Below are 57671 nucleotides of genomic sequence, written 5' to 3'. Positions count from 1 at the left end.
TGTTGAATTAATCAATAAGAGTCTCGCTAGGATTCTACTCTATGCCATAGAAAGAGTCTACGCGAGACTTTTTAAGATAACACAAAGGAGTAAACAATATGATTAAATTTGATAACATTCAAATTAAATACGGTGATTTTATTGCGATTGACAATTTGAATTTAGAAATTAACGAAGGGGAGTTCTTTACATTCTTAGGACCTTCAGGATGTGGAAAATCAACAACTTTACGTGCATTAGTAGGATTCTTAGATCCATCAGCAGGTCGTATTGAAGTAAATGGTAAGGATGTTACTAAATTAGAACCTGAAAAACGTGGAATCGGAATTGTGTTCCAATCTTATGCATTATTTCCAACAATGACGGTTTTTGATAATATTGCGTTTGGTTTGAAAGTGAAGAAAGTAGCTCCAGATGTGATTAAAGCAAAAGTTGCAGCGATAGCAACAAAAATTAAAATTTCTGACCAACAATTAAAACGTAATGTATCAGAATTATCAGGTGGACAACAACAACGTGTGGCACTAGCTCGTGCGTTAGTATTAGAACCAAAGATTCTTTGTCTTGATGAACCACTTTCTAACTTGGATGCTAAATTACGTGTAGACTTAAGAAAAGAATTAAAACGTCTACAAAAAGATTTAGGAATTACAACATTGTACGTTACTCACGACCAAGAAGAAGCGTTAACATTGTCAGATAGAATCGCTGTATTTAACAATGGATTCATTGAACAAGTGGGAACACCTCCTGAAATTTACCATCAATCTAAAACAGAATTTGTTTGTGACTTTATCGGAGATATTAACGTCCTTTCTGAAGAAACAGTTCATGAGATTTTAGAAAACAATCCAAACATTCCTTTAGAGGATAAAAAAGGATATATTCGTTTAGAAAAAATTCGTTTCAGACGTGAAACTGAAGGTGACGTTGTTCTAAAAGGAACAATTATTGATACAGAATTTTCAGGTGTAACAGTTCGTTACACTGTCCAAGTGTCTGATCATCAAGTGTTAAACGTAACACGTATTGATAGTCAATTTGCAATCAAATCTGTAGGGGAAAATGTGGAACTTTATATTACACCTTCAGATGTCGTGCAATATTAGGGAGGTACAACATGCGTCATAAGTTAAATTGGAAAGATTGGCTCATTCGTATAGGGCTAATCTGGTTCCTCGTAACGTTTATTATTTATCCAAACTTTGATTTGGTTGTGAATGTATTTGTCAAAGATGGGCAATTCTCGCTAGATGCTGTTAATCGTGTACTTAAATCACCACGTGCAATTCAAAGTATTATGAACAGTTTTAAACTAGCATTCTCGTTAATTATTACAGTTAACGTAGTAGGTCTTCTTTGTGTGTTGTTCACAGAATACTTCGATATTAAAGGTGCCAAGATCTTAAAACTTGGATATATGACATCTTTAATTTATGGTGGTGTGGTTCTTGCAACGGGGTATAAATTCGTATACGGCCCATATGGAATGATTACAAGAATTCTTCAAAACTTCCTACCAAACCTTGATCCAAACTGGTTTGTGGGATATGGTGCTGTATTATTCATTATGACCTTCTCAGGTACAGCCAACCATACATTGTTCTTAACAAATACCATTCGTGGTGTCGATTATCATACTATTGAAGCAGCGCGTAATATGGGAGCAAAACCATTTACCGTATTCAGAAAAATTGTTTTACCAACATTAACGCCAACATTATTTGCCTTAACAATTATGATTTTCTTAAGCGGGCTATCAGCAGTTGCGGCTCCAATGATTGTAGGGGGTAAACAATTCCAAACAATTAACCCGATGATTATCACATTTGCAGGGATGGGGAACTCTCGTGACCTTGCTGCATTACTTGCGATTGTCCTTGGGATTGCAACAACAATCTTATTAAGTATCATGAATAGGATTGAAAAAGGCGGAAACTATATTTCTATTTCTAAAACAAAAGCGCCTTTGAAAAAACAAAAGATTACTTCAAAACCATGGAATATCATTGCGCATATTGTGGCATACGCTTTATTCGTAGTGTTCATGTTACCTTTGATTTTCATTGTCTTGTATTCATTCACTGATCCAGTGGCGATTCAAACAGGTAACTTGTCATTAGCTAACTTTACTCTAGAAAACTATCACCAATTCTTCAGTAATAGTGTTGCGTTCTCACCATTCTTAGTCAGCTTTGTATATGCTATTCTTGCAGCTATCACTGCTACAGTTCTTGCAGTTGTATTTGCACGTGTGGTTCGTAAACATAAAGCTCGCTTTGACTCATTCTTTGAATATGGTGCGTTATTACCATGGCTATTACCAAGTACTTTATTAGCAATCAGTTTACTATTTACATTTAACCAACCACAACCACTTGTATTTAATCAAATTCTTGTGGGAACATTTGTAATCTTACTAATTGCCTATATTATTGTAAAAATTCCATTCTCTTATCGTATGGTTCGTGCTATTTTGTTTAGCGTTGATGACGAGATGGAAGATGCAGCTCGTAGTATGGGGGCGTCTCCGTTTTATACAATGATGAAGGTTATTATTCCGTTTATTTTACCGGTAGTACTTTCAGTTATTGCGCTTAACTTTAACTCTCTATTAACAGACTTCGACTTATCTGTATTCTTGTATCATCCATTAGCTCAACCTTTAGGTATTACTATCCGTTCAGCTGGTGATGAAACAGCAACATCAAATGCACAAGCACTTGTCTTTGTATATACAATTGTATTGATGATTATTTCTTCAACAGTACTTTACTTCACACAAAGACGTGGCAAAACAACTAGAAAATAATTATGGTTACATCAGGTATTGAATTAACGAATACAGATATTTTTATCCGAATTGCATTGTCTTTGATAGCCGGAATGGTTATCGGCATGGAGCGAGGTAGTAAATCGCAACCAGCAGGAATTAGAACGCATAGTGTCGTTTGTGTTGCGGCATGTTTAATCATGATGACTAATGAATTTGTTTCTTATAAGTTTGGGACAGGAGATCCGACCAGATTAGGAGCGCAGGTTGTTTCGGGAGTCGGTTTCTTAGGGGCAGGGACGATCCTTGTCACAGAAAAGAAAAAGGTTACAGGACTAACCACAGCCGCTGGTATTTGGGGCTCTGCAGGAATAGGACTCGCAATTGGAGTCGGCTTTTATCAGGGAGCAATTTTAGCAGCCGTTTCTATTTGGGGCGTGATATCCATGTTCCAACCGTTAAAGATGTATCTACAAAAACGCTCTCGAGTAATTGAACTCTATATTGTAGTCAATTCTACGGAAGCCTATAATCGTGTATTAGTCTATTGTGCAGAAAATCGAATTCGAATTACTGACTCAAGGACTGCATTCGGTGAAGTGAACCAAAGTCGAATCCAGTATTTCGATGTACCAGAGAAGAAAATTGCTTCTTTTGTAACGTTAGAATTAGCTGGCAGCTTTGAACATCTTCGACTTATGGAAGAACTTTCTAATCTTCCAGGTGTCATTTATGTTGAAGAGATTAGTTAGATACGGATCAAAGAGCAGGGATTTCCTTGCTCTTTTTTAGATGGACAAGGATTTGCTAGGGAGATGACGAAGGACAACTTCCTAATGTAGGCTTGATAGAGGAGTTTTTATTGGATGAAAGTATGTAAGATAAATTTTGATAATGGAAGCATTCGATATTATAATAGAGAATGCCTAGAGAAGGAATGTCATATTCATACATTTCATGAGATTTGTGAATGGGTATGGGCATTTCGTCTTCCAATGGATCAAATAATAAATAAAGTAATTTTCAAAGAAAAGCTAGTACCAATTTTAGAAAGTTACATAAAAGAAATAGACCAAGAATTAAAAGGAATGAATTGTCTCACGGAATTATATTTGATAGAATTATGTGGTATTCCAATATCTTACGCGTATATTCAAGCGATGATTATCAGATATTTTGAATTGCTTGGATATAATAGTGAGCTCTTAAAATTTCGAGTGAACAGAACGCATCAATAATGACAATTAGTATAGTGATCGAAAAAATAAATTTATAAGGAGTAAGGATGGAAAAGTTTAAGAGAAAGGCTACTATTTATGATATTGCGCGCATTTCAGGAGTCTCTCCAAAGACTGTTTCCCGTGTTATCAATGGTGGTGATGGAGTTAGATCAGAAACTTACCAGTCTGTAATGAAGGTAATTGATGAACTGTCTTATATTCCAAATGCGTATGCACAAAATCTGACTAAGAAAGAAACAACGAATATTCTCATTTCAGTCAAGAAGATGGAGTCCTTCCCATTAATCTGGTTCCAGACACTATTGGATAAGGTTTTACAAACTTGTAAAGAAATGGGAGTCAATGCAATCGTCGAGTATTTTGGTGAAGGGGATTCAATTAAGGATTCTATTATTTCAAGTACTGGAAGTTTAGTCGATGGAGTTATTGTTTTTTATGAAGGTAAAGATGATAGTAGAATTCAATATTTAAAGAAAAATAATATGCCTTTTATTGTGTTTGGGGAATCACAGACAGAAGGTGTTATTTATGTTTCGAATAATGATTTCCAAGCAATGTACGATTTGATGGGAGCCGTTGCTGATAAAGGGCTTCGTGACATGTGGCTACTAATGGGTGGAGAGTCACTTGTCAATAAAGATCGTGAGAAGGGTGCTCGTACTTTTGTAAAAGAGAAAAAGTATGAAATGGCTTTAGAAGTTGTTTATGGATTAGCTACGATTGAATCTGTGTATCATTATGCGATGGATAATTTAACAGGTACGAATATACCGGATATTATATTTGTCTCTGGGGATGAAAAAGTCCAAGGGATTATTCGTGCGTGTTACGAAAAAGGAATCTCGATTCCTGACCAATTAGCTATTGTAGGGTTTGACAACATTCCAATAGCACAATATTATACACCTGCATTATCAACCATTTCTCCAGATTATAGTCAGTTAGCAAAAGAAATGATTGATGGAGTTCTTGCGATTATCAATGGAGATAAAAGAAAATCTGTAGAGGTTTCTACAACTCTTGTCAGACGACAATCGTTTTAAGCAGAGCACGGTGCAAATAATATAAATGTCTTAAAATGGAAGTAAGCTTTTAGAGTTTATTTCCATTTTTTGTTTTCTGATTTCAGTTTATTTGCTAGGAGGAAAGACAGCAGTTTGATGAACTGTAACATCTCACATTGCGCGATGAGTGCTATAATAGGTACTGTTTTTTATTAAACACGACTTGTTTTCAGAGGATTTACATATAATGAAAATCATTTACAACAGAAAGGGGAGAAAATGATGTCTACTCATAAAAAAGTATCACTTTCAGAAGTAAACCAATCGATTGAGACGCCAAATAATAATCATTTCTGGCAGAACTTAAAAGCTTTCTTAGGACCAGGAGCGCTCGTAGCAGTAGGATACATGGACCCAGGTAACTGGATTATCAGCGTGGTCGGAGGGGCTTCGTACAAATACACATTGCTCTTCGTAATCCTTATTTCGTCATTAATCGCAATGCAGTTGCAACAAACGGCAGGGAAACTTGGGATTGTTACACGTATGGATTTAGCGCAAGCAACAGCGCATCACGCATCAAATGGCTTCGTCATATTTTATGAGTCATCGTCGAATTAGCGCTGATGGCAACAGACTTAGCGGAAGTGCTTGGATCGGCCATCGCCTTGAACCTCTTGTTTGGCATTCCAATCATGGGAGAATTTACCAACACCAAATGGAATACTTTCCTTGGATACGCGGTAGCGGTTATTCTAATTATCCTAAACTTCAAGTTAATTATTGATTTATTCTAGATTTGAACGGGCATCTTCGGGTGCTCATTTTTTGTTTGGTCGGATTTCACAATAGAGCTTACTCAAGTACATAGATGTAGGTGAAAATTTTCATGCGAAAACTCCTAATCTTCACAGAAGTTTGGTTGTATTTTTCAAGAGAATAGGATAGATTATAAGTAAGAATAATGGAACCGCATTCAAATGACAGTGCAGTTTCTATACGGAAAAGAAGCATGGAGAAATCATCCTAAAGAACAATGGCATGTATAAAATCGTCGAACCTTTAGACATAAGATTTAGAGGAGAGAATGTTGGACCAAAGCAAAGGGATATAGTTGTCATACTTAAGAAGAGAGAATGGAGGAATTAGGATGAAAAAGGGTCTTATTTTGCTACTATGTATGAATGTGTTGCTATTGTCGTCTTGCAAGTCTCCTAGTGAACAAAACAAGACAACGACCTTAGATACTTCTATAGAAACCTCAACTACAAAGCAAGTGACAGAGCAGTCGCAAACGAGTGAAACAACGACTGCTATGTCGGTAATTACGCAAGAAAAAACAACGAGTGTCACTACTCAAGAAACACAAAACGAAACCACAACCGAGGCTGTGGCCCCAACGCCTCAGCGACGTAAGAAGATTTTAGCCGTCACTCCTCAAATTCAAGAAGAATGGTATTTCTGTGCGCCGACAACGGTGAGTATGATTCTTTCCACTCAGGGAAAATTCGTTTCTCAGCGACAACTGGCACAGGAGATGGGAACTTATGTACCTTTTGGAACGCATAATAAAGATGCCATTCGTGTGTTGAATCAGCATTTATTTGGATATCCAGAGCCCAAAGCTGGGCAGCCTGGTTATCGCCTTGCGACCGTCACGAATGTGAGTCCTGATTCCGAGGATATGCGTTTGTTCAAGGAACGCGTTCGCAAAAATATTGATGATGGCTATCCAATGTATTACACTTTTACCCTTTCCAAAATTTATCCTGGAAAAAATGGGGAGCATAATGTGATTGGAATTGGGTATGAATTGACTCCAGATGGCAAAGATATTTCAGCGATTTATTATTTAGACTCCATGACACATGAACAAGATCCTGTCTATGGTAGTTTAAAAAAGGTGACGCCAGAAGAGCTGCTTGAAGCAATGGCGGCTTGCGAGGAACCTAATTATGCTTGGTAAGAGAATGATGAAGTAAAAATAAGTTATTCGTCTTGAACATAGAATCTGGAAGTAACGGGAGAAGGTGAAAAGATGGCTTCTAGCAAGGAATATTTAGCCTATATTTTAGAACAATTATCAGGATTAGAGGATATCCGCTACCGAGCGATGATGGGGGAATATATTTTGTATTACCGGGAAAAGATTGTCGGTGGTATTTATGATGATCGATTCCTAATCAAAAATGTGACATCTGCAAGAGAAAGCATGCCGGACGCCTCATTGGAACGTCCATATGATGGGGCAAAAGAAATGCTTTTGGTGGAAAATGTAGAAGATAAGGAGTTCTTAACGGAGTTGTTTAATTCTATCTATGATGAACTGCCGGCTCCCAAACCCAAGAAAAAGAAATGATGGCGGGAGGAGGTTGCCAAGTGGTGGACGATTAGCAGGCATTCCTCTAAATCCATAAAGTAACGATAACACCTGTAGCAGTTTTAAAGTGCTACAGGTGTTTTTGATGTGCTGGAAAAATAGTTGAATGGGAATATAATCTTCCTCTGTTATTTGGTATAATAACGGTACAGTTTAAAGAGATTTGAGGCGAAATAAATGAAGCCGGAAGAGTATTCTTGGAATGAGTGGGAACAAAATATTTATATCAATGGGAAAGAGAACGACAAATCGCATTAGCGCAAGACTTTTTAAAGAAAGTAGGATACTAAAGATGAACATGAGTATTAGAGAAATTATAGATAAAAAGGAAAAAGAATCGATTTCAAAAGAAGTTTTATATGATCTTCCAGAATGGTTTGGAATGCCAGAAAGCACGCAGGAATATGTCGATGATGCGATGGACAAACCGTTTCTTGCTTGTTTTGTAGAGGTTAAACTCGCAGGATATGTTGTGTTGAATGCTACGAGTGAGGATTGTGCAGATATTTTTGTGATGGGAGTCAAAAAGGAATTTCACCGCAAAGGAATCGGCCAAAAATTAAATGAGGCGTATGAGCAACTAGCACGGAGTTTAGGGTACACTTATTCCCAAGTGAAGACTGTGAAAATGGGGCATTACGAACAGTATGATCGCACGAATCTTTTTTATAAGGCGATGGGGTATAAGGAGTTAGAATGCTTCCCGACATTGTGGGATGAATGGAATCCGTGTCAAATCTATATTAAATATTTAGGGGAATGAAGCGGAAGATTACAACAGGAAATAGGAAACAGAGGTGAGTGCTATGAAAGTAAAGAAGATTGGTATCGTCAGTTTGTCTAGCGGAATTTTAGGGGAGAGTTTCATTCAACATGAGCTCAATCTTGGGAAGAAACGATTAGAAGAATATGGGATAGAAGTTGTATTTTTACCTCATGCATTAAAAGGGCTAGAATTTATAAAGCAACATCCCGAATGTAGAGCGCAAGACTTACTAACCGCTTTTCAGGATGATTCGATAGAGTTGATTTTATGTGCCATTGGTGGAGATGATACGTACAGATTGCTGCCTTATTTATTTGAACAAGACGCGCTTAAAAAGGTTGCCAAGCAAAAGATTTTTCTAGGTTTTTCAGATACGACTATCAATCATTTGATGTTGCATGAGTTGGGCATTCGCAGTTTCTATGGGCAAGCGTTTTTGCCAGATGTGTGTGAACTTTCGAAGGAAATGCTTCCATATACAAAATCGTATTTTGAGGAATTACTGACAACAGGAAGAATTAAAGAAATCCGACCGAGCGACATCTGGGTTCAAGAAAGAGAAGACTTTAGTGAAAAAGGACTAGGGGTTTCGATGCCAAGTTTTCCAAATCAAGGGTTTGAGTTGCTTTCAGGGCCTGCTCAGTTTACAGGACAAATCCTAGGAGGGTGTTTGGAATCTATGTCGGAATGTCTCGAAAATTCAAGATATGAGGATACGGTTCGCCTCGTACAACAGTATCAACTATTTCCTACTTTAGAAGAATGGAAAGGAAAAATTCTTCTACTGGAGACGAGTGAAGAACAACCGACTCCTGAATGCTTCCAAAAGATGATTCAAACGCTAGAACGCTACGAACTTTTTGATGTGGTATCGGGTGTGCTTGTTGGAAAACCACAAAATGAAACCTATTATGAACAGTATAAAGAGATTCTCCTGGAAGAATTAGGGGAGAAGCAGCTATCCATTGTTTACAATATTAATGTTGGGCATGCGACGCCTCGTTGTATCATTCCTTTTGGGATTGAAGCTCAAGTGGATGTGGGCGACCAAGTGATTCGTTTTATATATGAATAATAAAATTTTAGAAGTGAGAGTAATGAAGCAGACTCGAATGTGGAAGGGGAGTCTGCTTTCATTTTTCTAAAACAATGACGGAGTCTTCCAAAATGTATTTACTGACAAATGGGAATAGAAATGCCATAATGAGGTGAATTCTAACAAAATTAGGTATGAGATGAATAATGATGCTATCGCTACTGTATCGATGAATCCGTACCTGAGGAGCAAAACTCTTATGGAAAAGGAGTAAATATGGAAACAAAAAGATGTGATTGGGCTAACCATAGTCTACTTGAACAAAAATATCACGATGAAAAGTGGGGAATCCCTATCTTTGACGATAAGGAATTATTTAAGATGCTTTGTTTAGAAGGGATGCAAGCGGGACTCAGCTGGTCTACGATCCTTCAAAAAATGGAAGGACTGTGTAAAGCTTTTGATAACTTTGATCCAGACATTGTGGTGAACTATGATGAAGAGAAGGAAGCTGAACTCCTTCAAAATAAAGAAATCATCCGAAATCGATTGAAAGTAAAATCTGTTGCGAACAACGCCAAAGCTTACTTTAAGATATGTGAAGAGTTTGGGTCATTTAGCGACTATTTATGGGGATTCGTTAATCATACCCCAATCATTAATTCTTGGAAATCCATCACAGAAGTACCAGAAAAAACGGATCTTTCGGACAAAATCAGTAAAGATTTGAAGAAAAGAGGCTTTAAATTTATTGGCTCTACTATTATTTATGCATTTATGCAATCGGTAGGGATGGTAAATGATCACCTTCTGGACTGTGAGTTTAGAAGGATAGAGAAGGATTAAAAATATTTTTAATATTAGAAAGTTGAAGGAGAAAAGAGGTAATCTACCTTCAACTAGTCAATACGATAACACACCAATGAGAGGACATACCATTGTTTCTTCTGATGATGTAATCAAAGTCATCCAATTGAAGTATCCAAAAGACTTAGACCGAGTTAGAGCGGAAAGAGAACGGCAAATCGCATTAGCTCAGATATTTCTAAAGAAGGAAACACCTAAAAAGGAAGTGAAAAAAGATGTGTGAAGAATGCTATGTAACGAGTAGTAGAGTTACGCCACTTTTACATCCTTTAGATTGTTTAGAACATCATAAGCAGTATATTTGTGGGATATGTGGACGTTGTATTTGTATTGAATGCGACAAAAAAGGATCTTTGCAAAGATGGAATTTCCCATTTAAGTCGTTAGAAATTGCGACCTTATACCTCAGAACCGCTGATTATACAATGAAACAGACTTGCGGAATCTATGAAATCAAGGGAAAGAATGGAAGAATTTCCTATAAAATATTTGCTAAGGAAGAAGATTTAAAGGAGTATTTAAAAAAGAATAAAGATAAAAGCTGTGAAACGATGAAACCAAGTTTTCAAATGCAGAAGTATAAGGAATTTCCAAATACGGAAGTTCGAAGATTAGACTCAAAGGAGATACAGCGGTATTTAGCACAGAGATAAGAATGAATTAAAAGTTCAAATAGGTGGGGAAAATATGTTTTATAGGACGGAACAACTACACGACGAGGAAATCTACCTTCAACTAGTCAATACGATAACACACCAACCAGAAAAGGGGTGGCTCCCTGCATACTATTTTGAAATTTATTTACTGGATGGTACTAGAATCGGGAAATGTGATTTAAGAATTGGGAACAATAAAAAGACTTATTTTGGAGGGAATATTGGTTATCACATTGATAAAAATTATAGAGGACATCAATACGCTGCAAAAGCATGTCGGTTATTGTTTCAGTTGGCTAGAAAACATTCACTAGAGTTTCTCTATATTAGTTGTCAACCACATAATATAGCGTCATATCGTACTTGCGAAATTTTAGGTGGTAAACTGATTGAAATTGCTGATATTCCAACAACAAATGAAATGTATCAAGAAGGAAAGAGGAAAGTTAAAATTTATCAGTTCCATTTATAAATAGATTCTTCTTCAAATGAGTAAATGAATAGTTATTGTAGAATTTTTTGAAAAAGGCATAAACAAAGGATTATAGTGGTACAACTTTTGTTTATATATTATAATATTTTTGGTATTTGTACTTAATTTTTAAAGGGATAAAATTTTTCGGGATGAATTTAGAAGAGAATTTTATTTATGATGTTTTGCACTAATTAATAGTGATAGACAATTATTGGAACCCAAAGCAATCAAATTCTTTTTTTCTAGATATTCAGACTGAAAAAGTAATTTCTGAGAGCTTTGAATTCCCTTGATTAAGTGATAGAAAATACTAGAAACTGATTGAAGAAGCGGAGGGTAGTAAGTAAGCTCTATTTGAAAGAGGAAAAAATCAGTAAAAAAGGAGATTATTATGGAAAACTTTATGCAAGCATTAGATGCCTTAGGCAATTATAAATATATATTAATTGGAATGTTCGTATTAGCAGCAATATTTTCAATTGTATCAATGAAATTGAATAAAAACGCTTTAGAAAAATGGTTAAAAGAGCATCCTACTGCGGTAAAAATCGAACTTTCTGCAGGAAGTAACTTAATTACTCAAAAAGAACTACTTGCTGAAGTGGTTAGAGGGGAAGCAGCCATTTTTGCGGAAAAAGGAAAATATATCGTTTGCGCAGTTCCTGGAGATATCGTTTTACGAGTAACTTATTCTTATACAAGACCAGGAGTGATGTACAAGACAGTTACGACAACATGGGGCCCATCTGAGATTGATTTAACGATTGAGCCAGGTAAAGATTACGTATTAAGCTTTGATAAAGAAGAACAACAATTTAATTTAACGGCTAAATAAGTATTAGACCTATTCTGTTTGAAGAACAGAATAGGTCTTTTTTATGTTAAGTGTGCTATTATAAATTTTAAAGAGTGTATAATCATCGTCTAATTGTTAAGGAATTCAAAGACATAGCGAGAGCTTTATGCAGTTTCAAAACGAGAAGAGGAAAATTGTTAAAAAGGAACGCGAAGAACCGCAGAAAATCATTACGAAAATCTTTTATCAATAAAAATAATATTAAATATAGAATCATTGTTTGATAGTTGTTTGGAGGGTGAGATGAATATAAGAAAAGCAATGGATATAGACTTTGATCGTATTATGGAGATTTATAAAAATGCACAATTATTTATGATAGAATCTGGAAATCCAAATCAGTGGGGGACTCTCTATCCTTCACCAGAATTAATTCGAGAGGATATTCTAGCTGGAATTTCCTATGTGATTGAAGAAGAAACTAAAGAAATTCATGGTGTATTCGTAATGATGAACGGTCCGGACCCCACTTATCAAAAAATAGAAAAGGGTGCATGGTTGAATAAGGAACCCTATGTTGTGATTCATCGTATTGCTAGTGATCGACGTGTGAAAGGGGTTGTAACAAGAGCTGTAGATTATTGTAAAAGATACTCCAACAATATTCGTATTGATACGCATTTTGATAATAGAGTTATGCAAAAGCAAATTGAACGAAATGGATTTGTAGAATGTGGTATGATTTATGTGGACGATGGATCCGCTAGAATCGCTTATCAATGGAGTCGAAACTAGTATTGTCGCAAGTCCAATAAAAAGAGGGTGAATGAGAAAATATGAAAAAAATCGCTGTAAAAGAGTTTAAAGAATTATATCAAACAAGTGAAATTACGGTCTTAGATGTACGAGAAAAGGGAGAATTTCAAGACGGACATATTCCAACGGCAAAGAACTATCCTTTAAGTACGTTGGAAAAAGAGTATACAACATTAAATCCAGAGCAAAAATACTACGTCATCTGCCAAGGGGGCATGCGTTCAGCAACAGCTTGTCAATTTTTGGAAGGAAAAGGATTTGACGTGACGAATGTTGAAGGGGGCATGAATCAGTGGCAAGCTTAGTGCAAACGAACAAGGTGCAATTGTTGCCTTTTAGCAAAAGCTACCTGCAAACGATTTGGAAGATTGGTTTTTCAACGGAGAAGCCAGAGTGGACGAAATGGAACGCACCGTACTTTAATGATTATCGTCCGTTTCAAGATAATAAAAGTTTTGAAGAAAGTCCTGTTGCAGCCTTCTTAATGGGTGAAGATTGCTGGTGTATTGTCGCTGGAGACCAGCCTGTGGGGATGGTTTCAAAATCATGGGTGGATGAAGCCACGCGATGGCTAGAAATCGGGATTGTGATTTACGATGAGCAGTTGTGGGGGCAAGGGATTGCGACAATAGCATTGAAAATGTGGGTAGATGCTATTTTTAATGAAATAAGCGCCCTCGAACACATTGGGATGACGACTTGGAGCGGGAACAGTGCGATGATGGCTGTTGCTGAGAAATTAGGGTTCCTAAAAGAAGGTCAAATCCGTAAAGTTCGTTACTATCAAGGACAGTATTATGACAGTGTGAAGTATGGAATTTTACGCGAAGAGTGGATTACAAAAGTATAACAATAAAGAAAGAGACTAATCATGCGATTAGTCTCTTTTAGTATGTTTGTCATTATTTTCCAGGATTCTTAGGGTCTAGACCCCAAGTCTCTTCGATAAGCGCAATCATGGTTATAATCGTCTTTTTATCACCTTCAAAAGAAGCGGTATAGACTTTATCCCCTTTTTCGAAAATCCAAGTAAAGTAGTATTTTCCGTCTTTCATTAAGAGTTGTAAGAGGAAAGCATCCATTCCGGATACTTTTGTTCTCGAACCGTGAATTTTTTGGACGTTTGGGTGCTTTTCCCATTGAGCAGCTAGTCGAATGGCAATCATTTCTGCTCCCCAAGTTTCTCCTTCACCAGGTGTTGCTTGATCTTGAGTGAATCCATTTAATGTAATAATATTGTATCCATCGAGTGCTGAGTACTGGAATTGTGGTCCCCCATTCACATCTTTAAAGTTGACCCAATCTTTAGGCACATTGACGTATCCAGTATCGTCTCGGCCAACACGTTGAGTGTCATTAAGTGAGATTTCTTTTTCTTCTGAAGAAGCTCCCGTTGTTGTCGTTGCTTGTGTAGTTGTTTCTTTAACGGCTTCCGTTGTTTGTACGGTCGTCGTTTCTTTTGTTTCTTTAGTAGAGTTACCGCATGCCGCAAACACAAGTGCAGAAAGAACAGTAACAGAGCCTAATAAAATTTTGTTTTTCATCGTTACACTCCTAAAATATGAATTTATAGCATTAGTGTATCATTTTTTAAGATTTTTTAAAAGTTCAGTCAGTAGTTTGTCAGCTTTGATAAAAGTTAGCCCTAAACATTAGAGATGTCATAAGATAACAGCTTATTTCAATAGATGGTATAATAGAATTACGATTAATAATGAGGTGAGACTTATGCTTATGTTAAAAATTATCCTATTTGTTCTCGGGATAACCTTTACGGTTTTTGGATATCTCATCGTGTTCAAAAAGCAGTATGGGCTCATCAATGATTTCGAAGCACGGAAGAGGGCGGGGAGCCAAAAAGATACAGATGCGATTCGAGTTGGGCAAGTTGAGTTAATCCTAGGTATTGGATTGCTTGTCCTATTTGTGTTATTAATGATATTTACGTAGAGGAATACTGTAGAAAGAGAGTTTGGTAGTGAAGGAATTAGCATTGATATTAGAAGATACGCAGTGGGAGAAGACAACGATTACGCATGATCGACAAATTGTGCGAGCCATTGTGATAGATGAAAAGGGATATTTTTACTTCGTGCGGGTACACCGCGATGATATCTTCGGGACTGGCGTTTTTATTGAAACAGCTGGAGGAGGCGTAGAAGAAGGGGAGTCAACTGAAGAAGCCATCCACCGAGAATTAAAGGAAGAACTAGGTGTTAAGGTAGATGTCCTTTGTAAAATAGGTCAAGTTAGCGACTACTATAATCAGATTCACCGTCATAATTTAAATCATTACTATCTTTGTCAGATTAAGTCTTTCGGGGAACCCGAGATGACTCCAGTAGAACAAAAGGAATTCCAATTGTCAACATTAAGAATGACTTATGAAGAGGCCGTTTCTGAGTATCAAAAGTGTGCTTCTAAACCATGGGGAGTCCTTCTTGCAAACCGTGAATTAGCGGTTCTTGAATGGGCAAAAGAGTGGTTAAGGGGCGTAAAATAAAATTAAAAGAAGAAAAAGGAATATCGTAGGCACCCAAAAAAATGAGTCAGAAAGACTATTGTATTCAAGTTGAGGGAGATTTATACTAAAATTAATTAGGGAGTTTTTATAAAGTATATTAGGGGGGATTAGGGTGAAGATTCATTCGAATTGGAAAATAGGGTTATTGGTTTTAGCTTGTGTTTCTTTAGCAGCATGTGGAGGAAATAAAGAAGAGGCGAAGTCAACGACAGAGATGCAAGTGAACGTCACGACAGTAGCACCATCTAAATTACCAGATTCGTTGCTGCCTTTTAAGAAGGAGAAGCAATTGGTGTTGGGAGAACTGGATAAGCTGGAGCGTTCTATATCTGCACATATTCAACTGAATATTAAAGATAAGCCAAAAGCTAAGAGAGAACCAAAAATCAGTGTGGATCCAGTTGGTTGGCATAATTATAAGATGCCGATTGATGAATCAGGAAGTGGGAAAGAAGCATGGCTCATGAATCGTGGTCACTTAGTAGGGTATCAATTTAGCGGTCTTGATAATGAGTTACGGAATTTAACGCCGATGACAGCCTTATTAAATACGGGGAGCTTGTCGGACAAGGATTCCTCAAATCAAACTGCAATGTTGTTCTATGAGAATAATCTTGCAGATTGGATTAATGCTCATCCGAATGATTGGTTGGATTATAAAGTAACGCCAATTTACGAAGGGGATGAACTGATTCCTCGAAAAGTTGAGTTGCAGTATGCTGGAATAAAAAGTGATGGAACACTCCTAAAGATTTCTTTTGGAACAAAACAAGAGAAAATGGATGAAGAGGGTGTAACTCATGTGATTCTAGAGAATATATCTCCAAATGCAAAAATTGACTATGCAACAGGGAATGCGGAACCATTATTTGCTAAGAAGAAACTCGAAACAACAGTTGCGCAGACAGAGGCTACAACTGAAGCGACTGTGAATCAAGAAGAACAGCGTACAGTTTATGTAGCTAAAAAAGGAAAATCGGATGTGTATTGGTATATAAAAGGCAATATGCCATCGAATACAAACTGGGATAACGTTGTAGAGATGACGGAGGCTCAAGCGAAAAGCCAAGGAAAACGTCATAGCTCTAGGGAATAAGAAAGACCCACCGCTTAATCTAAGTGGTGGGCCATTTTTTAATCTTCCTTCACTAAATACCCTAATTTGTCTAGAGCCTCTTCGATATAGTCAAGGTCTTGTTGGTTTTCTGCTTCTACCAGATGATAATGCACACCATCTGTTAAAGAGGAAAGAGGGCGATAGTCTTCTTGATGGATTTGCTCCAAGAAGTGTTGGACATCGCGCCGGCACGTGAGTTTCACGAGCGTTTGAATTTCCCCGTAGACTGGATGGTCGATTTGAATATTTTGGACGCGTCCTCCATTGTCGACAATTGCCAGAAGTTCACTCTCGATAGCCTCAGTACCGTGTTTGACCTTGAAGAGACGATGAACGTAAGGTGAGCTCTCTTGTTCCTTGTAGACATATCCGCGGTTCGTCGAGAGAATAGTGGCTCCATCAGCGCGAAGAAGCGCGATGTCTTGGACGATGATTTGCCGGGTAACATGGAAATGTTCCGCTAAGCTTTGCCCATTAAGTGGTTTAGGAGTTTCTTTCAAGAGTTTTAATAACTCAGACTTTCTTTCTTTTGGCATAGTAGACCTCTTTTAACGTCTTTTTTGTAAAACTTTATACACCACTAGTGCTAATTCATAGTCTACCATACTGTGAATCACTGTACCAAATCCGACTAGGACGAAGAGGACGTAAAACATGCTTTGAAGGTCTATCCCTGAAACCGAGTAAAAAAGTACGCAAGCTAATACTTCGCCGACTGCGTGAATAAGCGCAAGGACGAAGTTGAAAATCCATGATGCTTTGCGATTTTCAAGCGTCTTTGGATGCTTTTGTAAGAAAAAGGCCCCAAGTGTCGCAAAGAGAATATGCGACAATGCACGGAAGACAATCACGAGCGGATAGGCACCAGAGATAAAGAACCCGTATGAGGAACCAAGAACGACGAAGATGGCCATCCAAGGGTTAATAAACATTGCAATAAAAATAGCAACATGGCTTCCGAGGGTATACGAAGCTGGTGGAATCACCAATTTTAGTGGCATCGCGATAGGAATAAAAATAGCAATCGCGGTTAATAGTGCGGTAAGTGTCATAAAACGAACATTTTTCATCAGAATAAAACTCCTTTGTGTTTACTGTATATACAGTAGTATAGTTCTGTGTATATAATAAATCAATAGGAAAAAGTGATTTTTTCGCTCACATTTCGCTCATAATCCGCTGAATTCTATAAAAAGTATCTGTATACAAAGAAAATTATATTCAATAGTATACTTTACGTTTGGACACAATTCTATAAAAGGCCATCTTTCAGTGATTTCTTGAAAAAAACAGGATAGTACTATACTATTAAAAGGTAGAAATTAAAGAGCAAGGAGCTTATTATGAAACAAAAATTCGGAATAATTTTAGCAGCGGGTAAAGGAACTCGTATGAAATCTTCCCTTTACAAAGTCATGCATCCAGTTTGCGGGAAACCAATGGTAGAGCATGTTGTCGACCAAGTGGAGAAAACAGGAGCGACAGAAATTGTTGCCATTGTTGGACATGGTGCTGAAATGGTACAAAATCATCTTGGGAAGCGTGTTTCTTACGCGGTTCAAGAAGAGCAATTAGGAACAGGACATGCTGTTTTACAAGCGGAATCTCTTTTAAAAGGAAAAGAAGGAACAACGATTGTCATCTGTGGAGATACACCATTATTAACAAGCGGAACTCTTACAGCATTAATGGAAGAACATGAACGAACTGGGGCAAAAGCAACGATTCTGACAGCAATTGCAGAGGATCCAACAGGATACGGTCGTGTGATTCGTGACGAGAACGGTTCTGTTCTTAAAAACGTAGAGCAAAAAGATGCTTCTACTGAAGAACAACAAGTCAAAGAAATCAATACAGGGACTTACTGCTTCGATAATGTAGCTCTTTTCAGTGCTTTACGTGAAGTTGGTAACGACAACGCTCAAGGCGAATACTACTTACCAGATGTATTAGAAATCTTGAAGAAACGCGGTGAAGTCGTTTCTGCGTATCCGATGAAAGATTTCGATGAAGGAATGGGTGTAAATGACCGCGTGGCTCTTTCAAAAGCAGAGAAATACATGCGACTTCGTATCAACGAAGAACATATGCGTAACGGGGTTACTTTAATTGACCCTGAAGCCACTTATATCGAATCAACCGTTCAAATCGGTGCGGATACTGTGATTGAACCAGGCGTTGTCTTAAAAGGCAAAACTGCGATCGGCTCAAACTGCTTCATCGGAGCACACAGCGTCGTTCGTGATAGCGTGTTAGAAGAAGGGGTTCGTCTTGTAGCAGCGAACATCGAAGAATCTCATATGAAACTGGATAGCAATGCAGGTCCATTTGCACACTTACGTCCAAATTCTGTATTAGGCGAACGTGTTCATGTAGGGAACTTTGTGGAAGTGAAGAATTCTACACTAGGTTCCGAAACGAAGGTAGGTCACTTAACCTATATTGGAGATGCAGATCTTGGAAAAGATATCAATGTCGGTTGTGGGACAGTGTTTGTAAACTACGATGGAAAAAATAAACACCGTGCAACGATTGGAGACCATGTATTCATTGGATGCAATGCGAATATCGTAGCTCCTGTTACGGTTGGAGATGATGTGTTTATAGCTGCAGGTTCAACGATTACCCAAGATATTCCAGATGGAGCATTAGCCATTGCACGTAGTCGTCAAGTGAACAAAGAGGATTACGCTTCAAAATTACCATCAGGAAAAAAAGATTAAAATTTTTTCGAAAAAGTTTATCAAAATTATTCAAATATTAGGCAAAAAACTGTATTATAGAACTATAAAATAAACTTCGGGGGTTATCATTGTGGAACATTATTCCGATCCTAATTTAAAAATATTCGCTTTAAGCTCAAATCGTCCTTTAGCAGAAAAAATCGCTGAAGAAGTAGGTTTAGAACTTGGTAAAGTGTCTGTGACACAATTCAGTGATGGAGAAATTAAAATCAACATTGATGAAAGTGTTCGTGGATGCCATGTTTACATCGTTCAATCAACTTCTTATCCAGTAAATGATAACTTAATGGAATTATTAATTATGGTAGATGCTTTGCGCCGTGCAAGTGCAAAAACAATTAATATTGTAATTCCTTACTATGGATATGCTCGTCAAGACCGTAAAGCACAATCTCGTGAACCAATTACCGCAAAATTAGTCGCAAACATGATTACTCAAGCGGGAGCAGATCGTGTGTTAACACTTGATTTACATGCTGCTCAAATTCAAGGGTTCTTCGACATTCCAGTGGACCACTTATTAGGAGCTCCACTTCTTGCGAACCACTTCTTAGAAAACAACTTCAAAGATAAAGATATCGTAGTAGTATCTCCTGACCACGGTGGGGTAACTCGTGCTCGTAAAATGGCTGAGTTCTTACATGCACCTATCGCGATTGTGGATAAACGTCGTCCAAAAGCAAACGTGGCAGAAGTCATGAACATCATCGGTGAAGTCAAAGGCAAAGTTGCCGTATTAATCGACGACATGATTGATACAGCTGGAACCATTACTCTTGCAGCACAAGCCATCAAAGATGCAGGTGCGGAAGAAGTATATGCTTGCTGTACACACGCAGTATTATCTGGCCCAGCTCTAGAACGTATCAACAACTCAGTGATTAAAGAGGTCGTTGTAACAGACTCAATCGAAGTTCCTGCAGAAAAAACAGGTGGCAAAATTGTTCAAATTAGTGTGGACCAATTGATGGCGGAAGCGATTCGTCGTATTCACGAAAACCGTTCAGTGAGTCCGTTGTTTATTGAGAAATTTACAATTTTAGATTAATAAAAAAGAAGAGCTGAGACTTAAGGTATTGGCTCTTCTTTTTTATGGCATCAATAGAAATATGATGGTAAAATGATATCCAAAAAGTTAAATGGGCCAATTTTTCTGTAGGAGGTTCTGTAAAGTGGATATTGAAAAGAAGATAAGGAATGCTTGGAGACGATTTCTTATAGGAATGGCACCTCAAGTGCTTACTTATATTATGGTTTTATTACCTCATTATGAGTATGGTGGAGGATATGGTGCGGCGTTCATCGTGTTCATCCTGTTCCCTATCGGGTTGATTTTAGTAGGGACTAGTTTCTTACAATTTTTAAGAATTTCAGTTGCCGAAAAATCATTGAAAAGCACGGGCTGGATAATGTTATTTATTCTCCTGTGGATTACTTTTGTTATTTTGAATATTTCGGGGATTATTCTTTTGCCTTCAAATACAATTCCGATTAAATAAAGAGAGGAGAGTAAAATGGAATTAGAAAAATTTAAAAAAACAGCCACAATACTGATGTGGCTTGGCCTGCTTCCTCAATGGCTTCTACTATCTTCTCCTTACATAAATGGGATGGGAATGGGATTTGCTGTATTTTTATTATTAATACCGTTACTCATACTTATGGTGGTATTTAGTTGTCTATATTTCTTTTATATTTCTTATGAAGAAAAATCATTTAGAAATACTTGGTTGCAACTGATAGTTATGGTGGGATGGCTTACGTATCAATTCCTATTATATTCAAGGGTGATTGAATAGGTTATTCGTAAAAGAAATCTTGAATTGAATGCGAAATGTTTCAAAAAAATATCATAATGCTTAAAATATGTAAAGTTACGATAGTCTTTAGGAATTTTTTTCAATAAGCGGAAAGAAATGCAAGATAGCGCGGGTTATGGTACAATAATCCGGCAAGAAATAAGTGAACGAAGCGCACGAGTCGCACTCACTATTGGTGATGCAGCTCGTGCTTTTCGATTGATTTAGACGATTCGAAAGATTGAAAAAGGAGATTAGGATGAGTTTCAAAATTGGAGATATTCAAATTGACAATAGCGTAGTTGTGGCCCCAATGGCTGGGATTTCAAACTCTGCTTTCCGTGTTACTGTAAAAGAATTTGGTGCCGGTTTAGTGGTTTGCGAAATGATCAGCGATAAAGGGATTCAATTTCGTAATGAGAAAACATTAAGCATGCTTCATATCGAACCAAACGAGTATCCACTCAGCGTTCAAATCATGGGCGGAAATAAAGATACTTTAGTTGAAGCGGCGAAATACGTAGCTGAAAATACAGAGGCGGCGATTATCGATATCAACATGGGATGCCCTGTCAACAAAGTCATTAAGGCAGAAGCAGGCGCAAAATGGCTGTTAGACCCAAATAAGGTATACGAAATGGTAGCAGCGGTCGTAGACGCAGTGGACAAACCTGTGACTGTGAAGATGCGTACAGGATGGGACCACGAGCATTTATTTGCGGTGGAGAATGCCCTCGCTGCAGAACGTGCGGGTGCCAGTGCCGTGGCGATGCATGGTCGTACACGAGTGCAAATGTATGACGGGAAAGCTGACTGGGAAATCCTAGGAGAAGTGAAGAAGAACTTAACGAGCATTCCTTTAATCGGGAATGGGGATGTTCGTAGCCCGGAAGACGCCAAACGCATGATTGATATCGCAGGCGTGGATGGCGTGATGATTGGACGCGCCGCCTTAGCGAATCCTTGGATGATTCGCCAAACCGTTCATTATTTAGAAACAGGCGAATTGCTTCCAGAAAATACCGTTCCAGAGAAAATTGAAATTGCGAAATTACACTTACAAAGACTTGCGAACCTTAAAGGCGAAGCGGTCGCAACGAAAGAATTCCGCAAGCTTGCAGGCTACTACTTAAAAGGAGTGCCACGTGCCTCGAAAACAAAAGTAGCCATTAACGAAGCTGAGAATTTACAAACAGTGGAAGCCTTATTAGACCAATTCGTGGTGGAACATTTAGAACGTGAAGAACGTCAAAAACAACGCTTGGCAGAAATTTAAGCAAAAAGCCTTGAAATACTTTCAATAAAGCCTCTTCTTTTGGTACAATAAGAAGAGTTATGAAGAACAAGCACCGTTCAAAGGAGGAACAAACGTGTCTTTCGAAGTAGAAACACAAGAAACATTAAATGACCAATTACAAGTTCGTCGTGAAAAAATGAGTCAGTTACGCGAAAAAGGAATCGATCCTTTCGGTACTGGCTTCAAACAAAAAAATACAACTGAAGAAATCCACAACCAATTTGAAGGAGCTACAAAAGAATCTCTTAGTGAACAAGAGCCTGTAACGGTTCAAATTGCTGGACGTATGATGACAAAACGCGGAAAAGGGAAAGCAGGTTTTGCCCACATTCAAGACGGCAAAGGCCAAATCCAAATTTACGTACGTAAAGATGCTGTTGGAGATGATGCGTACGAAGTCTTCACAAAAGCAGACTTAGGAGACATCGTTGGTGTTGTTGGGACTGTTATGGTCACAAACACTGGTGAGTTATCTGTTAAAGCTGAACAATTCGTTCATTTAACAAAAGCGCTTCGTCCACTTCCTGATAAATATCACGGATTAACAAACGTAGAACAACAATACCGTCAACGTTACTTAGACTTAATTAGTAACCGTGACAGCTTCGACCGTTTTGTAACCCGTAGTAAAATCATCCGTGAAATCCGTCGTTACTTAGACGACCGTGATTACTTGGAAGTTGAAACTCCAGTACTACACACATTAGCAGGTGGGGCAAATGCTCGTCCATTTATCACACACCACAATGCCTTAGACATGGAATTATACATGCGTATTGCTACTGAATTACACTTAAAACGTTTGGTCGTTGGTGGTATGGAACGTGTATACGAAATTGGACGTGTATTCCGTAACGAAGGAATCGATACCACTCACAACCCTGAGTTTACTTCAATCGAAATCTATACGGCTTATACAGACTACAAAGATGTTATGGATTTAACAGAAGGAATCATTTCAGACGTTGCCAAGAAAGTATTAGGAACAACATTAGTACCTTATGGCGAACATGAAGTGGAATTAAAAGCTCCATGGAAGAGAATTCATATGGTTGATGCGATTAAAGAAGTAACAGGCGTTGACTTCTGGCCACAGATGACAGACGAAGAAGCACGTGCCATCGCTAAAGAAAAAGGTGTGAAAGTAGAAGATTCAATGACATTTGGACATGTCGTGAACGAATTCTTCGAAACATTCGTTGAAGAAACATTAATCCAACCAACCTTCATCTACGGACATCCAGTGGAAGTATCTCCATTAGCCCGTAAAAACGATGAAGACCCACGCTTTACAGATCGTTTCGAATGTTTCATCTGTACAAAAGAGTACGGAAATGGCTTCACGGAGTTAACAGATCCAATCGATCAACGTGAACGTTTCATGAAACAAGTAGAAGAAAAATCTGCTGGGAATGACGAAGCACATCCTCATGATGAAGACTTCATCCAAGCGTTGGAATATGGTTTATCTCCAACGGGTGGGGTAGGTATCGGAATTGACCGTTTAGTCATGTTACTAACAAATAGCCAATCAATTCGTAACGTCCTATTATTCCCAACCATGAAAAACTTAGACTAATCTAAATATTGAGTTTGATTTAATTCATTGGGATTAATCCGCTAAAATGAGAGTTTAATAAAAATACCTTAGGGCTACCATCTCCGGTATTCAACCGGACAGAGGTAGTCCATTTTTATTCGTTTTTCATGATAATTGTTGATTTAATTTTCTACAATTTGAATTACATATAGAAGATAAGTTATTATTTCATTTTTTTTAGGTAGAAAGCTTCACATTTTAGGGAAGAATGAAGCTTTCATAGGAGTGCTAGTTAAGTCAATTTGATTTAATGTACCCAATACAAAATTAGCATCTTGTTTTGAATCAATTTATTTATAAAGAAAGCTTTTCTCCATTATGTAAATATAATCATTCCAACTATAGATAGATAAATTTATTTTTCTTACAAATTTTATCAGCAGTAAACTAAGTAGATAAGTCAGCAGAGTTAAGTCCAGTAGAAAAAGGAAAAGTAGTCGATGAAGTGAAGAGAGCTAACCCAGACTTCCTCGCAGGAATAACTGTAGAAGTAGTAAATGCGGATTCCTTACCAAATACTGGTACAAGTTTGGAATACTTATTATTCGGTTTTTGTTAAATGAGCGGAAATTAAAGGACAGGGGAATAGTACAATTACTAATATAAAAAATCTTAGAAATTTTTATTGTGAAAAACAGGAGAAATATGGAATCGAAATGATGTGTGGAGGTAGCTTTTCTTAATGTATTTTTTATATAGAACAGTATGTGGAAGAGTTTATGAAAACGTGCCAAAAAATTGTAAAAAGGATATGATGATGGTAAAATTTTGTAGTATCAATTTTAGTAAATGTAATTGATTTGTATGATTATTTATGAAAAGAATTGATATGAAAAATAATTTAAAAAAACAAAAAGGAGATGGACAGAAATGAAAGAAATCTTTAATACGAAACAACGTTTTTCGATTCGTAAGTTTTCGTTTGGTGTTGCTTCTGTTCTTGTGGGTTTGACGTGGTTAGCACCAACATCAACTGCACAAGTTGAAGAAAATACATCCACGACACAACAAGCAACAACAGTTCTGAGTACTACACAGACACAAGGAGTTTCTGCCACAACAGAATCCGCTACAACGGTAGCACCTAGTGTACAAAATGAAGAAACAACTTCCGAAGAGACAACTGTTGCCCCAGAGGCTTCAACTGTTGGAAAAAGAAGAGGCAAACGTGACGTAAGTGGGGCTACTCAACAACCAACAGTAGAGTTTCTAAATGAAAACAATCAAGTGGTTGATCCAAATGCTGTATTTGATGGGAAAACAGGGTTAAACATGCAAATCAAAGTGCGTGTGACTTTCCAAGAAAATGCAACTGAGAAGAAAGCAACGATTAAATTGGGAAATCTCTTAACGTTAGCGGATACAGGTGCTAATAACGACAGCTTGAAACCTTTCTTAAAAGGTGTTTCGTCGTTAAGCAAACCGATTACGAATTTAACAACTCCAGACGGACAAAAATATAGAAATGCTTCTAATGAATCTGATGCAGTGCTTTATATGGGGGACACGGTTACTTATACTTTCAATGATAATGTGAAGAGTGTGGTGATTCCATTAACGGTGAACAGACATCTGATTACTGGACTTAAAGGAGTTTCTACAACCGGAACAATTAATGGTTTAACCGAAGGGATTGAAAAATCAACACCAATCACAGTAGAGCCAAGTCAAAAAAATACAGATGGACAGGTGGTAACAGGTTCAAGTGCTTTAAATGCGATTGACTTGAAAGGTTCTGGAGATGTTAACCGTACATTGAATTTATGGTTTAATTCGGTCACTTCTGTACCTGGTTTTGAAACTGCGAATACGAATAATGGATATACTGTTGTTGCAGGCATTACCATCAATAACACTTCTCAAAGCACCCTAGCGCCAATGTTTGTGGATTCTGTTACATTTGATATGGTATTACCAAAAGGGATTAGTTACGAGGGAATGGCTCGATATGAAAATAACTTTGAAAAAATTTCAGAGTCAACAGATGCTAGTGGTGTTACAACGATTAAATTCAAGAGAAACAACCCATACTATGGTACAACATTCCGATTCAATCCAAAATTAAAAGTGGATAACAATATCTATACCGAAAGTACTGGAAAAATCCACATTAAAGACTACACGGTTCAATTGCGTAACTATCCAGCTACCAAAGATTTTATTGAATCTGGTTATAAGGATAGAATTTATAGCTTCCCAATTATTCACTTGACGGAACAAGACGATATTAACTTCTTTAAAGGAGTTGTTGGAGTCTTTGATAATACTTCAGATTCTGTTGCAGTTGCACCAGTAAATGGAAAACAATATGTTGCTTTAGGAAGATTCCCGTTTGATTCAGTGGCTAGAACATTAGATGATATGAATTCTCGTGAAAAAGAGCTGTTCTATGAATTCCCAACAAATCCTCACTTTGAAGTTAAAGGGATTCAACTACCGGGAATTGATAACAACACGACGATTACAAAGGTAAAAGTTGCAAGTAAAAAGAATCCAGTTCTTCATGAAGTGACATTAGCAATACCTTATAACACTGCTGGTTCAAATGTAACCTCACCTCCAAGATTCATTGATGTAAAAGATTTGGGTCTAGATGACGACGATGTGTTGACACAATTAGTCGTTCCTATTGGAATATTTGAAGCTGGAAAAAGCTACACATTCGGAGGAATTAACAAAGCAAAAGAAAGTCAAGTGTTTGGTAAATTCTTAACACCAACAGATAATTATGAAGTAAGCACGAAATTAACCCTTCGTGACAAAGATTTTGATGAAAACGATCCAAATCATAATTGGAAAACAGGCACAGGCGTCATGAAAGTTCGTCTTTCAAAAACGAATGGACGTAATGATTTACGTATCGTAACGCCAGGTAACAAAACAATTAACTACGCTAAATCAGACAAAATTACTTATGAAATCCGTTCGGATAGAGCGAACTATTCACACTTCCAACGTGTAACAGATTTAGTCGATAAGGCTCACCTTGTCTTACCAGAAGATGTGGATGTGAAGTCCATTCATCTAAAAGACCAAGATGGAAATGATTTTACCAACGAAGTCACAATTACTACCAAAGTAGAAAATGGGAAGAAAATTCATACCATTGATTTCTCTGGAGTTAGTGATGATAAGAATATTTTAGGTTGGGTGGGTTCAGTTGGGAAGCCTTTCAACGAGAAATTCATGAAAGTTGAAGTTGAAGTTGAAAATAATGTAGCAAGTAATAAAACTGTCAATTATGACCAAACATTATTTGTAACAACTCCAGAAGCAAATGTTCGCCCAATGACAGGGCATGAAAGTTTACGTGCTGCAGATCCATATAATTTGGTAACGAATAAGCAAACGATTTTCACCAATAAACCAGTTTCAACATTCTTAACATTGCCAAAAGCAGACCGATTAGACTTAACGACAGAAGCGAAATTAACGACCGATTCAAACTATTCATCTGCCAATGATACATTCCGTATCGTAGATATCTCTCAAGATTTAAACTTAAAAACTTCGATTACGAATAAACTAGCGAGTGAAGTAGGAGAAGTGGATATGTACATCCCAATTCCAAAAAAAGGACAAAACTGGGGTACGAATATTCAAAATAAAGCCTTTGAATATGGATTTAATCTTAAAGGCGTAGATGTAAGCGAAAATCCAGACTTTGTAAATCAATTCGATATTTCGTATGCAAGTGTTGATCCAAGCAAGTTGAACGGAAGCCTAAAAGGAATCAATGATTTGAAAGGAGAAACGTTCACTTCTTCAGTAACGCCATCCACAAATCTTGTTCGAATTAAGTCAAAAACAGGTAAGAAAATTCCAGCAAGTTCTAAATTCCCAATTGCGTTGACATTAGGATTAGATAATGTAACAACAGCCGAAGACGGAAAAACAGTAAATTGGAATGCGTATTATCAAGCAGACTATGCTTCAGGTACAACTGCCGATAAGGGACGTAATATTGAAATCGCAATTACTTTAGGAAAAGTGGGTGTCACTTTCTTCGAGGATGCCAATAGCAATGGTACAAAAGATGGCGGAGAACAAACTATCACAGATCCAGCTACAACTCCGAAAATTGAAGTGTATAATGCTAAAGGTAATAAAGAAAATATTGATAATAATATAGAAAAAACAGCAATAGGTTATGTGATTAAAGGCCTTGTGTCGGATCAAAACTATACTATTAAGTTGATTTCGACAGATCCAAACAAACGCTTCACTACAGGAACGGGAAATGAAAATCGTTCGTCAACAACAGAACCAATCGTTCCAACTTTAACAAGTGTTGCAGATACGGCCTTGAAACCAGTGGGATTAACAGCACGTATTACACTAGTACAACCTTCACTAACGCCAGTGGATGATACTTCTGCAGTCAATGGACAAGAGAAGACAGAGGTTGAAACGGCAGTAAGAACAGCGAATCCAACATTACCAGCGGGAACAACTGTTACTGTTGCTGCAAACGGAGATGCGACAGTTACATTCCCAGATGGCTATAGCCAAGTACTTACAAATACGGTGTCTCAACGTCCAACGTCACAAATTCCAACCTTAAATCCAGTGGATACGGATGATGCAAAAGTTACGGGTACTGGTGTAGCCGGATCTACGATTGAAGTGACGTTACCAGATGGAAGTAAGAAGACGACAACTGTAGGCGCAAATGGCAAGTGGGAAGTAGCGTTAGATGAGCCACTAGCTAAAGATGCTGTAGTGAAAGCGACTCAAAAAGAAGTAGGAAAGAAAACAAGTGATGAAGTTCCAACAACAGTCGTACCAACCACAGCGGATACATTTACACCGAATAATCCAGTTAAAACAGTTGTCGATAATACTGCCCAATTAACACCAGCAGAGAAGACAGCGGTAGAAACAGCAGTGAAGACAGCGAATCCGACATTCCCTACTGGTACTACTGTAACAGTAGCGAACAATGGAGATGTCACGATTACTTATCCAGATCAGTCAGTGGATACGATTCCAGGGGCAGATACGGTAGAACCAAGAGCTAAATCTGCAAATCCAACTGTAAATTCAGTGGATACGGATGATTTGAAGGTGAGCGGAACAGGAATTGCTGGTTCTACGATTGAAGTGACGTTACCAGATGGAACGAAGAAGACGACAACCGTAGGAGCAGATGGTAAATGGGAAATAGCGTTAGATGCGCCACTAGCTAAAGATGCCGTAGTGAAAGCGACTCAAAAAGAAGTAGGAAAGAAAACAAGTGATGAAGTTCCAACAACAGTCGTACCAACCACGGCGGATACATTTACACCAGCGACTCCAGCGAAGACAGTGGTTGATAATCCAGTACAGTTAACGCCAGCTGAGAAGACAGCGGTAGAAACAGCAGTGAAGACAGCGAATCCGACATTCCCTGCAGGTACAACAGTCAGTGTAGCGGATAATGGCGATGTAACGATTACTTATCCGGATCAGTCAGTGGATACTATTCCAGGGGCAGATGTGATTGTTGAAAGAGAAACATCAACAGCACCAACAGTGGATAAAGTGGATACAGATGATACAAAAGTTACGGGTACTGGTGTAGCCGGAGCTACAATCGAAGTAACATTACCAGATGGAAGTAAGAAGACAACAACCGTTGGTCAAGACGGCAAGTGGGAAGTATCGTTAGATGCGCCACTTACAAAAGATGACGTTGTGAAAGCGACACAAACTGAAGTCGATAAGAAGCCAAGTGGTGACGTTTCAACAACAGTCGTACCAACCACAGCGGATACATTCACACCAGCGACACCAGTGAAGATAGTGGTGGATAATCCAGCACAGTTAACGCCAGCTGAGAAGGCAGCGGTAGAAACAGCAGTGAAGACAGCAAATCCGACGTTCCCTGCAGGTACAACAGTCAGTGTAGCGGATAATGGCGATGTAACGATTACTTATCCAGATCAGTCTGTCGATACGATTCCAGGAACAGATACAGTAGTAGAAAGAGCAACTTCAACTACACCGACGGTGAATCCAGTGGATACGGATGATTTGAAGGTGAGTGGAACAGGAATTGCTGGTTCTACGATTGAAGTGGCGTTACCAGATGGAACGAAGAAGACGACAACCGTTGGTCAAGATGGCAAGTGGGAAGTAGCGTTAGATGCGCCACTTACAAAAGATGCCGTTGTGAAAGCAACTCAAAAAGAAGTAGGAAAGAAAACAAGTGATGAAGTTCCAACAACAGTCGTGCCAACCACAGCGGATACATTCACACCAGTGACACCAGCGAAGACAGTGGTGGATAATCGAGTACAGTTAACGCCAGCTGAGAAGACAGCGGTAGAAACAGCAGTGAAGACAGTGAATCCGACATTCCCTGCAGGTACAACAGTCAGTGTAGTGGATAATGGCGATGTAACGATTACTTATCCAGATGAGTCTTTAGATACAATCCCAGGATCAGATACTGTGGTGGAAAGAGCGACTTCAGCTACACCGACGGTGAATCCAGTGGATACGGATGATGTGAAGGTGAGCGGAACAGGAGTTGCCGGTTCAACAATCGAAGTTACTCTACCAGATGGAAGTAAGAAGACCACAACCGTTGATCAAGACGGTAAGTGGGAAGTAGCGTTAGATGCGCCACTAGCTAAAGATGCCGTAGTGAAAGTAACACAAACTGAAGTGGATAAGAAACCAAGTGGTGACGTTTCAACAACAGTAGTTCCAACCACAGCGGACTTAGTAACGCCAAATCGGCCTGTGAAAACAGTAGTTGAGAACCCAGCGCAATTAACGCAAGATGAAAAAGATAAAGTCATCGAAGAAGTGAAGAAATCCAACCCAGACTTCCCAGCAGGTACTACTGTAACAGTAGCGGATAATGGGGATGTGACGATCACTTATCCAGATAGATCTGTGGATATTATTTCTGGTCAAGATACGGTTGCACTAAAACCAGTACAAAAAGTAGATAAAAAAGCAGAAAACTTACCAAATACTGGTACAAAATCTGAATACTTATTATTCGGTGCTGCTGCAACAAGCATTCTATTAGGCTTAGGTTTAGTGAAACGTAATGAAGACGAAGAAGCTACAAACTAATTCCAAATAAAAGAAAGCTATTTAATTAGCTCAATGTGAAAAGGTTGATGGAGAAATCCATCAATCTTTTTTCATAATAGAGGAATACTCACTATAAGTCGTCCTCAATGAGTCTACTATTGGATGAAGTCTTTTAAAACGTAAAAAAGTTTTATGTACTTCAATAAAAATGAAGGTAAAAGGAGTTTCTTCCACTTTTTTGAATATTGTTGAAAAATAAAAATGTTTCTAGATTTACAAACTAAAAATAATATTTAATATTGATGTAAAATTTTTTAATAGGTTTAGCATAAATTATGTGAAATAATGTTTAAGTGTGAGCTCAAGATTCTATCTTAATTCATAATTTGTTCAAAAAAGTTGTTTTTTTTTTGAAAACTGCTATTATCTAAAAGTCCGTATTTTGGACACTAAAAATGTGAGAATAAAAATAGAAATAAGGAGAGATGTAACAATATGTTTAACAAACATCAACGTTTTTCAATTCGTAAATTATCACTAGGTGTGGCTTCAGTACTTTTAGGAGCTATCTCTATTTCAGCAATGGCACCTGTATCTGCGCAAGACGTACCTGCTGCCGGGGTAGTAGAAAATCTATTACCTGCCGCAGGGCCAGATGAAGCTCTATTACCTGCCGCAGGGCCAGATGATGCACCAACAATTGCACAAAGATATGATATAGACATTCCTCAATCACTATATATCTACGCAGAAAACTCTAGCTTTACTCCTGAAGAACAAAATAAGATTATAGAAGCCTTTATGGAAACTAATCCACAATTAAAAACAACACTAGATCATTTTGGATTTGATGGTATTTTTATAGATATTTATTTTATTGATGGATCACATAGCCAATTTTCCGTTTGGGGAATGCAGAAAGAACCAAATTTACCCGTATTAACGGAGGTTGAAGACGTTAATAATCTAACTGATGAAGAAAGAGAACGTGTAGCTTTAGCGGTTATGAATGCCAATTATTCGTTGACAAATCAAAGGTTTGGGTTTGTTGAAGTTGACATTTATGGAAATGCTGCATTACGTAATATAAAAGACGATTGGAGAGAAATCGTCATTGAATCTAAGTATACAATTGTTCCCAAAGGTACAAAAGTAGAAACGATTGCTGATAAAACAACTCCTGTTAAACCTGAACCTGTAAAAGTAGATAATCTAGAAGAGTTAACAGACGAAGAAAGAGAAGCTATCATTGCAGCTGTTAAAAAGGCAAATCCTGTATTGCCAAAGGACACAGAAATCTTTATTGATTATAATGGAGATGTGATTCTAATCTATTCAGATGGAACTGAAGATGTATTCTTGGCAGCAGATGTATTAGAGACAAAACAAGAACAAACCACTGAAACGACTGTAGCAGAAACAACTGTTGAAGAAGTTGTGGTTGAAAAAGAAACTCCAGCTCCTGTAGCAGAAAAAGCTGAATTACCAAACACTGGTACAGCTTCAAGCATCGTATCTCTTGGAGCAGCAGCTACAGCTATGCTTCTTGGGTTAGGTGTCTTAAAACGTAAAGAAGACTAATTCATTTGGATGGATATCGAATCTTATTAAAGATAGAGTTCAAAAGGTTGATGGAATGCCATCAACCTTTTTTTGGTTGTTTTATCGCTTTACCCTCTTTCTTTTTCCTTGTACAATGAAGCTGTAGAGAGGACGTGGAACTATGTGGAAAGACGCTATTGCGATGAGAGAGGCTGTAAAAAACAAAGAAGTCTCACCTCTTGAATTAGTGCAAGAAAGTTTAGCAAAAATCAATCTTTTGAATCCAAAGTTAAATGCGGTCGTTCATATTCAGGAAGAACGTGCATTAAAAGAGGCCAAGGAGCGTTCGTTTGAAGGCCTGTCCTTTGGAGGAGTTCCCCTTCTCTTAAAGGACCTCGGTCAAAATCAAGCAGGGGAGCCGTCCAGCGCAGGTAGTAAACTCTTAAAGGATATCCCAGTGAAACGTAGCGATAACTTCGTGAAGCGTCTAGAAGAAGCTGGCTTTATCGTGCTTGGTCGTACTAATGTTCCTGAATTTGGATTTAAAAATATGACCGAACCACAGCTATGGGGGCCTGTAAATAACCCCTATGATGTGAAGAGAAATGCTGGAGGATCCAGTGGAGGTGCAGCGGCGGCGGTTTCGAGCGGTATGGTTCCGATTGCAGCGGCCAGTGATGGCGGCGGTTCGATTCGTATTCCCGCAAGTTTTTCAGGGTTATTAGGCTTGAAGCCGAGTCGTGGTCGAATTCCTGTCGGTCCTGTTAGCTATCGTGGCTGGCAAGGGGCTTCGGTGAATTTTGCGATGACAAAAAGTGTGCGCGATACGCGTGAACTGTTGCGTTTTTTGCAAGTCGAGCAGAAGGATAGTCCGTTTTTGGTGCCACTTATTCGCGAGTGGGAAGTCCGTTTAGAGCGTCCGCTTCGAGTGGGCGTCATTGAGAAATCCCCAATTGAGAGCGTGGTTGCTCCAGAAGCTAAAGCCGCGCTTCGTAAGGCGGTTCATTTCCTTGAAGACATCGGCTGTGAAGTGGAACCCATCGGCTGGCCTGTCGACGGTGTGGAAGTGATGAAGAATTACTATTTAATGAATAGTGTCGAGACTGCAGCGATGATGCAAGGTTTAGAAGCCAGTCTTGGACGAGCGCTGACTAAGGATGATATGGAACTGATGACATGGGGCATTTATCAATCCGGTCAGAACATTCTTGCCAAAGATTACAGTGCGGCTCTTGCCAAATGGGATATCTACGCGCATGCGATGGAGAAGGTGCATGAGGAGTTTGACCTTATTCTAACGCCGACCGTGAGTGATGTGGCGCCTCTTCAAACGCAATTTCCGATGGAGGAATCGGTTCGCCTGGCGCTCAACCAGATTGAAGAACTCAGCGTCCCTGAGCAACAAAGTGTGATTTGGCGGATGTTTGATCGTACCTTGGCCTTGACACCATTTACGCAATTATCGAATATTACAGGGGCGCCTGCTATTAGCTTACCGGTATATCTGAGTGATAAAGGCTTACCAATCGGCGTACAATTTATGGCAGCTCGTGGGCAAGAGGCACTGCTCCTGCAAGTGGCAGAGTGGTTTGAAGAACAAGGGCAATTTGAAATGAGACAGTTCAGCTAGGAGTGAACAAGATGACAAAATCAGTAGCAATCGTAGGAGCTGGGATTGTAGGGGCAACGGCGGCCTACCAACTCAGCAAAAAAGGAATGGACGTGACCGTTTTTGATGCGAGCGTCGGTCAAGCCACCAAGGCCGCAGCGGGGATTATTTGTCCGTGGTTATCCCAACGTCGTAATAAAGACTGGTACCAACTTGTGTCGCATGGGGCAGCGTATTATCCCCTTTTAATGGAACAATTGAGTGCGGATGGAGTTACGGATTTGCCGTATGAACAGGTTGGGGCGTATATTTTCAAACATACTGAAAAACAACTCAAAAAAGTGGAAGAAATGGCGGTCGAACGTCGAGTGGATGCGCCAATGATCGGGGAAGTAGAGGCATTGTCTAGAGAAGACGTCGCAAAGGTGATCCCAGGATGGGCGAATCCAGATGGGGCGTTATATTGTAGCGGTGGCGGTCGTGTGGACGGAGAAAAGCTCGTAGCGCTCCTTCTAGAGCAAGCCGTAAAAAACGGAGCTACCGTGAAGCATCAAAAAGTTGCTTTATCCAAAGAAGGCGAAGACATTCGAGTGGTAGATGGTGAAGAGATCCTTTCTTTTGATGCCGTAATTCTCTCCAGTGGCGCTTGGGTCAAGGAATTATTAGAAGGGCTCGACTACTATGTGGATGTGCGTCCGCAAAAAGGGCAATTGATTGAATTGGAACTAGAGACGAGTGAGGATACGTCGAAATGGCCGGTGTGTATGCTTCATGGGGAGATTGATATACTCCCGTTCCCAGGTGGCAAGATTTTAGTCGGGGCGACGCATGAGAATACGCAAGGGTTTGATTTGACGCCAGATGAAGCGTTGTTAGACGGCATGTATGAAGAAGCCTGTGCGAGTTTGCCAGCATTAAAAGACGCGAAACGAAGTGGTGTTCGTGTAGGAACTCGAGCATATACTTCTGACTTTTTACCGTTCTTTGGTGAAGCACCTGGAACTTCTAACGCTTATGTTGCTAGTGGGTTAGGTTCTTCGGGGCTTACGAGTGGTGTTTGGATTGGAGATCTATTATCACGGATGGTTTTAGATGAAACGATTGATATTTCAGTAGTGAACTATCATCCAATAAATTATATCCAAAGGAAGTAGAATTTACAGGTTATAGTTGTGTTTTGATTCAGAATCTAGTATTCTTTTAAGAGTATGATTTTACAAAAAAGGAGAGAAAATGATGTTAAAAGAGTTCAAAGAGTTTTTAATGCGCGGTAACATTATCGAATTAGCGGTAGCGGTTATTATTGGTGGTGCTTTTAAAGCAATCGTTGATTCATTAGTAAAAGATATTATTTCACCAATTATCGCAATGGTTGCCAACACAGGCGATATCGCAGCAGTTTCATTCCGTTTAGGATCTGCTCAAATTGGTATTGGAGCATTCATCGCAGCGATTATCAACTTTGTAATCGTAGGAGCTGTATTATTCTTAATCGTTAAGACAATGAACAAAGCTGTTGAATTAGCCAAAGGAAACAAACCTGCTGAAGAAGCTGCACCAACTGCGGAAGATTATTTAAAAGAAATCCGCGACTTATTAGCAAACAAATAATCATTCTGAAAAGCCGAGAAACCTCTCGGCTTTTTGTGTGCAAAAAATAAATAAAATGATGATGGAATAAAAGGATAAAATTCGTTGAACCATTGTATTATGAGTGTGTGCTTGAAAGAATAGGCGAAGCTTCGCTTTGTTTCTTTGGATTTTAGGGGAATGAGTGCATTGTCGGATAAACGAGTTCAGAATCAGTTTTATTATTGAAAGAGTTATAGTGGGGCACCGGTGCAAGCCTTGGTCTTGCACCTTTAAAGCCTCAAAGAGGACGTACGGAATAAATTCCTACGTCCGCTTATTCGTTTTAATGCTTATTCCCACTATTCTTTCAATAAACTGATTCTTTTCGTTTATCCCTCCTCAGGCGTTTGGATGGAATCCAAAGAAACTCGCAAGCTTTTATTTTTCAGACACAATGGTTCAACGAATTTTTCTTTATTTTTGAGCGAAAAACGAGAGGGACTGGCTTTTGAACGATTAAAATTTACTTCTTCTAAACCGGACCATCCGAAAAACAGGATGTGAGACATCGCGCTCAGAAATGGAACACTGGAAAATCCTTCACAGTGCGAAGGATTTGAAACAAAAGGGAAGGAACGAGCAACGTTCTGCGGACGTTACGGGAAGTGGACGCCATTTCTGCGATGGCGAGCTCAACTCCAAGAAGGCCTCATCTAATGAGGCCTTCTTTTTTTACACAATAAAACAGGATACGAGCCCAAACTCAACTATATAGGATGAGAGAAAAGGCGTTAATAGGCGATGGCGAGTTCAACTACACAGGATACGAGGACGAACGCCCAGGACTGAAGTACTGGACTAAGCCGGCGAAGAAAGACAGAAGCAAAAAACGGATTCACACTGTGAATCCATTTTTTTTTTTGTAATTTATTACCCTCACCGTTAATAAACCACTGCCAGGAGCGTACCTCTTAGTGATGAATTGTTTCGACAAGCTTCTTTAGGTGCTCTAAGAGTTGGTTTAAAGTGTCTAGTGTTTCTTGTGATTTGTCCCATTGATAGAGATTTTGGAAGTAAGTTTGGATGTTTTCCTCAAAATCTTGTGGGAGAAGAGCGCAGTTTTCTTTTGCGTATGACAGCATCCGTTTTTCTCCAGGGTGTAATTGCTCGTTCAAAGCAAAGAGTAGGTCAAAATAGGAAGCAAAGAATTCGCTACTTCTATGGTTCAAGGCGAGAATGTCCTTGCGTTTGAGCGCTTTTTTGATTTGTTTTGAAAAAGCGGGCAAGGATGTCTCAAGTAAAAGGGACTGTCTCTGGATGATATTTCGCTTCAAAGTCGCAGGGTAAGGTATGCGGTATTTGTTCTGTAGAGCGCTGTATCGGTTCTCTTGGTCGTATAAAACTTTGCTATGAAGCAAGTTGTACCACATACAAGTCGTATAGGCATTATAAGGCTGATGTTCTAGAACCACCTTCTGCAATTCTTGTTCAAAATCATCCAAGGAACGATAGATGAATTCAATTTCAATTCCATTATTTAGAACGCAGTCATCTTCCACTTCCCAAAATTGATTTTGGATTTCCATATACGAGCAGTATTTGCCCAGTAATTTTCGGCGGATTTCAGGGGCGATCGGGGCTTTCAAATAGACATAGACATCATAGTCTGAATCTTGATCATAATGTTCTCCAGCTCTAGAACCGCCAAGGACCACGGCTTCGACTTGCTCTAGTTGTGCTAATTCTTCAAAAAGTTTTTCTGGCATCCTATTTTCCTCCCTTTTAGTCAGTAAGTTCATTGTAGCAAAAATTCATTCAGATGCAATCTATATTTTTTTAGAAAAAAATAGGTATAATAGTAGAAAGATGTAAATAAAGGGGTCTTTCAAATGTGGATTGTATTTGCGTTGTTATCAGCTGTGTTTGCGGCGTTGACGTCGATATTTGCCAAAATAGGGATTGATGGTGTGAATTCGAATTTGGCAACGGCAGTGCGGACGGTTGTGGTTGTTGTGATGTCGTGGTTGATGGTGTTTATCACGAATAATCAGTCAGGACTAGCACAAATTAGTAAGAAGAGCTGGGTATTTCTCATTTTATCCGGGCTTGCGACAGGGGCGTCATGGCTGTGCTATTACCGAGCGCTTCAACTAGGAAAGGCAACTGAAGTGGCTGCGGTGGATAAACTGAGCATTATTTTCACTTTGATTTTAGCGTTTATTTTTTTGCACGATACATTTACGGTGAAATCACTCATCGGTTGTGCACTCATTGCAACAGGGACCATTTTAATGGTGTGGTAACTAAAAAAATCGTACGGAAGCTCCGTACGATTTTTGTGTTATAGAACGCTTTGAAAGAAATTTAAAATCATAAAGATACTAACCGGAATGAATAAATGTAGTATAAGAGGAACGGCAGTAGGGTTTTCAGTGATTTTATTATACCAAAAGACGCCAATGCAACAGAGGAGGGAACCGATAGCCCATAGAATTAATCCGATGTCCTGAATGGGAATAAACATGGTGGGAGACACTGTAGCGAGAATCCCTCCAATAAGAATCGGATAGGCAGGAAGTATGTTGCCTTCATTGTAGAGAAGCAAAGCGGCTTTTGCAGCGTGATAGAAACCAAATATAAATGCGATAAAACTGAGAGCATGTAGTATTAAGAGCCGCCCAAGCATATAGTGAATCCTTTCTTACACAAGCGCCAGTCCAATCGTGAGAAGGACTGCAATGGTGACGCGGATAACGTGATGTGATATATTGTTATTGCCATTTTCTTTTCCGTTCATATAGGCTCCCACGCAGCAAAGAGTTGCCCCAACAATCCATGTAACGAATGAGATTCCGGGTACCATTGCTAGTAATGGGATAGCAGGAAGTGCGATTAGGCCTCCTACAAAAATGAGGATGTTTCCTGTTGTTTTGTCTCCTTTTAGAAGAGCGACACCACCTGCGAGTAGATGTAAGAAAGCAAATGTAACGATAAAGAAACTAAGAATAAAAAATAAGATGAATACAAAGTCCATATGAGGTCCTCCTTGTTAGGCGATAATCATTAAAATTGTGAGTACGAGTGCAATGATGGCACGAAGTTTGTTTGGGTCTTCGATTTTGTCAGGGAACGGATTTCCATTCACAATACGGACGAGAAAATCTAGCATGGCATTTTCTGTTTTATACGGTTTTTCGTGCTGGTTATTCCAGTAAGACGCGTAAAGAATCAGCGCCCATGCTACAAACCATACGATATATCCAATAACTGATTTTTGATAGATGAGACGGATTGAATGGAGGGCGTTAACACCTCCAAAGAAAAGTAAGAAGTTTGCGAGTGAATATTTTTTTGCCCAAATAGCATAAATTCCAACGCTTAAAAACGGTAATAAGTAAAATGAGGCGATGGAATTAATCAAAAGTGTTAATGGTTGAGGCATAAAATTCTCCTTTAAGTTGATAGTATTCAGTATAAATTGCATCTTGTATTTTGTCAAAACTGTGGGAGTAAGGTACACTAAGGAGGACATGAACGAAGGGAGGATTAAGATGAAACTCATATTATCGCCTGCAAAGGAAATGAATGGTGACGCATTAGAAGAACGCGACTGGGAAGTGAGTCCGACTGCTAGGAAAGTAGTGGCAGCTGTGAGCGCAGTGCCTGAAGAAGAGCTTGCCCGCGTGCTTGGGGTGAAAGGAAAGTTGCTTGAAGAAAACAAAACCTTTATCGAAAGGTGGAAGGTGGCAGAGGCTGCCCCTGCCATTGAACTCTACAATGGACTTGCGTTTCGCTGGTTGAAGCAAGTAGAGGGATGGAGAGAAGGCTTGATTTACGGAAGCGAGCATGTGCGTATTATGTCTGCCTTGTATGGGGCTGTGGCGCCAGATGCTTATATAAAGCCGTACCGTTTGGATATGTTGCGTCCGATCAGAGTCGATGGAAAGAGCTTGAAGACTTATTGGAAAGCAGAGTGGGCTGAATTGTTTGAAAAAGGGGAAACAGTGGTCAACTGTGCGAGCGACGAGTTCAGTTCGCTTTTAGACCGCACGCGTTACAACTGGGTGGACGTGGAATTTTACGAACGCAAAGACGGCAAGTTGAAACAATACTCCACAACGTCGAAAAAAGGGCGCGGGTTACTAGTAGGGTTTACCATGCGCGAACAAGTGACCGACGTGAAGCAGTTGGAGGCTTTTAGAGAAGATGGATTTACGTTTGATGCGGAGTTGTCGACACCGAATAGATTAGTGTATGTAAGGTAAGCTAAGAATTTTATAGCAAACAAAAACGGAGTTAGACATTTGTCTAACTCCGTTTTACATTTCTTATTTTCTCTCCTGTGCAACGTAGGCTTGAATCGCGTCGCAAGCGTATTGGCCCACACCTTTGCCGTATTTATCGAGGTTCGTTCTGAACTCTTCGTTTTGAGCGTAGCCAAATCCGATGCTTGAGAAGACATCGATGGAGCAGTCGAACGCGTAGGCGCACATGTGTTGGTGGAGTTGTTTTGCTAAGTCCACGTTCACAGCGTCTGTTGCTGGAAGGCCTTTTTCGATATTTTCAGCAAACGCGAACCAGATCTTGTTGAAGCCGTCTGCTACAATTTCTTCTTGTCCTTTTTGTTTTGCTTCGGCTTCGTTCATTACTTTTTCACCGTACTTTTCAGTCGCGGCCTGTTTATATTTCTCGTTATCTTTGAAGGTGAAGCCTTTGAATTTTTCTTCTGTTGTCATTGTAATTTTCCTTTCTTTTGACTCAATGGTCTTTTCTAAAGTGTCGATTAATGTTAGAAGACGTTCTTTTTCTTTTTGCATTAAAATCAACTGATGTTTCAAGTGAGGCAAGAGATCTTCCTCTTCTTGCCTCATGAGATGTTTGATGTCTTTTAGTGAAAATCCTAAATACTTATAGTACAGGATGGTTTGAAGGAGAGACAATTCCTCTTCACTATAGTAGCGGTATCCATTCTCATGTTTTTTGGGCGATAGTAATCCGATTTCGTCATAGTGATGTAAAGTGCGCACCGATACACCACTGATTTCGCTCACCTGTTTGATTAAATACATATTTTCAACTCCTAACAATCTGAAGTATAAGCTATAACGTTACGTAAGGGTCAACCCTTTTCTATTTTTTTATTTATAGAAAATGAAGTAGGAAATATCGTCAGAGACAAGAAGCAGGTATTCTCCTTCCTGGCACAAGCCTCCTTCCTCATCCATTTAGAAGTACCATAAAAATACAATTACGAAAGTTGTGCGTTTTCGAAGAATCGGACGGATTCTATAGAAGCAATAGTGGGGGATCGCATTCAATGCGAATAAGAGAGCGTAGGAATTGATTCCGTACGCTCTCTTTGAGGCTTCAAAGGTGAGAGACTATAGGCTCGAACCGGTTCCCCATTATCGCTTTTATGAAAAAATCCTTCTGGATTCGAAGGAAACGCAACTGAAGTTGCGTATTTAAATGAGAATACCTTCTAAATGATCGATCTCATGTTGGATAACTTGCGCCGTGAAGTCGGTGAATTTCCCCGTATGCTTCTTGCCGCTTGGGTCGGTGTAAGCTACTTCAATCGTTTGATAGCGCGTCGTCTTCTTCGTGCCCGTATGGCTCAGACATCCTTCTTCCGTTTCATAGGGTCCTTGCTTCTTCGTAATGCGTGGGTTCAACATCACCAAATCCATCGGACCAATCGCTACGATAATAATGTTCTTCTTCACACCAATCATATTCGCCGCCATCCCCACACAACGGTCTCGGTTAGCGCGAAGCGTATCGCGCAAGTCGCGGACTACCTGAGCGTCGGCTTTCGGGTCGGCAACACTGGATTTTTGGCTGAGGAAGAGGGGGTCTTTCATAATATTTTTTTGCATGAGTTTGCTCCTTTATACAGACATTCTAAAAAAGATTTTTGCGATTTCTTCTGGACTTTCCACGCCACCTTTTTGAATCCAGTGGAAGAAAATCGCGCTATTACTATAAATAAAAACTTCTGCGGCGTAGTCTTCCGGTAGCGGATAGACCGTCTTGATAGTCTCTTTAATCGGACCGATTTGTTTAGATAATTCCAGTAAGAAATTTCGGACTAGATGAGAAGTATAGTTAAACCGGTTGAGCGAGATGGCATGAATAAAGTCGAAATCTTCTTTTAAATATTCAAAGATTTTAACGATGGGCGCAAAGGCTTCTTCTTTCGTTTTCGGCTGGTCTTTATTCAATAAGAAAATAATGTTTTGTAAAATTTCGTCAATCAGCTGGTCGATCATATCAAATTTATCGACATAATGAAGATAGAAGGTTCCGCGGTTGATTCCCGCTTCCCTTGCAATATCACTCACGCTAATCATTTCGAAGTCTTTCTGTTTCAAGAGTCTTGTGAGCGCAGCTTTTAAATCACTTATCGTTGTGGTTTTTCGTTTTTTAGTCGTCATTTTTTAAACTCTTTCTTAAATCAACACATTGTTGAGTATTGTGTATTGTTTTTTCGCTAGGCCTATTATAAAGTATGAATGAAGGATAATCAACACGGTGTTCATTTAACTGCGTTGATAGAAATGAGGGATAGACATGGCTTATATTGAAATGAAGAATAGCTATAAACGGTATCATGTCGGCGATACAGAGATTATTGCGAATAATGATGTGAATTTTGAAATTGAAAAAGGCGAATTAGTAATGATTTTAGGGGCCAGCGGTGCAGGGAAATCCACGGTTCTCAATATTTTAGGAGGCATGGACACCAACGACGAAGGGCAAGTCCTTATTGACGGTGTGGACATTTCGACTTTTGATGAAAAACAACTCACTTACTATCGAAGAGATGATGTTGGTTTTGTCTTCCAATTTTATAATCTAGTGCCGAACTTAACAGCGAAAGAAAATGTGGAACTAGCGGCTGAAATCGTAAAAGATGCTCAAGATGCAGAGGAAGCCTTGAAGGCAGTGGGGCTTGAACACCGCATGAATAATTTCTCGTCGCAATTATCGGGTGGGGAACAACAACGCGTCTCCATTGCGCGTGCGGTTGCCAAAAATCCAAAACTCTTGCTTTGCGACGAACCAACAGGAGCCTTGGATTACAAGACCGGAAAACAAGTGCTTCAAATTTTACAAGATATGTCCAGAAATCAAGGGGCAACGGTGATTATCGTCACGCATAACCAAGCACTGGCGCCGATTGCCGACCGCGTGATTTATATGCATGACGCGAGAGTTAAGAAAATCGAATGTAACCCAAATCCACAAGATATTCAAACGCTTGAATATTAGAAGGGGTGGGGACAGTGAAAAAGAAGACATTAAACAAGGATATCCGCAACGCCCTTCGCCAGTCGAAGGGACGCTTCCTCTCCATTATGCTCCTCATGATGCTAGGGGCGTTCAGTTTGGTTGGATTGAAAGTGTCGGGTCCGGATATTGAAGACACCTTGAACAGCTATATGGAAACGGCCAATGCTGCGGATTTATTCGTGGTGGCAGGCTACGGTTTAAGTGATGAGGACCAAGCTGAGATTCAAGAAGAGAACGCCGAAGTGGAGTTTGGCTATTTTGTCGATACGGTGATTAGCGATACACCTAGTGCGATTCGTGTGTTCTCACAGACGATCGATATTTCAACATTCGAGTTGGTAAGTGGTACGTTGCCTACAAAATCAAACGAAGTGGCGCTTGCTTTAACAATGGCCGATCAGTATAAGGTTGGCGATACCATTCGATTGAATGAATCCGGAAGTAACACTCTACTGAAAGAACATGAATTGACCATTACGGGGTTTGTGAACTCCAGCGAGCTACTCTCGAAGACGATTAAAGGGGTATCGAGTGCGGGGAGCGGTGACCTTAGTGGTTTTGCCGTAGTGCCAAAAGACGCGTTCGATTCTGAAGTTTATACGATTGCGCGACTTCGTTATCCGGATTTACGTAAATGGAAAACAACAAGCCGTGAGTACTCGGACAAGGTGGTGGAGTTGCAACAAGCGATAGAAGAAAAGTTAGCCGACAATGGAACGACTCGTTTGGACACGTTGAAGACGACGGCCGAAGATAAGATTTCAGAAGGAAAAGAAAAGATCGCCGATGCCAAAACGAAACTCTCAGACGCCGAGAAGAAATTAGCAGACGGCAAGAGCGAAATTGAAAAGAACGAAAAGACGCTCGCAGACGGGCAAAAAGAAGTCCGCAACAACGAAGCAACGATTGCATCAGAAGATGCAAAGCTAGACGCGGCGTGGAATCAGTTGGAAGCAAGCCGTGGGCAACTCGAGAGTGCGCGTGTGCAAATCGAACAAGCGGTGGCGACTTTAGCCGAAAAGAAAGAGCAGTTAGAGGATGCCAGTGCCAAACTAAGCCAAGCGGAGGAACAACTTGCTTCGAAAAAAGAGGAACTTACAGGTGGTAAAGAGCAGCTTGAAACCGGTCAAACGCAATTAGCGCAGTCCAAAGCGCAACTGGAAACGGGTAAGGCAGACCTCGAAACTAAAAAGACAGCCTTAGCGCAAGCAAAAGCACTACTAGCCAGCGACCCTGATGCGGCTGCGGTACAAGGAATTACCGAAGAAAGCCTTCAAGCGATGGAGGCGACTTTAACGCAGGCAGAAGCCCAGCTCACTCAAACAGAGCAAGCACTGAATGCCAAAGAACAAGTGCTCACTCAAAAAGAACAAGAACTTGCAGCGGGGCAAACGGCGATTTCAAACGCTGAAGTGGAACTCGCAACGAAGAAGCAACAATTGCTCGCAGGGCAAGAAGCGTATCGACAAGGCTTAGCGAAGTATTACGCTAGCTACAGCCAGTACGTGGATGGCCTCGACCGATACCGCGAAGGAGTGGCGGCCTTTGAAGCGAACGCCGGAAAGTTAGCAGAAGGCAAGGCCAAACTAGCAGAAGCTAAGAAAACGTTGGCGGACGGTGAAGCCAAACTCGCGGATGCCAAAACGCAGCTCAAAGAAAGCGAAGAAACCTATAACGAGAAGAAAGAAACAGCCGACAAGGATATCCAGAAGGCTAAATCCGAACTCGAAAAGGCGGAAGTGGACGTTTCAAAACTTACAAAACCGAAATACTCCGTTTATACACGCTCGACAATGCTTGGAAGCGCAGGGTTCTTCAATATGAAGACGACAGCTGAAGGGATTACGTCGGTGGGGAACCTATTCCCGATTGTGCTTTATGCCGTGGCTGCACTTGTGACGGTCACGACGATGACGCGTTTTGTAAACGAAGAACGGATCAACGCTGGGGTGTTGAAGGCACTCGGCTATGAAACCAAAGACGTGATGAAGAAATTTGCCGTGTATGGTTTTACTGCAGGAGTTAGTAGCACGGTCCTTGGAATCTTACTAGGAACGTACGCCTTGCCAAGTGCGTTGGGTGCGACCTTGATGAAGGATACGGTATTGCCAAGTATCCAGTTGAATTTCCATCCACTCATTGCCGTGATTGCGATTCTTTGCTCGCTCATTTGTAGCGTGGTGCCTCCATTATGGATTGCCCGCCGCGAACTTCATGAGCAAGCGGCCGCCCTTCTCTTGCCGAAAGCTCCCATGGCTGGGTCGAAGATTCTTCTTGAGCGCATTCCGTTCATTTGGAATCGTCTCAGCTTCACGCATAAGGTGACGGCGCGGAATATTTTCCGTTACAAACAACGCATGCTCATGACGATTTTCGGGGTGGCTGGGAGCGTGGCGCTTCTCTTTGCAGGGCGTGGAATTCTCGGGTCTCTCGATGGGATTGCCGATCGCCAGTTCAAAGAAATTATTACGTATGATGCGATTGTTTCAAAAGACACGGTGTTAACGGCCTCAGAAGAACAGGCGCTACACAACTATTTAAGTTCTTCAAGTGTCACTTCTTATAGCGACGTTTATAGCGAATCGGTGACGCGTGAAGTGCCAGGTGTGGATGATGAGCAGTCTGTATCGGTGCTTGTTGGCAAAGAAGCCAGCATTTCTCCGTACCTTCATTTGAATGATGTGAAATCGAAGAAAGCCGTGACGCTTCCTGCAGAGGGCGTGTTGATTTCCGAGAAATTAGCTAAACTCTTAAACGTGAAAGCAGGAGACACCTTTACGCTTCCGAATAAGGACGGTGTGGATGTGACGTTAACGGTCGGTGATATCGTGGAAATGTACGCTGGGCACTTCATCGTAATGACACCAGAAGTGTACGCCACGGCTTATGGAGCAGTGCCGCAAGACAACGCGATTTTCGTACAGTTTAAAGACAAAGACGCTGCTAGCGTACAAAAGGCAGCCGCGGACTTAATGGCCCTAGGCGGTGTGAAAGCCGTTTTGCAAAATACATCCATGGTGAGTCGTATCGATACGATTGTCTCTTCATTGAGTCGTGTCATGATGATTTTAACGGCTGTATCGATTTTACTAGCAGTTGTTATCCTATATAACTTAACCAACATCAACGTTGCTGAACGAATCCGCGAGCTCTCGACGATTAAGGTGCTTGGGTTTCTGAATAAAGAAGTGACGATGTATATTTACCGCGAAACGATTTTATTATCGGTCATCGGGATGGGTGTCGGGATTTTGTTTGGGCGAGTGCTGCATAGGGTGATTATTGAGACGGTGGCACCGGGGTTTGTCATGTTCAATCCCGCTGTCGGATGGTCTGTATATGTGTTGCCATGTGTGATTGTCATTGTCATCTTGGTTGCGCTAGGATATATGGTGAACCATCTCCTCCAACGCATCGATATGCTAGAAGCCCTCAAGTCTGTGGACTAGGGGAAAGAAATAGTGATAAAAGCAAAGAAAAATCCTTACGGATTGATCAATAATAATTGTAAGTCGGGTAGCGGCTGTAGCCTTTTGTCTACAGCCTAACGAACTTCAAACTGACTCTAGGAAATGAATTTCCAGAGTCAGTAATTCACATCGGTTACTGAACCGTACTACAATCATTATTGGATCCGTAGGATTTTTTTCTTTGCTTATTTTAGCTCCCGCAGACTTTGGGGCGTTGCATGGAAAGTTTATATACCCAACCAGATGACATATACAAACCCTCCTTTTTTAGAGAGAGGGGCGGATGGAAAACAAAAACGGAGCGCGGGGCTCCGTTTTTTTAGTCGAACTTAAGTTGTTTTGGTTTTAGGATGGCAGATGCGATTGTGAAGAGGATGGCGCCTATGAAGGTTGGGACAATCCACTCAAGGCCATATGTGGCAAGTGGGAGAGTTCCAATCCAAGTAGCTGCGTCTCCTAGTAGGTTTCCGCCTAGTAATTGTGAAAGGGTGTTGATTCCTTGTACAAGTCCAACGATTCCAGCTCCGACAACCGCTCCAAGATACGTCCAGTCGTATGGGATGTATTGGTCAAACGCCGAGAAGAGAATGAGTGCAATCACGATTGGGAAGATGAAGGTCAACACTGGAACGGCGAGGTTAATGAGTGAATCCACACCGACAAGCGAGATGATAAATTCTACTGCTACCGTGACAAGAATAATTTTCTTGTATTGTAATTTTCCTTTAGAGACTTCTTCAAAATATTGTCCACAGGTGGTTGTTAGTCCAATCGCAGTTGTGAGGCAGGCGAAGCAGACGGCAAGGCCCATCGCGAGTTGTCCCCATGAACCGAGTAAAGTTTTAACAATGGTTGTTAAAATAGCAGAACGTTGCGCAGTTGAGTCGATAACTGCGCTCATGCTGGCCCCGCTGTAAGCTAGTGTTGAGTATACGACAGCGAGTAGGACGAAGGCAACGATGCCAACTCCGAACATCATTCTGAATTGCTCTTTTCGATTTAAATAGCCACGACGCGTAATATCTTTCATCACTACTCCGGCTAAGAGAGGCGCTCCGAGCACGTCCATGGTTTGGTATCCTTCTTTAAACCCTTGTGCGAATAGCCCGCTTCCGTCTGTTGTGGCAAATGTTGCATTTGGTTGAAGGACGGCTCCGACAAAGATACAGAAGAGAATAAGTAATAGAATCGGTGTTAAATATTTTCCGATGGCATCCATGACGGAGTTTTCCTTGTACGTAATCCAAAGAACGATTCCGAAGAAGACGAGGGAAGTAATCCATTGTGGTGCGTCAGGAAAATACGATTGTACGAAAATTTCATGCGTTGACGCTCCGGTACGTGGAACGGCAAAAATGGGCCCGATTAAGAGAACGCAGATAGCATTCAAGACGCCTGCAAAAACAGGGTGAATCCGTCGTCCGACCGCTAGTGCGCTTCCGCCAAGAGTGGCCACGACCATTACGGCAACGACGGATAGCAGAGGATCACTGATTAAAAATGCAAGAGTAGCAGTTCCCCAATTTTCTCCTGCAGTCACTCCTAGATAAGGTGGGAAAATTAAATTTCCGGCTCCAAAGAAGATGGCAAACAGAGCAAAACCGATAATGATAATATCTATGAATTTCTTTTTCATGGAACCACATCCTAACATTAAAAAATAATTAAAAATAGTTTAACATAAACTAAGAACGAATGCATCCGAAAACAAAACCAAACGTTAAATAAAAATAATTTCTTTATCGTTCGTTTTTAGGTATAATAAATCGTGCAAGAAAACCATTTTAAAGGAGCGTAACTCATAAATGCGTAAAGTTTATTTAAACCACGATGGTGGCGTGGATGATTTAGTATCATTATATTTACTATTAAAAATGGAAGATGTGGAATTAGTAGGGGTCGGCGTTATCGAAGCAGACTGCTATTTAGTACCAGCGGTGGAAGCCAGCAAGAAGATTATTCATAAGTTCGGTTCTGAAAAAGACAAACAATTGAAAGTCGCTTCTTCAGATTCACGCCCTGTGAACCCATTCCCGAAAGAGTGGAGAATGCATGCTTTCACAGTGGACGCACTCCCAATCTTAAACGAACATAAACCAATCACGGTGCAAGATTCACCATTAAAAGCACACGAAGATTTAATCCGTGCCTTAAAAGAATCGGAGGAGAAAGTGGACCTTGTTTTCGTTGGGCCATTAACCGACTTAGCACGTGCGTTAGACCAAGACCCTACTATTGAAGAAAACATCGGTAAACTTTACTGGATGGGTGGAACTTTCCTTGATATGGGGAATGTGGAAGACCCTGAACACGACGGAACTGCGGAGTGGAACGTGTACTGGGATCCATTTGCGGCAAAACGCGTCTGGGAATCTGGCATCCAAATCGAACTCGTGGCGCTTGAAAGTACAAATATGGTGCCATTATCTCTGGATGTCCGCGACCGCTGGGCAAAAGAACGTACCATCGAAGGCGTTGACTTCTTAGGTCAATGTTACGCTATCGTGCCTCCACTTACTCACTACGTAACGAACTCAACATACTTCCTATGGGATGTATTAACGACCGCTTCATTCGGGAAAGAAGACCTTGTGAAACGCTCTGTTGTGAACAGTGACGTGATTGTTGCCGGTGCAAGCCGTGGCCGTACCGTCAAAGCCGAAAATGGCCGCCCAGTCGACCTTGTCTACCACGTCGACCGAGATGCCTTCTTCGACTACATCACGAATTTGGCGAAATAATAATACAAATAGCTTCTGGCGCTCTCGAAAGAGAAGCGCCTTTTTTATGATTAAGTATTATAAATGGCAGAATTTATCTAAAGAAAGGGTTTACAAAAAAATAAGATAGTATTATACTTGGCGTATAGATAAGGTACAAAAAAATGTATTTTCAATGTGGGGGTGTCTGTAATGACTTAATTTTTTTATATTAGGCTATTGTACAAAAAAATGTATATTGAACGGAGGAGTTAAGATGTTGAAAAATATTAAGAAGCAAATGTTACTAGCTGCCGCTGCTCTAAGTATTTTTGGGTTAGCAGGTTGTGCAAATAAAGTCGTTCCTCAAAGTTCTGAAACAACGGTTGTATCTGAAACTAAGGATAGAAATCAATCAAAATCCTTAGAAAAAGCTATTGATGCAGTCGCTTTTTCGTACGTTAAGAGTCAACTAGCAAATGATAATCCTAAGGCTACACCAGGTGCTCAAATTGTAGTTTTAAAGGATGGAAAGATGATTTTCCAAAAGAGTTATGGAGTAATTCAAGCTTTTGATTTTTCGAAGAATCCGGCTGAAAAAATCGAAAAACCATCACCTGTAACTAATGAAACGCTTTTTGATTTGGCATCAGTTACAAAGATTAGTGCAACAACACAAGTGTTTATGCATTTAGTTTATGAAGGAAAAGTCAAATTAGATGATAAAGTTACACAATATTTACCTGAATTTGGGAAGAATGGTAAAGAAGACGTCACAATTGGTCAACTATTAAGCCATACTTCAGGACTTCCTCAATGGAAGGCTATCTACTTATACTCTAATAATAGACAAGATACATTAAAGTATATTGAAGATCAAAAATTAGAGTTTAAACCTGGCGAGTACAAATATAGTGATTTAGGCTTTATGACACTAGCGTTTGTTGCCGAAAAGATTACAGGAGAAGCATTTGATAAATATGTAGCAAAAACTATTTACGAACCTCTTGGATTGAAAAACACTATGTTTAATCCATTAAAAAATGGAGTAGATAAATCACAAATTGCTGTTACTTCTTATGGAAATCCATTTGAAAAAATGATGATTGATGAAGTTAACTTCCCTAAATTTGGATATGACATGTCAGCGGATAAAGAAGCGTTTGATAAGTTCACTGGTTGGAGAACGTATGAACTTCAAGGTGAAGTAAATGATGGTAATTCATTTATGGCTAATGAAGGGATTGCAGGTCATGCTGGGTTATTCTCTACAGCATCAGACCTTTCAACTTTATACCAAGTTTTATTAGATGGTGGAAAACATGGAGATACAGTTCTCTATGATGAAAAAACAGTTGAACTATTTTTACAAGATGTATTCAAGACAAGTTATGGTGCAATTCAATCGTATGGATATTTAAAGAACTCAGGTTGGATGAAACCTTTATCTGAGGATGCTATTGGCCATAATGGTTTTACTGGAACTTACGTGACGATTTCTCCAAAAAACAAAATCGTTGTAATTGTACTAACAAACAAAATGAATAACGGACAACGCGAAAATGGTAATTATAACAATACGCATGATTTTGCAGGTGCTGTAAACTATGCTGTTCATAATGAGTTTTTGAGTGAATAGAAAAGGAGGAAAATGAATGAAGAGAATTGTAGTTGGTGGGCAGATTGATAAAGAAGAAGTGAAAGCTTTGGTAATCCAATATGGATTACCAGAGTACACCGTTGATGTAAAAAGTGACTTAGACGCTGCGATGGCTATTAAAACAGGTGCGGCAGATTATTATATCGGAGCGTGTAATACGGGTGGCGGTGGAGCTTTGGCAATGGCTCTAGCGCTATTAGGAAGAGATAACTGCGTGACAGTTTCAATGCCGGGGAAAATTATTCCTGAAGAGGAAATCAGAGAAAGTGTTCGTAGTGGCAAGAAGGCTTTTGGATTCACAGCTCAACATAAAAATGATGTGGTTCCAATTATCATGGATGAACTAAATAAAATTTAAAAGAAATTGAGGGGATTAAGATGGATAAAACTTTAGAATTAGTTGTAATCGCTCTGTTGGGAGCTCTTTGTTCGATTCTTGCGAATAAAGGAATCGCAGTATTTAATGATGGATTGAGACCTATCTTACCAGAGTATTTGGAGAAAAAGATTGGTAAAAAAGAATTAGCGGCAACAAGTTTTGCGTTGAGTTTTGGTCTAGTTATTGGTTTTGGTATTCCTGTTTCAATTGGTGCTTCTATCATTTTAGTTCATAGTATCTTGCTAATGACTGATATCATTGGTTCTTGGGCGCCTGAAGGAAAAGTTGGATTAGCAATTTCAGGTGTTTTAGGTGCTTTGTATGGTGTTGGACTTGTTTTAGGGCTTCAAGCTATTGTCGATTTATTTAACATGCTACCTGTGAACTTTATGCCAGCTCTATCTTCTGTAGGTAGTCCAATTGTAGTTGGATTTAGTATTTTCCCTGCGATTGCAATTGCTAGCCAACATGGGTTTAAAAAAGCGGCCATTACTTTAGTTGCTACATTATTAGCGCTATTCACAGTAAAACAATATGGAACCATTAAACTAGATGCTGTTACTATTAAATTGAGTGCTGAAGGTATGTCATTACTTGTTGGTATGATCTTTATGATTGTATTTGCAATGCAAGTTAAAGGAGACGGAAGCAATTCTAACGAAACCTTAGTTAGTGTCTTCTTAGAACGTGTAAATAGAATTAAGAAAAATTGGATTTGGTTATCTATCACAGGTGGACTTGTATCTGCTTCTACTAGTCTAATGATCCTTGCTGGAGACCCAATTTCATTAAAATTATTGACTGAAGGAAAAATTAGTGAAGCTGCATTAGCTGCGTTTGCTCGAGGAATTGGATTTATTCCATTAGTGTTCTCAACAGCAATTGTAACAGGGGTTTATAGCCCTGCTGGTGCGACATTTGTATTTGTCGTAGGGATGTTGCTAAATGGTAATCCATTAGTTGCTTTTGTTGCCGGTGCTGCATTGATGTTTGTTGAAGTACAATTGTTAGCGTTAGTGGCTAAAGGATTAGATAAATTCCCTGGAATTCGTGAAATGGGTGAACATATTCGTACAGCAATGAATAAAGTCTTAGAAGTGGCTTTATTAGTTGGTGGTGCTATTGCATCTGAAAAAATCGCACCTGGGATTGGATACTTCTGGGTAATCGGATTGCTTCTTCTAAATAGAAAGGCTAAAAGCCCTATTGTTGAACTAGCAATTGGACCAGTTGCAGCAATCAGTTTAGGAATTATTGTTAATATTCTTTACATGGTTGGATTATTCACACCAGTTGCTGGATAGGAGATTGTTGATATGACGTTCATAGATGGAATTACTTATATGCACGAGCATACGACCATTGATTTATCTAGATTAAAAAATATTGATGATACTAACTTAAATTGCTTTGATGAAACAGTAGAAGAATTTAAAAAATTATATGATAAGGGGGTTCGTAACATCGTAGATGTTACGAACCTTGATATGAGAAGAAATCCGTTATATGTTCAAAAAGTTGCTGAGCTTAGTAAGATTAATATCATTCAAGCGACAGGCTTTTATCAAGATAAATTTTTACCGGATTTTGTAACAGATGCTAGTGTTGAAGAATTAGCTGATTTAATGCGTAGAGAGATTCTTGAAGGAATTGATGGTACCAATATAAAAGCTCAAATTATTGGCGAAATAGGGACTAGTAAAAATACAATGACTGATAGAGAGAGAAAGGTTTTTCTTGCTTCGTCAATTGTTCATAAAGAGTTGGGAGTACCAATTACCACTCATACAACCCTGGGAACATATGGTCACGAACAAGTTGCCTTCTTTAAAAAAGAGAAGGTAGACTTAGATAGAGTGATTATTGGACATGTAGATTTAACAGGAGATGTAAATTATATTCTTAAGATGTTAGATGAAGGCGTCTATGTAGAGTTTGATACTGTTGGCAAAGAAAATTATCAACCAGACTTATTGAGAGTAGAAATGTTAAGGGAAATCGAAAAAAGAGGTTATGAAGATAAGGTGTTCTTATCTATGGATATTACTCGAAAATCAAATCTAGAATACCAAGGTGGAATAGGGTATTCTTATCTGTTAGATCGTTTTGTACCAATGTTACGAGAAGGTGGAGTGTCAGACAAATTCATTCGTAAAATGTTAATGGAAAATCCTAAACAATTTTTGACAAGGAGTAAAAAATGAAAAGTTATCCTTTAAAAAGTTTGACACTCGCAGAAGCGCAAGAAATGCAATTCAGACTAATAGACGAGATTACAAAAGTCTTTCCTGGAAATGAAATTTTAACTAGGGGAGATTTAGGAGTAGTGAAAGGTCTGAATCAACCTGTGTATACAAGAAAGGTTGAAAAGGTTATTGCGAATTTTTTTGATTCAGATGAGGCGCTATTAGTTAGAGGTTCAGGAACAAATGCGATAAGACTGGCGTTACATGCGGGTGTTGATCGCAAAAAGAAAATATTAATTCATGATGCGCCCATTTATCCTACTACAAATGCGAGTTTTGAAATGCTAGGTATCACATATGAAAAAGTAGACTTTAACGATTTAAATGCTCTGAAAGATATTATAAAAAGTAAAGAAATAACATCGGCTCTAGTTCAAATTACAAGACAGCTTCCTTCAGATTCTTATGAAGCTGAAACTGTAATTAAAACAATTAAAGAGTTGCGCCCGGATATATTTGTGATTACAGATGACAACTACTCGGTTTTTAAAACAGATAAAATAGGGGTAGAGTATGGAGCTGATATTTCTTGCTTTTCAACATTTAAGCTCTTAGGTCCAGAAGGAATTGGTTGTGTAGTAGGAAATTCAGAAGCGATACAAAGTTTGAAAAAAGAAAACTATTCTGGTGGAGGACAAGTCCAAGGTCATGAAGCTCTAGATGTTTTGAAAGGAATGATATATGTTCCAGTTTCTCAAGCTATTTCTGCAAAAGTCGGTGAAGAAGTTTGTGAGTTACTAAATAAAGGAGCTATTGAGGGTGTTAAGGAAGCAAATATAGTGAATGCTCAATCAAGAGTTTTGATTGTCGAATTAAAAGATCCACTTGCTGAAGAAGTTATTGAGGAAGCAACAAAATTAGGCGCATTGCCGTATCCTGTAGGTGCAGAGTCGCAATATGAGTTTTGTCCTCTATTTTATAGAGTTTCGGGGACTTTTAGAAATGCTGATCCGACTGCAGAAAAAAGATTGATTCGTATTAATCCGAATCGCTCTGGGGCTAAAACTATTTTAAGAATACTCAAAGAATCAATAGAAAAAGTAAAAGAGTAAAAAAGAGGAAGAGTATGGTAGAAAAGTTTTTAATGAAAAAAGGTCAAGTAATAAATGCTATCGCATCGGATTTTTTAAAGAAATCTGTAGGAGATAAAGTGCCGAGTATTTCTGAATATCAGGAAGATTTAGAAGTAGCTCGTGGTACAGTTCAAAATGCGATTTCTTATTTAAAGAGCGAGGGGGCTTTTAAATTAATCAGTAAAGGGCACCAGGGTTCGTTTATTTCAGAAATTAATTATGAAATATTACAATCTTATGCATTGTCAGAAACGGTTCTCGGGACGATGACTTTGCCATACTCTAAACTCTATGAAGGTTTAGCAACCGGAATTTACGAAGAATTCCGCAATAATCATGTTCTATTAAACTTAGGTTATATTCGTGGTTCTAAAGAAAGAATAAAAGCAGTTACGAGCAAGTTTTACCGTTTTGCAATTGTTTCTAAATTTGCTGCAAAACAATCTGTTCGTAATCGTGAACCGCTAGAAATAGCACTAGAATTCGGAAAAAACAGTTATTTAAGCGAGCATGTTATTGTCTATTCAAGTGAAAATACTGATAAGACTATTGAAAGCAAGAAAGTAGCTATTGATTATAATTCAATCGACCAATACCTACTAACTGAAGAAGTTGTAAAAGGTAAAAATGTTAAATTAGTTGAAATGCCAGGATTCCAAATTTTATCAGCGTTAAGAAAAGGAATTGTAGATGTAGGTGTTTGGAATTTAGATGAATTAATGGATAAAGATTATTCTGATTTAAGCTATTCGAAATTAAAACACAATCAGTGGATTGATGACATGACATCCGCAGTTGTTGTGGTTCACAAAGATGACGATTCTCTTAGAGCGTTCTTTAATCAAAGTATAGCTACAGATAAAATAATTGAGATTCAAGAAAAAGTGAAAAATAATGAGATGATTCCTCAATATTAAAAGGGGTGAGTTCATGCTAGAAGAGAAATTAGATGTTCTGGTAGTGGCGGATGTTATAGATGAAGATACAAAAAAATATATATTGAAGGCTAGTGTTTTTTTTCAAAACGAAATGAAGATTAATGATGAAACGAAGGTCGAAGTATTTCTTATTCATTTAGCAATGGCGGAATCTAGACGCAGAAAAAATGAAGTATTGGATGCCAAAATGGAAGAAATCGTTCGAAATGAAGTTAGTAACCATCATAATTTTGCTGAATGTAAAATAGTTTGGAGTCGCTTATCAAATTATATCGGTGAAGAAGTGTATTCAGAGAATGAATTAGAATTTATTTATCTTCATTTATTGAATTTGTTAGAAGGTGACAAAGATGTTTCTTAATCTTGTGAATAGAAGAAATCGATCTTTAGTCGATTTTGCAGTCAAGCTGCATCAAGATGGTGAAATCCTCCCGGATACTTATGTGATTGATTTAGATGCGGTTATTCAAAACGCAAAATATATGTCTGAAATCGCAAATAAAGAAGATGTTGAGCTTTATTATATGCTTAAACAGATTGGAAGAAATCCATTTATAGCAAGGGCGATTGCTGAAAATACAGATATAAAAAAGGCTGTTGTTGTTGACTATAAAGAAGCTTTACGGATGATGGAAGAGGGCTTGTCTTTAGGGAATGTGGGACATCTAGTACAAATTCCGGATGCCTTGTTGGAGAAAATCATTTCTTATGGAACAGATTACATTACCGTGTATTCAGTTGAAAAGGTTCAGCAGATTATTCGTGTTGCGAATCGATTAAAAAAACATCAGAAGCTGTTGTTAAAAGTCATTGAGAAAGATGACAATATATATGATGGTCAATACGGTGGGTTTCACCTGTCTGATTTAAATGATGTCATCTCTATTGTTAAGGAGTCTGACTGGGTAGAGATAGGTGGATTAACTTCTTTCCCTTGTTTTTTATTTGACGGTAAAGAAAATATAATTCCAACCAATAACATGAAAACAATAGAAAAAGCGAAAGTGATTCTTGAAAAAGAAGGAATTCAATCAATCTTAAATATGCCATCTGCTACTTGTTCCGTAACGATTCCAGAGATTCGTAAGCTAGGGGGGCATCAAGGTGAACCTGGACATGCCTTAACGGGAACCACTCCACTTCATGCTGTACAGGATCTGCCAGAAATACCAGCTTTAGTATATGTTAGCGAAATCTCTCATAATTTAGATGGCCATTCGTATTTTTATGGTGGTGGATATTATAGACGAGGACATTTTAAAAATGTCGAAGTCGTGGATGCGGATAATGTTGCTTTTGATGTAGTTCTTCCTCTGAAAGATGAGAGTATCGACTATTATATTGAAACAAAAAATGAACATCCGGTTGGAGCAACTGTGATTGGTTCTTTTAGAACACAGATTTTTGTTACTCGAAGTGATTTGGCTATTGTTTCAGGATTACAGAGTGGGGAGCCTCATTTAGTTGGGATTTACGATAGTTTGGGAAATAAAGTGAGAAGGTGAAAAAATGGGAAGATTTATTCTGATTGTTTTAGATAGTTTTGGTGTAGGAGCAATGGATGATTGTGTAGAGGTAAGACCTAGAGATGTTGGAAGTAATACAGCAAAACATATCATTCAATCAAAACCTGATATAAAAATTCCTACGTTAAAAAAATTAGGACTTATGAACGCTATTGGTGAGGAAGTCGGAGAACATAAATTTTCGGATACGGCTAATTATGGGACAGCCAATTTAACTCATTATGGAGCCGATTCTTTTTTAGGACATCAAGAAATAATGGGTACTACTCCGAAAGTTCCGTTGATTCAACCGTTTAATGAAAAAATAGATGAAGTTGAAAAAAATCTATTAAAATACGGTTATAAAGTTAGACGTGTTGGAGATCCGGGATTACAAATTCTTGTTGTGAACGAAGTAGCAACCGTAGGCGATAATTTGGAAACAGATTATGGCCAAGTTTACAACGTTTCAGCTTGCTTAGATTTAATTAGCTTTGAAGAGTTAAGTAAGATTGGACATGTTGTTAGAGAGGTTGTTCAAGTATCGCGGGTTATCACTTTTGGAGGAGAACAAATTACCCTGGATAATCTTTTGTTGGCTAGAAAAATAAAAAATAATAAGATAGCAGGAGTAGATGCTCCAGAATCAGGAGTTTATAACCACGGATATCAAGTGGTTCATCTGGGATATGGAATTGATAAGAATGTTCAGATACCGACGATTTTAGATAAGAAAGGAATTACAGTCTCTTTCTTAGG

Annotated in this window: 55 protein-coding genes and 1 pseudogene (1 of these 56 only partly in view); 46 read left to right on the top strand and 10 right to left on the bottom strand. The window is 39.2% G+C overall.

The features are described from left to right. Window positions 1-98 precede the first annotated feature (98 nt). The 18 genes and pseudogenes from ACO5V7_RS03555 to ACO5V7_RS03470 all read left to right on the top strand — a co-directional run bounded on the left by ACO5V7_RS03555 (window position 99) and on the right by ACO5V7_RS03470 (window position 13660). Window positions 99-1109: an ABC transporter ATP-binding protein gene (locus tag ACO5V7_RS03555; RefSeq protein ID WP_485485076.1), complete on the top strand. Its 1011-nt coding sequence runs from the start codon at window positions 99-101 to the stop codon at window positions 1107-1109. Between the two features lie 11 nt (window positions 1110-1120). Next, window positions 1121-2812, top strand: a complete 1692-nt coding sequence (locus ACO5V7_RS03550; protein WP_485485075.1) for an ABC transporter permease — start codon at window positions 1121-1123, stop codon at window positions 2810-2812. A 2-nt stretch (window positions 2813-2814) separates the two neighbouring features. Next, on the top strand, window positions 2815-3525 hold the full coding sequence (locus ACO5V7_RS03545) for an MgtC/SapB family protein (protein ID WP_204703409.1): 711 nt from the start codon (window positions 2815-2817) through the stop codon (window positions 3523-3525). A gap of 114 nt (window positions 3526-3639) precedes the next feature. Next, window positions 3640-4011, top strand: coding sequence for a hypothetical protein (locus ACO5V7_RS03540; RefSeq protein ID WP_298646627.1), 372 nt, complete (start codon window positions 3640-3642; stop codon window positions 4009-4011). A 47-nt stretch (window positions 4012-4058) separates the two neighbouring features. Further along, window positions 4059-5057, top strand: a complete 999-nt coding sequence (locus ACO5V7_RS03535) for a LacI family DNA-binding transcriptional regulator (protein ID WP_298646630.1) — start codon at window positions 4059-4061, stop codon at window positions 5055-5057. 243 nt (window positions 5058-5300) lie between these two features. Then, window positions 5301-5800: pseudogene (locus ACO5V7_RS03530) on the top strand (Nramp family divalent metal transporter); the annotation flags it as partial. Window positions 5801-6168: 368 nt separating this feature from the next. After that, window positions 6169-6984: a C39 family peptidase gene (locus tag ACO5V7_RS03525; protein WP_485485074.1), complete on the top strand. Its 816-nt coding sequence runs from the start codon at window positions 6169-6171 to the stop codon at window positions 6982-6984. 72 nt (window positions 6985-7056) lie between these two features. Then, window positions 7057-7377, top strand: a complete 321-nt coding sequence (locus ACO5V7_RS03520; protein ID WP_485485073.1) for a TfoX/Sxy family protein — start codon at window positions 7057-7059, stop codon at window positions 7375-7377. 313 nt (window positions 7378-7690) lie between these two features. After that, the gene (locus ACO5V7_RS03515) at window positions 7691-8161 is read left to right on the top strand and encodes a GNAT family N-acetyltransferase (protein WP_485485072.1); all 471 of its coding nucleotides are present in this window, start codon (window positions 7691-7693) and stop codon (window positions 8159-8161) included. Between the two features lie 43 nt (window positions 8162-8204). Continuing rightward, window positions 8205-9239, top strand: coding sequence for a S66 family peptidase (locus ACO5V7_RS03510; protein ID WP_485485071.1), 1035 nt, complete (start codon window positions 8205-8207; stop codon window positions 9237-9239). Window positions 9240-9476: 237 nt separating this feature from the next. Continuing rightward, entirely contained in the window at window positions 9477-10046 is a 570-nt protein-coding gene (locus ACO5V7_RS03505) for a DNA-3-methyladenine glycosylase I (protein ID WP_485485070.1), read from the top strand. 22 nt (window positions 10047-10068) lie between these two features. Then, window positions 10069-10290 (top strand): hypothetical protein, encoded by a 222-nt coding sequence (locus tag ACO5V7_RS03500; protein WP_485485069.1) that lies wholly within the window; start codon window positions 10069-10071, stop codon window positions 10288-10290. Beyond that, window positions 10283-10720 carry a hypothetical protein gene (locus ACO5V7_RS03495; RefSeq protein WP_485485068.1) on the top strand — a complete coding sequence of 146 codons (438 nt, stop codon included), beginning with the start codon at window positions 10283-10285 and terminating at the stop codon, window positions 10718-10720. The genes ACO5V7_RS03500 and ACO5V7_RS03495 overlap by 8 nt, the downstream gene beginning before the upstream one ends. Before the next feature lie 34 nt (window positions 10721-10754). Then, on the top strand, window positions 10755-11195 hold the full coding sequence (locus ACO5V7_RS03490; RefSeq protein ID WP_485485067.1) for a GNAT family N-acetyltransferase: 441 nt from the start codon (window positions 10755-10757) through the stop codon (window positions 11193-11195). A 394-nt stretch (window positions 11196-11589) separates the two neighbouring features. After that, window positions 11590-12033: a hypothetical protein gene (locus tag ACO5V7_RS03485; protein ID WP_298646656.1), complete on the top strand. Its 444-nt coding sequence runs from the start codon at window positions 11590-11592 to the stop codon at window positions 12031-12033. Between the two features lie 264 nt (window positions 12034-12297). Continuing rightward, window positions 12298-12789 carry an N-acetyltransferase gene (locus ACO5V7_RS03480; RefSeq protein WP_485485066.1) on the top strand — a complete coding sequence of 164 codons (492 nt, stop codon included), beginning with the start codon at window positions 12298-12300 and terminating at the stop codon, window positions 12787-12789. A 41-nt stretch (window positions 12790-12830) separates the two neighbouring features. Further along, window positions 12831-13115 (top strand): rhodanese-like domain-containing protein, encoded by a 285-nt coding sequence (locus tag ACO5V7_RS03475; RefSeq protein WP_485485065.1) that lies wholly within the window; start codon window positions 12831-12833, stop codon window positions 13113-13115. Further along, window positions 13103-13660, top strand: coding sequence for a GNAT family N-acetyltransferase (locus ACO5V7_RS03470; protein WP_485485064.1), 558 nt, complete (start codon window positions 13103-13105; stop codon window positions 13658-13660). Before ACO5V7_RS03475 ends, ACO5V7_RS03470 begins: the two co-directional genes overlap by 13 nt. 52 nt (window positions 13661-13712) lie before the next feature. Here the strand turns inward: ACO5V7_RS03470 and ACO5V7_RS03465 are convergent, their stop codons facing one another. Next, window positions 13713-14354 (bottom strand): hypothetical protein, encoded by a 642-nt coding sequence (locus tag ACO5V7_RS03465; protein WP_485485063.1) that lies wholly within the window; start codon window positions 14352-14354, stop codon window positions 13713-13715. 184 nt (window positions 14355-14538) lie between these two features. On the opposite strand from ACO5V7_RS03465, the gene ACO5V7_RS03460 reads away from it, so the two are divergent. From ACO5V7_RS03460 to ACO5V7_RS03450, 3 genes are all read left to right on the top strand, one after another. Beyond that, on the top strand, window positions 14539-14760 hold the full coding sequence (locus tag ACO5V7_RS03460) for a DUF3784 domain-containing protein (protein WP_485485062.1): 222 nt from the start codon (window positions 14539-14541) through the stop codon (window positions 14758-14760). Between the two features lie 28 nt (window positions 14761-14788). Beyond that, on the top strand, window positions 14789-15313 hold the full coding sequence (locus ACO5V7_RS03455; RefSeq protein ID WP_485485061.1) for an NUDIX domain-containing protein: 525 nt from the start codon (window positions 14789-14791) through the stop codon (window positions 15311-15313). A gap of 133 nt (window positions 15314-15446) precedes the next feature. Continuing rightward, window positions 15447-16430, top strand: coding sequence for a DNA/RNA non-specific endonuclease (locus ACO5V7_RS03450; protein WP_485485060.1), 984 nt, complete (start codon window positions 15447-15449; stop codon window positions 16428-16430). 38 nt (window positions 16431-16468) lie between these two features. Here the strand turns inward: ACO5V7_RS03450 and ACO5V7_RS03445 are convergent, their stop codons facing one another. Together ACO5V7_RS03445 and ACO5V7_RS03440 are read right to left on the bottom strand one after the other, a co-directional pair. Next, the gene (locus tag ACO5V7_RS03445) at window positions 16469-16987 is read right to left on the bottom strand and encodes a 3H domain-containing protein (protein WP_485485059.1); all 519 of its coding nucleotides are present in this window, start codon (window positions 16985-16987) and stop codon (window positions 16469-16471) included. A 12-nt stretch (window positions 16988-16999) separates the two neighbouring features. Continuing rightward, window positions 17000-17521 carry a hypothetical protein gene (locus tag ACO5V7_RS03440; protein WP_485485058.1) on the bottom strand — a complete coding sequence of 174 codons (522 nt, stop codon included), beginning with the start codon at window positions 17519-17521 and terminating at the stop codon, window positions 17000-17002. A 273-nt stretch (window positions 17522-17794) separates the two neighbouring features. Between ACO5V7_RS03440 and glmU the strand changes: the two genes are divergently transcribed. The 11 genes from glmU (at window position 17795) to mscL (ending at window position 35685) form a co-directional block, all read left to right on the top strand. Next, complete coding sequence (glmU, locus tag ACO5V7_RS03435; RefSeq protein WP_485485057.1) at window positions 17795-19174, top strand: bifunctional UDP-N-acetylglucosamine diphosphorylase/glucosamine-1-phosphate N-acetyltransferase GlmU; 1380 nt, start codon at window positions 17795-17797, stop codon at window positions 19172-19174. Between the two features lie 88 nt (window positions 19175-19262). Next, a complete protein-coding gene (locus ACO5V7_RS03430) occupies window positions 19263-20243 on the top strand; it encodes a ribose-phosphate diphosphokinase (RefSeq protein ID WP_179944352.1) in 981 nt (326 codons plus the stop codon). Between the two features lie 124 nt (window positions 20244-20367). Next, window positions 20368-20694, top strand: a complete 327-nt coding sequence (locus ACO5V7_RS03425) for a hypothetical protein (RefSeq protein ID WP_485485056.1) — start codon at window positions 20368-20370, stop codon at window positions 20692-20694. A gap of 15 nt (window positions 20695-20709) precedes the next feature. After that, window positions 20710-20994 (top strand): hypothetical protein, encoded by a 285-nt coding sequence (locus ACO5V7_RS03420; protein ID WP_485485055.1) that lies wholly within the window; start codon window positions 20710-20712, stop codon window positions 20992-20994. 259 nt (window positions 20995-21253) lie between these two features. Further along, a complete protein-coding gene (gene dusB / locus ACO5V7_RS03415; RefSeq protein ID WP_485485054.1) occupies window positions 21254-22270 on the top strand; it encodes a tRNA dihydrouridine synthase DusB in 1017 nt (338 codons plus the stop codon). Window positions 22271-22364: 94 nt separating this feature from the next. Beyond that, on the top strand, window positions 22365-23870 hold the full coding sequence (gene lysS, locus ACO5V7_RS03410; protein ID WP_049554925.1) for a lysine--tRNA ligase: 1506 nt from the start codon (window positions 22365-22367) through the stop codon (window positions 23868-23870). Window positions 23871-24761: 891 nt separating this feature from the next. Continuing rightward, a complete protein-coding gene (locus ACO5V7_RS03405; RefSeq protein ID WP_485485053.1) occupies window positions 24762-30962 on the top strand; it encodes a MiiA motif-containing surface protein in 6201 nt (2066 codons plus the stop codon). 456 nt (window positions 30963-31418) lie between these two features. Next, a complete protein-coding gene (locus ACO5V7_RS03400; RefSeq protein ID WP_485485052.1) occupies window positions 31419-32504 on the top strand; it encodes a YSIRK-type signal peptide-containing protein in 1086 nt (361 codons plus the stop codon). A 142-nt stretch (window positions 32505-32646) separates the two neighbouring features. Then, window positions 32647-34095 carry an amidase gene (locus ACO5V7_RS03395; protein WP_485485051.1) on the top strand — a complete coding sequence of 483 codons (1449 nt, stop codon included), beginning with the start codon at window positions 32647-32649 and terminating at the stop codon, window positions 34093-34095. Between the two features lie 11 nt (window positions 34096-34106). Continuing rightward, window positions 34107-35228 carry an NAD(P)/FAD-dependent oxidoreductase gene (locus tag ACO5V7_RS03390; protein WP_485485050.1) on the top strand — a complete coding sequence of 374 codons (1122 nt, stop codon included), beginning with the start codon at window positions 34107-34109 and terminating at the stop codon, window positions 35226-35228. A gap of 82 nt (window positions 35229-35310) precedes the next feature. Beyond that, complete coding sequence (gene mscL, locus ACO5V7_RS03385; RefSeq protein WP_485485094.1) at window positions 35311-35685, top strand: large conductance mechanosensitive channel protein MscL; 375 nt, start codon at window positions 35311-35313, stop codon at window positions 35683-35685. 932 nt (window positions 35686-36617) lie between these two features. On the opposite strand, the gene ACO5V7_RS03380 is transcribed toward mscL, so the two are convergent. After that, window positions 36618-37412, bottom strand: a complete 795-nt coding sequence (locus ACO5V7_RS03380) for a nucleotidyltransferase domain-containing protein (RefSeq protein ID WP_485485049.1) — start codon at window positions 37410-37412, stop codon at window positions 36618-36620. Between the two features lie 123 nt (window positions 37413-37535). Here ACO5V7_RS03380 and ACO5V7_RS03375 point away from each other — a divergent pair, with 123 nt between their 5' ends. Next, on the top strand, window positions 37536-37949 hold the full coding sequence (locus ACO5V7_RS03375; protein ID WP_308610514.1) for an EamA family transporter: 414 nt from the start codon (window positions 37536-37538) through the stop codon (window positions 37947-37949). 398 nt (window positions 37950-38347) lie between these two features. On the opposite strand, the gene ACO5V7_RS03370 is transcribed toward ACO5V7_RS03375, so the two are convergent. Together ACO5V7_RS03370 and ACO5V7_RS03365 are read right to left on the bottom strand one after the other, a co-directional pair. Beyond that, entirely contained in the window at window positions 38348-38680 is a 333-nt protein-coding gene (locus ACO5V7_RS03370; RefSeq protein ID WP_485485048.1) for a glucuronide permease, read from the bottom strand. A gap of 15 nt (window positions 38681-38695) precedes the next feature. Continuing rightward, complete coding sequence (locus ACO5V7_RS03365) at window positions 38696-39088, bottom strand: hypothetical protein (RefSeq protein WP_485485047.1); 393 nt, start codon at window positions 39086-39088, stop codon at window positions 38696-38698. Between the two features lie 109 nt (window positions 39089-39197). Here ACO5V7_RS03365 and ACO5V7_RS03360 point away from each other — a divergent pair, with 109 nt between their 5' ends. Then, on the top strand, window positions 39198-39911 hold the full coding sequence (locus tag ACO5V7_RS03360; RefSeq protein WP_485485046.1) for a YaaA family protein: 714 nt from the start codon (window positions 39198-39200) through the stop codon (window positions 39909-39911). A gap of 63 nt (window positions 39912-39974) precedes the next feature. On the opposite strand, the gene ACO5V7_RS03355 is transcribed toward ACO5V7_RS03360, so the two are convergent. The 3 genes from ACO5V7_RS03355 to ACO5V7_RS03345 form a co-directional block, all read right to left on the bottom strand. Beyond that, entirely contained in the window at window positions 39975-40715 is a 741-nt protein-coding gene (locus ACO5V7_RS03355) for a MerR family transcriptional regulator (RefSeq protein WP_485485045.1), read from the bottom strand. A gap of 396 nt (window positions 40716-41111) precedes the next feature. Continuing rightward, on the bottom strand, window positions 41112-41525 hold the full coding sequence (locus ACO5V7_RS03350; RefSeq protein ID WP_485485044.1) for a peptide deformylase: 414 nt from the start codon (window positions 41523-41525) through the stop codon (window positions 41112-41114). A 12-nt stretch (window positions 41526-41537) separates the two neighbouring features. Beyond that, window positions 41538-42083, bottom strand: coding sequence for a TetR/AcrR family transcriptional regulator (locus ACO5V7_RS03345; RefSeq protein WP_485485043.1), 546 nt, complete (start codon window positions 42081-42083; stop codon window positions 41538-41540). Between the two features lie 136 nt (window positions 42084-42219). Between ACO5V7_RS03345 and ACO5V7_RS03340 the strand changes: the two genes are divergently transcribed. Together ACO5V7_RS03340 and ACO5V7_RS03335 are read left to right on the top strand one after the other, a co-directional pair. Continuing rightward, a complete protein-coding gene (locus ACO5V7_RS03340; protein ID WP_485485042.1) occupies window positions 42220-42921 on the top strand; it encodes an ABC transporter ATP-binding protein in 702 nt (233 codons plus the stop codon). A gap of 86 nt (window positions 42922-43007) precedes the next feature. Next, on the top strand, window positions 43008-46391 hold the full coding sequence (locus tag ACO5V7_RS03335) for an ABC transporter permease (protein ID WP_485485041.1): 3384 nt from the start codon (window positions 43008-43010) through the stop codon (window positions 46389-46391). Between the two features lie 340 nt (window positions 46392-46731). On the opposite strand, the gene brnQ is transcribed toward ACO5V7_RS03335, so the two are convergent. Continuing rightward, entirely contained in the window at window positions 46732-48048 is a 1317-nt protein-coding gene (brnQ, locus tag ACO5V7_RS03330) for a branched-chain amino acid transport system II carrier protein (protein WP_485485040.1), read from the bottom strand. Between the two features lie 169 nt (window positions 48049-48217). Here brnQ and ACO5V7_RS03325 point away from each other — a divergent pair, with 169 nt between their 5' ends. From ACO5V7_RS03325 to ACO5V7_RS03280, 10 genes are all read left to right on the top strand, one after another. Continuing rightward, the gene (locus ACO5V7_RS03325) at window positions 48218-49153 is read left to right on the top strand and encodes a nucleoside hydrolase (RefSeq protein ID WP_485485039.1); all 936 of its coding nucleotides are present in this window, start codon (window positions 48218-48220) and stop codon (window positions 49151-49153) included. A gap of 235 nt (window positions 49154-49388) precedes the next feature. Beyond that, window positions 49389-50750, top strand: a complete 1362-nt coding sequence (locus tag ACO5V7_RS03320; protein WP_485485038.1) for a serine hydrolase — start codon at window positions 49389-49391, stop codon at window positions 50748-50750. Between the two features lie 16 nt (window positions 50751-50766). Beyond that, window positions 50767-51129: a DUF2620 domain-containing protein gene (locus ACO5V7_RS03315; protein WP_298647546.1), complete on the top strand. Its 363-nt coding sequence runs from the start codon at window positions 50767-50769 to the stop codon at window positions 51127-51129. Window positions 51130-51149: 20 nt separating this feature from the next. Then, a complete protein-coding gene (locus ACO5V7_RS03310; protein ID WP_485485037.1) occupies window positions 51150-52454 on the top strand; it encodes a YhfT family protein in 1305 nt (434 codons plus the stop codon). 12 nt (window positions 52455-52466) lie between these two features. Then, window positions 52467-53354 (top strand): phosphotriesterase family protein, encoded by an 888-nt coding sequence (locus ACO5V7_RS03305; RefSeq protein WP_485485036.1) that lies wholly within the window; start codon window positions 52467-52469, stop codon window positions 53352-53354. Further along, complete coding sequence (locus ACO5V7_RS03300; protein ID WP_485485035.1) at window positions 53351-54448, top strand: aminotransferase class V-fold PLP-dependent enzyme; 1098 nt, start codon at window positions 53351-53353, stop codon at window positions 54446-54448. Before ACO5V7_RS03305 ends, ACO5V7_RS03300 begins: the two co-directional genes overlap by 4 nt. Before the next feature lie 14 nt (window positions 54449-54462). Then, window positions 54463-55386 carry a GntR family transcriptional regulator YhfZ gene (gene yhfZ, locus ACO5V7_RS03295; protein ID WP_485485034.1) on the top strand — a complete coding sequence of 308 codons (924 nt, stop codon included), beginning with the start codon at window positions 54463-54465 and terminating at the stop codon, window positions 55384-55386. 13 nt (window positions 55387-55399) lie between these two features. After that, complete coding sequence (locus ACO5V7_RS03290) at window positions 55400-55768, top strand: hypothetical protein (RefSeq protein WP_485485033.1); 369 nt, start codon at window positions 55400-55402, stop codon at window positions 55766-55768. Next, the gene (locus tag ACO5V7_RS03285) at window positions 55758-56912 is read left to right on the top strand and encodes an alanine racemase (RefSeq protein WP_485485032.1); all 1155 of its coding nucleotides are present in this window, start codon (window positions 55758-55760) and stop codon (window positions 56910-56912) included. The genes ACO5V7_RS03290 and ACO5V7_RS03285 overlap by 11 nt, the downstream gene beginning before the upstream one ends. A gap of 4 nt (window positions 56913-56916) precedes the next feature. After that, window positions 56917-57671: the 5' portion of a phosphopentomutase gene (locus tag ACO5V7_RS03280; RefSeq protein WP_485485031.1), read on the top strand. It continues 460 nt past the right edge of the window; only the first 755 of its 1215 coding nucleotides appear in the window; its start codon is at window positions 56917-56919; its stop codon lies off the right edge, out of view.

This window comes from Granulicatella sp. (assembly GCF_057274575.1).
Note: the sequence above shows the minus strand (reverse complement) of the source record. Positions and strands in the feature narration are given on the sequence as shown.

Bases quoted from the DNA above. Each gene is read 5' to 3' on its own strand.
- ACO5V7_RS03400 (WP_485485052.1), top strand. From the start codon at position 31,419: ATGTTTAACAAACATCAACGTTTTTCAATTCGTAAATTATCACTAGGT.
- ACO5V7_RS03375 (WP_308610514.1), top strand. From the start codon at position 37,536: ATGTGGATTGTATTTGCGTTGTTATCAGCTGTGTTTGCGGCGTTGACG.
- ACO5V7_RS03480 (WP_485485066.1), top strand. From the start codon at position 12,298: ATGAATATAAGAAAAGCAATGGATATAGACTTTGATCGTATTATGGAG.
- ACO5V7_RS03540 (WP_298646627.1), top strand. From the start codon at position 3,640: ATGAAAGTATGTAAGATAAATTTTGATAATGGAAGCATTCGATATTAT.
- ACO5V7_RS03495 (WP_485485068.1), top strand. From the start codon at position 10,283: ATGTGTGAAGAATGCTATGTAACGAGTAGTAGAGTTACGCCACTTTTA.
- ACO5V7_RS03550 (WP_485485075.1), top strand. From the start codon at position 1,121: ATGCGTCATAAGTTAAATTGGAAAGATTGGCTCATTCGTATAGGGCTA.
- ACO5V7_RS03350 (WP_485485044.1), bottom strand. From the start codon at position 41,525: ATGCAAAAAAATATTATGAAAGACCCCCTCTTCCTCAGCCAAAAATCC.
- ACO5V7_RS03510 (WP_485485071.1), top strand. From the start codon at position 8,205: ATGAAAGTAAAGAAGATTGGTATCGTCAGTTTGTCTAGCGGAATTTTA.
- ACO5V7_RS03525 (WP_485485074.1), top strand. From the start codon at position 6,169: ATGAAAAAGGGTCTTATTTTGCTACTATGTATGAATGTGTTGCTATTG.
- glmU (WP_485485057.1), top strand. From the start codon at position 17,795: ATGAAACAAAAATTCGGAATAATTTTAGCAGCGGGTAAAGGAACTCGT.
- ACO5V7_RS03535 (WP_298646630.1), top strand. From the start codon at position 4,059: ATGGAAAAGTTTAAGAGAAAGGCTACTATTTATGATATTGCGCGCATT.
- ACO5V7_RS03370 (WP_485485048.1), bottom strand. From the start codon at position 38,680: ATGGACTTTGTATTCATCTTATTTTTTATTCTTAGTTTCTTTATCGTT.
- yhfZ (WP_485485034.1), top strand. From the start codon at position 54,463: ATGGTAGAAAAGTTTTTAATGAAAAAAGGTCAAGTAATAAATGCTATC.
- ACO5V7_RS03395 (WP_485485051.1), top strand. From the start codon at position 32,647: ATGTGGAAAGACGCTATTGCGATGAGAGAGGCTGTAAAAAACAAAGAA.
- ACO5V7_RS03380 (WP_485485049.1), bottom strand. From the start codon at position 37,412: ATGCCAGAAAAACTTTTTGAAGAATTAGCACAACTAGAGCAAGTCGAA.
- ACO5V7_RS03405 (WP_485485053.1), top strand. From the start codon at position 24,762: ATGAAAGAAATCTTTAATACGAAACAACGTTTTTCGATTCGTAAGTTT.
- ACO5V7_RS03505 (WP_485485070.1), top strand. From the start codon at position 9,477: ATGGAAACAAAAAGATGTGATTGGGCTAACCATAGTCTACTTGAACAA.
- brnQ (WP_485485040.1), bottom strand. From the start codon at position 48,048: ATGAAAAAGAAATTCATAGATATTATCATTATCGGTTTTGCTCTGTTT.
- ACO5V7_RS03285 (WP_485485032.1), top strand. From the start codon at position 55,758: ATGTTTCTTAATCTTGTGAATAGAAGAAATCGATCTTTAGTCGATTTT.
- ACO5V7_RS03475 (WP_485485065.1), top strand. From the start codon at position 12,831: ATGAAAAAAATCGCTGTAAAAGAGTTTAAAGAATTATATCAAACAAGT.
- ACO5V7_RS03300 (WP_485485035.1), top strand. From the start codon at position 53,351: ATGAAAAGTTATCCTTTAAAAAGTTTGACACTCGCAGAAGCGCAAGAA.
- ACO5V7_RS03345 (WP_485485043.1), bottom strand. From the start codon at position 42,083: ATGACGACTAAAAAACGAAAAACCACAACGATAAGTGATTTAAAAGCT.
- mscL (WP_485485094.1), top strand. From the start codon at position 35,311: ATGTTAAAAGAGTTCAAAGAGTTTTTAATGCGCGGTAACATTATCGAA.
- ACO5V7_RS03520 (WP_485485073.1), top strand. From the start codon at position 7,057: ATGGCTTCTAGCAAGGAATATTTAGCCTATATTTTAGAACAATTATCA.
- ACO5V7_RS03490 (WP_485485067.1), top strand. From the start codon at position 10,755: ATGTTTTATAGGACGGAACAACTACACGACGAGGAAATCTACCTTCAA.
- ACO5V7_RS03365 (WP_485485047.1), bottom strand. From the start codon at position 39,088: ATGCCTCAACCATTAACACTTTTGATTAATTCCATCGCCTCATTTTAC.
- ACO5V7_RS03515 (WP_485485072.1), top strand. From the start codon at position 7,691: ATGAACATGAGTATTAGAGAAATTATAGATAAAAAGGAAAAAGAATCG.
- ACO5V7_RS03325 (WP_485485039.1), top strand. From the start codon at position 48,218: ATGCGTAAAGTTTATTTAAACCACGATGGTGGCGTGGATGATTTAGTA.
- ACO5V7_RS03340 (WP_485485042.1), top strand. From the start codon at position 42,220: ATGGCTTATATTGAAATGAAGAATAGCTATAAACGGTATCATGTCGGC.
- ACO5V7_RS03420 (WP_485485055.1), top strand. From the start codon at position 20,710: ATGGAATTAGAAAAATTTAAAAAAACAGCCACAATACTGATGTGGCTT.
- ACO5V7_RS03315 (WP_298647546.1), top strand. From the start codon at position 50,767: ATGAAGAGAATTGTAGTTGGTGGGCAGATTGATAAAGAAGAAGTGAAA.
- ACO5V7_RS03555 (WP_485485076.1), top strand. From the start codon at position 99: ATGATTAAATTTGATAACATTCAAATTAAATACGGTGATTTTATTGCG.
- ACO5V7_RS03485 (WP_298646656.1), top strand. From the start codon at position 11,590: ATGGAAAACTTTATGCAAGCATTAGATGCCTTAGGCAATTATAAATAT.
- ACO5V7_RS03445 (WP_485485059.1), bottom strand. From the start codon at position 16,987: ATGCCAAAAGAAAGAAAGTCTGAGTTATTAAAACTCTTGAAAGAAACT.
- ACO5V7_RS03305 (WP_485485036.1), top strand. From the start codon at position 52,467: ATGACGTTCATAGATGGAATTACTTATATGCACGAGCATACGACCATT.
- ACO5V7_RS03335 (WP_485485041.1), top strand. From the start codon at position 43,008: ATGCTCCTCATGATGCTAGGGGCGTTCAGTTTGGTTGGATTGAAAGTG.
- ACO5V7_RS03440 (WP_485485058.1), bottom strand. From the start codon at position 17,521: ATGAAAAATGTTCGTTTTATGACACTTACCGCACTATTAACCGCGATT.
- dusB (WP_485485054.1), top strand. From the start codon at position 21,254: ATGAGTTTCAAAATTGGAGATATTCAAATTGACAATAGCGTAGTTGTG.
- ACO5V7_RS03465 (WP_485485063.1), bottom strand. From the start codon at position 14,354: ATGAAAAACAAAATTTTATTAGGCTCTGTTACTGTTCTTTCTGCACTT.
- ACO5V7_RS03360 (WP_485485046.1), top strand. From the start codon at position 39,198: ATGAAACTCATATTATCGCCTGCAAAGGAAATGAATGGTGACGCATTA.
- ACO5V7_RS03320 (WP_485485038.1), top strand. From the start codon at position 49,389: ATGTTGAAAAATATTAAGAAGCAAATGTTACTAGCTGCCGCTGCTCTA.
- ACO5V7_RS03545 (WP_204703409.1), top strand. From the start codon at position 2,815: ATGGTTACATCAGGTATTGAATTAACGAATACAGATATTTTTATCCGA.
- ACO5V7_RS03355 (WP_485485045.1), bottom strand. From the start codon at position 40,715: ATGTATTTAATCAAACAGGTGAGCGAAATCAGTGGTGTATCGGTGCGC.
- ACO5V7_RS03310 (WP_485485037.1), top strand. From the start codon at position 51,150: ATGGATAAAACTTTAGAATTAGTTGTAATCGCTCTGTTGGGAGCTCTT.
- ACO5V7_RS03290 (WP_485485033.1), top strand. From the start codon at position 55,400: ATGCTAGAAGAGAAATTAGATGTTCTGGTAGTGGCGGATGTTATAGAT.
- ACO5V7_RS03390 (WP_485485050.1), top strand. From the start codon at position 34,107: ATGACAAAATCAGTAGCAATCGTAGGAGCTGGGATTGTAGGGGCAACG.
- ACO5V7_RS03460 (WP_485485062.1), top strand. From the start codon at position 14,539: ATGCTTATGTTAAAAATTATCCTATTTGTTCTCGGGATAACCTTTACG.